Source organism: Streptococcus sp. SO4, from assembly GCF_030440055.1.
In the GTDB taxonomy this organism is placed as follows: Bacteria; Bacillota; Bacilli; order Lactobacillales; family Streptococcaceae; genus Streptococcus; species Streptococcus nidrosiense.
Window position 1 is genome coordinate 115,082 of the sequence record NZ_JAQFJI010000003.1, and the last position, 56,874, is coordinate 171,955.

The window sequence follows — 56,874 nt, forward strand, 5'->3', positions numbered from 1 at the left end:
CTTGATGATGTGACCGATACCATTGAAGGTCAAAGTTGCTTTTTCAAGGATAACCCCATGTTGAAGAATATTACCAATAGAGTTGCAACCATAGTTAGTCACTCGTGTATCAATCCCTTGTACCTGACGACCACTTGATAGGGCAACGACCTTAAGATCTGCATGGCTACCATTACCAATCAAGTCACTATCAAAGTCTGCAACGACGTTTCCTTCATTCATGACACCGATAGCCCAGTCAATACTTGCATCGTTGCCCAATTTACCACGGCGGCTAATATAGGCAGTGACGTTCTCACCTAGACGGTCAATGGCTGCAAACTTCACTTGCGCGCCAGAACGAACAATCACTTCTACTGTGATATTAGCAGTTGCTTTGGCACTACCTCCACCACGAGACTCTAATCGTTCGAGGTAGCTAATTTTACTATTCTTACCAGCGATAATGAGGATATGTTTGTTAAATGGCACATCGCTATCGCTATCTTGATAGAAAATTCCTTCGATTGGTTCAGCAATCTCAACATTATCAGGAATGTAGAGAACCGCACCACTGTTAAAGTAGGCTGTATGGTAGGCTGCCAACTTATCATCATCGTATTTCACTGATGACATGAAAAATTCTTCTACGAGTTCTGGAATTTCTTCTAAAGCTGAGTGAAAGTCTGTGAAGACAACACCTTGTTCAGCCAACTCAACTGGAGTTTGTTCAAAAACAGTTTGCGTTCCTACTTGCACCAACTTCAAGTGATTATCTAAAGCTGTGAAATCTGGAACATTTGCTGATGGCTCACTTTCTGTAATCGTTCCATCACCTAGATTCCAACGGTGAAATTTCACACGCTCAATGACTGGCAATTCCAAACTCTCAATCTTATCAAAAGCTTTTTGACGGAGGTCTGACAACCAGCTTGGTTCAGCGTGCATTTCTGAAAAAAGTTTAATAGTTTCTTTAGTCATTTACTTCTCCTAAAAGATACGAGGGAATTACAATTCTTCCTTGTAGTCATAGCCAAGTTCTTCAGCTAATTTTGCGTATCCTTCTCGTTCCAAACGTGCCGCCAATTCTGGACCACCAGAAAGTACAACACGACCTTCCATCATAACGTGTACTACATCTGGCGTGATATAGTTCAAGAGACGTTGGTAGTGAGTAATGATCATAGCACCAAAACCTTGACCACGCATAGCATTAACACCTTTAGAGACAACTTTAAGAGCATCGATATCAAGACCTGAGTCAATCTCATCCAAGAGGGCAAAAGTTGGTTCCAACATCAAGAGTTGAAGAATTTCATTACGTTTTTTCTCACCACCTGAGAAACCTTCGTTGAGGTAACGTTCTGCCATTTCTTCTTTCATGTTGAGCAATTCCATTTTTTCGTCTAGCTTAGTGATAAATTCACGAACTGAAATCTTCTCATCATCTTCTTTACCAGCATTCATAGCTGCACGAAGAAACTCAGCATTGGTAATTCCAGGAATTTCTGATGGATATTGCATTGCAAGGAAAAGTCCCATACGCGCACGCTCGTCCACTTCCAACTCAAGGATGTTTACGCCATCAAACAAAACTTCACCTTTGGTTACTTCATAGTTTGGATTTCCCATGATAGCGGCTGAAAGAGTTGATTTACCAGTACCATTTGGTCCCATGATAGCGGCAATTTCTCCTGTTTTAAGGGTCAGGTTAACCCCTTTTAAAATTTCTTTTCCTTCGATTTCAACGTGAAGATCTTTGATCTCTAATACTGACATGATAATTCCTTTCTTTTCAATCCGTTTTACCATTTTCACTATAAAATTGTTCTTAGTTTTCTAGTAAAAAACGATAAAATATCAATAAATATACTTTAATAGTATAACAAAAAAAAGCCTAAAAGGCTTTAATTTTGTCTAGAAGCTGAGGGTTACTTCTTTCCACGAAAATGATCATCTATAGCGTTGACAATTTTACCCATAATATAGCTGACTCTAAAATTTCTTAGGATTAAAATAGCCCAAAGCAAGGCCACAATATACCGTTGCTCCATGATGGATTCATTAAAGAAATAAGTCTCAGCAGCAGTAAATAAGGCCATAATTATAAATTGTTGTCTGTTCATCGTATTATGTCACAAAATCCTTTTAATCTTCTGCAATGGTTACTTTATCCGCTAAAAACTCAAATCCTTTAGGGAGGACAGATTCCTCAACTTCTTCCTTAACGGGTTGACCTTGAGACGATTTAGCTTTAGCTGAGAAGTCTGCTCTGACTTCTTTCCACTCGTCCATAGATATAGCAAGAATCTCTGGTGAAAATCCCGCTGCTTGACTAAGTATATTGCCAAACATGGTATTGAGATTATCACGTTTCATGGTCTGACCAGCATTGAAGTTAGACTCAAATGCAAGAATGGCATGATGTTCATTAGCCGCAACAGGTTGAGAACCAACTAAAAGTGCCTTATCAGGACCTGACAAGCTTTCAATAACTTCTCCCCAAGCATTTTGAAGACGTATTAGATTTTGACGGGCTAAATCAGGATTTTCAACCGCTTCTTGAAGAATAGACTGAACCTTATTGCGATCTACGCGATAAACTGACTTGCTGTTAACTGGACGACTCGGTGTTGGTGTAGTCTGCTTAGGACTCATGTTAACATTTGCCAGAGCCTGTTTCAATCGCGCAACTTCTTCTCTAAGTGAGGCTAATTCTCCACTTGTATCATCTGATAATGTTGGTTTTGAATCTATCTCTGCCAAACGAATGGTCATCATTTCAGCATAAATCTTAGGCTGTAAGCTAGCCTTGATATCAGCTAAACTACTTGTCGAAACTCCAATCATTTCAAACAAAACAGCCTGTGAAAGACCTAGGTTATCCTTAAAGAGATCACTATGGTGAGTATTCTCCCCACCAGTTTGGACAATCAAAATATCCCTTAGATACTGCAACAAATCCGTTACAAATCGTGTCATGCTTTTTCCGTTATCAAAAATCAAATTAAGATTTTCCAAAGCACGAGTCACATCTTTTTGTGCCAAGGCAGCCACATAATTATCCAAAGCACTTAGACTAATAGTCCCAGTAATTTCCTCAGAAACAGCTGTTGTTAATCTAGCATCTTGAGTCAAGCTCAATGCTTGGTCTAAAATGGACAAAGCATCCCGCATACCACCTTCTGCTCTACGAGCGATAATCTCAACAGCTTCAGTTTCATAAGTAATCCCTTCCTTTTCTAAAATATGGAAGATATGATCTCGAATATCCTGAGTTCTAATAGATTTGAACTCGAAGCGTTGAACACGAGACAAAATGGTTGCAGGAATCTTATGAAGCTCTGTCGTTGCTAGGATAAAAACAACATTAGGAGTGGGTTCTTCGAGAGTTTTCAAAAGGGCGTTGAAGGCTCCAGTTGAAAGCATATGAACCTCATCAATGATATAGACCTTATACTGAGCTACACTTGGAGCATAAGTTGATTTATCACGGATATCACGAATTTCATCCACCCCATTGTTAGAGGCCGCGTCCATTTCGATAACGTCTTCCAAGCTACCGTCTGTCACCGCCTGACAGATATAACAGTTATTGCAAGGTTCTCCTCCCTCTTGATTAGGGCAGTTCATAGCCTTGGCAAAAATTTTGGCTACACTGGTTTTTCCAGTTCCACGAGGCCCTGAAAATAGATAGGCATGGCTGATTTTTTCCTGCTCTACAGCTTGTTTAAGAGTTTTGGCAACAATTTCTTGACCTACTAACTGTGAAAATGTTTGACTTCTATATTTTCGATAAAGGGCCTGATACATTAAGCTTTCTCCTCAAACATTGAAAAATTCCATTCGGTTTTCTCTAACAAAATAGCAACAAACTCTTCTAGATATTTCTGATCCAACTCATCATAATCATCAACAAGAGATGAATCTAAATCTAAAACGCCAAAAAAACGTCCCTCTTTAACCATTGGCACAACAATTTCACTACGAGCACTACTATCGCAAGAAATATAGTTTGGATAGGTTTTTACATCACCAACAATCACTGTTTGACGACTAGCTGCTGATTCGCCACAAACACCTTTTCCAAGAGCGATTCGTACACATGAAACTCCACCTTGAAAGGGTCCCAAGATCAGTTCATTCCCATCAAATAGATAGAAACCTGCAAAAACAGTATTGGGAAAGCTTGTTTTTAGCAGAGCACTGGCATTTGATAGATTAGCCAACACATTGGGCTCTCCTTCTAAAAGATAAGAGAGCTGTTCATTTATTGTTTGATAAAGTAATTCTTTTTCTGAATATAACATAAAACCATTATATCAAAAAATGCTAGTAGAAAAAAGAAAAATCCCTTGTTTTAAAAACAAAGGATTTTATTCAAATTCGAATGGATTAAAGTTCGATGTCTCCGAACAAGTCAGCCATTGAGAATCCTGTTTGAGTTTCAGGAAGTTCAAAATCACGTTTTTCTTGACGTTTTGGACGACGTGGACGTGGAGCGCGTTTTTCTTCTTTTTGTCCTTCTTCTTGAGCTGGACGTTCTTCAAGAGCTTTGATAGAAAGTGAAACGCGTTCTGCATCAGCGTTAACTTCAAGAACTTTAACAGTAACTTCTTGACCAACTTTAAGAGCTTCTTTTGGATTTTCAATACGTTTGTGTGAAATTTGTGATACGTGAACAAGTCCATCGATACCTGGCAATACTTCAACAAATGCACCGAAGTCAGTCAAACGTTTAACTGTACCTTCTACAACATCACCTTTAGCCAATTTTTGCTCAACGCCATCCCATGGTCCAGGTGTTGTAGCTTTAAGTGAAAGTGATACACGTCCTTCTTCTTCGTTAAGATCAAGGATTTTCACTTCAACTTCTTCACCAACAGTTACAACTGATTTTGGTGAAACGTTACGTTCGTGTGACAATTCAGTCAAGTGAACCAATCCGTCAACACCACCAAGGTCGATGAAAGCACCGAAGCTTGTGATACGTGCAACTTTACCAGTTACAACATCACCAACAGCCAATTTACCAAATACTTCAGCACGAGCTGCTGCAGTTGCTGCTTCTACAACTTCACGACGTGAAAGGATGAAGCGGTTTTCTTTAGGATCAACTTCTTTGATTTTAGCATCAAACTCTTGACCTACAAAACGCTCAGTGTTACGTACAAAACGAGTATCCAACATTGAAGCTGGGATAAATCCACGTACACCTTCAAATTCTACTGAAAGTCCACCCTTAACAGCGCGAGTTCCTTTAACTGTAACAACTTCTTCTTCGCGTCCTACAAGTTTGTCCCATGCTTTGCGAGCTTCAAGGCGTTTTTTAGATACAAGGTATGTTACTGTATCAGTATCTTTACCAACTACTTGACGAAGTACAAGAACATCCAATACTTCACCTACTTTTACAAAGTCATTGATATCTGCATCGCGATCGTTTGTCAATTCGCGAAGAGTCAAGACACCTTCAACACCAGTTCCAGAGATTGCAACGTTAGCTTGAGTAGCATCAACTGTCAATACTTCAGCACTAACAACATCACCTGGCTCAACTTGGCTAACGCTATTTAGCAAATCTTCAAATTCGTTCATCTAAAAAATCCTCCAACAATCAAGTTTTTCTTAAACTTGACATACTTATAATTTTTTCCTAAGCACCCGCAAAGACATGTTATATCGTTCACGTCCTTCAATTATAAAAATAAAATACCCTAAGATATTTTTCTTTTTATCCTTGAATTTATTACCTAAGAACTGGGGTAGCTGGATTCGAACCAACGCATGAGGGAGTCAAAGTCCCTTGCCTTACCGCTTGGCTATACCCCAAAAGTGAAATGGAGAGAGAGGGATTCGAACCCCCGAACCCGAAGGAGCGGATTTACAGTCCGCCGCGTTTAGCCTCTTCGCTATCTCTCCAATGTTCAACAAAAACTATTATATCATGAAAAATTACAAAAAACAAGCTTTATTTTGCTAAATTATAGTTTTCAATCAAAATTTCCACAGCTTTTTCAAGTTTTTTATAAAAACTATCGACATTTCCATTCTTTATGATCGCAAATTGATTATCTAGTTCAGCAATTTCACCAATAACCTTTTTACCAATCGTTAAAGTATACCCTTCATACTTTTCTTTACCAACTAAAACAGTTGCGTCTGCTAATTGAATTTCAATTTTTTTATCTTTTTTACTCATACGATACCTCTTTTCACTCTTCCTATTGTACAAGAAATTTAAAAAACTGGCAAGAAAAAACTCTTTATCAACACAACCTTGATAAAGAGTTTTTGTGACAAAATCTAATTTTTTAATCTAGGGAAGACTCATTGTTAATGAGTTGTCCCACCCACTAATTTTATGTCCTTATCTTTATAATCTACGATAGCACCAATCGCAGCTTCGATACCTCTGATGATATCAGTTAAATTCATAGATGCTGTATTAGGTTTATTGATCACCTGTTCCGTCATATAGGGAATATGCATAAAGCCTGCTCTCATATGTGGAAACTTTTTATCCGCTAAATAGAGAGCCTGGTACATCAAATGATTACAAACAAAGGTTCCTGCTGTATTGGACACTGTAGCTGGCAACTCTTCCTCTTTAATCGCTTGAACCATTGCCTTAATAGGTAGTGTGCTAAAATAGGCAGCTTGACCGTCCAGGCGTATAGGTGTGTCTATCGGCTGATTTCCTTGGTTATCTGGAATTCTAGCATCATCTTGGTTGATGGCGACTCTCTCAGGAGTTAGACTAGCTCTTCCTCCTGCTTGTCCAATGCAAAGCACCGCATCTGGCTGATATCGTTCAATTTCTGCTTCTAAAACCTCTGCTGATCGATAAAATACCGTTGGGATTTCTACCCAATGAATTTCAGCTCCATGAATTTCTTTCGGTAATAATTTAACAGCTTCCAAGGCTGGATTGACCTTTTCACCACCGAAAGGCTCAAAACCTGTTACTAATATTTTCATTTTATTTCCTTTGCTAAAATGCCAAAAAGTACATCAAAAATATATGTAGGATGATCATGATAACAGCTACTCCTACTTGCGCTTTGATAACCCCATTTGGATCTTTCATATCCAGGAGAGCTGCCGGTAAAGCATTAAAGTTAGCCGCCATTGGAGTCAATAAGGTTCCACAGCAACCTGCCGTCATTGCTAGAGCTGCAGCCACGATTGGATCAGCTCCCAAGGCAAATACAAAGGGAACTCCAATTCCAGCAGTAATAACAGTAAAGGCAGCAAAGGCGTTACCCATTATCATGGAGAATAAAACCATCCCAAGGACATAAGCTACCACACCCATAAAACGACTACCCGAAGGAATTAGACCACTTATCAAATGAGAAATCAGGTCTCCAACTCCTGCTACGGTAAATATTGCCCCTAAAGCACCTAAAAGTTGAGGCACAATCCCACTGGTTGAAACTTGTTGAACCATACGATTGTTTTCTGCTAACAAACTTCTAGGAGAACTCTTAGTAATCAATAAAAGAGAGATGGTTGCAAAAAATGCTGCAAGACTGATAGCAATCTTACTAAACTCAGGGATCATTTTTGCTAATACCAAAGCAATCAAAGCCATTAACATGACTGGAATAAAAATTTTATTCTTTAGTCGTTTAGCTTCAATGTTTGCCTTGACTTCATCCAGAGACGGTAAGGTTCCGATACGAACCTGTTTAAAGAGAGTTAGCAGGGCTAATAGCACTACGATAACTCCAATACAGACAGAAGGTAGATAGGAACCACCGATAAAACTGATACCCAATAAAGCCCAAAACCCAGCCGTTCCAAAGCGAACTGGGTTTGTTTTATCTTTATAGCTACAATAAGCTGTATGAAGGAATTGACAACCAATCACAATATAGGTCAACTCTAATAACTGTCTTGCTAGATTGGTCATTCTTCTTTCCCTTTACTAACCTTATTTGCTAGCAGTTTTCTATCAAACAGGTAATTGTAAATCCCAACTATAAATAGGGCAATTCCTGCAACTATAAGCGAAGCTGAAGCAATTCCTGCATAATTACTTTCGTAACCTAATTGGTCCAGTGTGCCCCCTATCAAGAGGACACCACCTGCACCAACGAAAGTGTTTTGAGCAAAGAAATTTGCGAAATTATCATTTGCTGCTGCACGCGCTTTTAGCGCTTCGCTTTCCTGCTCCGTTAATTTTCTACCTAATTGAGACTCTGCTGCTGCTTGTCCCATGGGTTGAACCAAAGGCCTTACAAACTGCGGATGTCCTCCAAGACGAATGGCAAAGAAACCATCGAGTTCCCGAAAAAAGAAATACACTGTATAAAAACTTCCAACTGTTAGTCCCTTTATCTTTTGAATCAAGTCAATCGAACGTTGCTTGAGGCCAAAAGTTTCAGATAAACCTACTAGTGGCAAGGTTACCATAAAAATCGTCAGAACTCGTTGATTACTAAATTCTTTTCCCAAAATTTCCAAGAACTCAACAAGAGAAACTCCAGAAACTAGAGCTGTAACTAAACTAGCTAAGACTACCGTTGCTATGGTATCTAATTTATAGATAAAACCAATCACAACGATAACTATCCCTATTAGTTTAATCCATTCCATATAGGCCCCTTTATTCCAAAAGTACTAGTCTGTTTTATTTGACATGACTTTCTAATTCTTTTTGGTATTTATTGTTTGATTCCAATTTTTCTTTTTGCCATTTTTCAAGAGCTGCTTGGTATTCTTTAGCTGATACAATCTCTTTTTGCAATTTCATTCCCTTGAAGATGTATGGATCACCCTTAATACCAACTTGTGAGTATGGTTTAGAGAAAGGAACAATGTTGCTGACAACTGGTGAACCACCTGATGAAGCTGTTGGCATCAAGAGAGAACTATCAGTAAGCCACGCTTGAGCTTTAGCATATTTTTCATATCTCTTGTCCAAGTCGCTTGTCTCAGAAACTGCATCATCCAAGAGTTTCTTATATTCGTCCAAACCTAGTTGAGCTACTACTTCCTTGTCTTTTCCTTTAGTGATACCAAGGTGTTTCATAGCAGAACCGGTCTTAGGATCCATGATATTGAGATAACTTGCTGGATCTTGGTAGCTTGGAGCCCATCCAGTACTGTTCAAGTCATAGTCTTTTTGAGCAGGAACACGTGCTTGAGATGTAATGCTTTCCTTCTCGTTATCAGTCATTTGAAGAACATCGATCACGACATTTTCAGAACCAAGTGTTGACTCGATTGATTGTTTAAAGGAATTACTTTGTTGAACAGCAATTGTATCTGTTTGCTCAACTGGAACATCCAAGTGAATTGGGAAGGTTACACCTTTTGCTTCCAATTCTTTCTTAGCTTTTTCAAATGAAGCTTTGGCTTTGTCAAGATTGTAGATGGTATCTTTTCCGTCAACGAGCTCAACACCTTTCCATTGGTCTCCATAGTTGACCAATTCTTTTTGAGCGATATCACCAAAGTTTTTACCACCAGATTGAACGAAATTGTCTGGTACTAAGCTATTACGAATAATCTTATCCGCACCATCTTCACCATTGAGCTGGGCAGCATAAGAATGACGGTTGAAGGCAAAGTTGATTGCTTGACGGAAGTCCTTGTTCAACATTGCTTCTTTTGTAGAAGTTTTCTGTTCTTCACTTGTTTTCGCAGTCTTATTGAAAGATTGTCGGTTTACGTTAAAGGTAAAGTAGTAACTAGTTGAATCCTGTGGGCTGTAAGTAATTTTATCTCCGTATTGTTCCAAAGTTGAGGCAAAGTTTGAGCTACTTGGGAAGAGACGGGCTGTTGTGTAAACACCTGAAGAGAAGCTACGAATCAAGGATTCTTGGTCTGAACCATCATAGTAAGTTAATTTAACTTTCTCGATTTTAACCTTATCTTTATCCCAATAATTTGGATTCTTTTCATATTCGATTAAAGATTTTGAAGTCAATGTCTTCAAGATATATGGACCGTTATAAAGAATACCAGCTGGGCTGACCGTTCCGTAATTCTTACCTGATGCTTTGAGGAATTCTTCATTTACTGGCAACATAGTTGCTGAAGTTACTTTTGAATTCCAGAAAGTTTCAGGTGCGTTTAGAGTGTACTGGACAGTGTAATCATCTACCGCCTTAACCCCAACTGTTGAGAAGTCGTTAGTCTCACCAGTCATATATTCATTCAAGCCCTTGATTGAGTTTTGAATAAGAGTGACACCGTCTGATTTGCCATCTGCTACGTGTTTCAACCCAGTAACAAAGTCATGTGCTGTTACCTCAGCGTATTCTTCACCTTCTGATGTGTACCATTTAACTCCTTTACGAAGTTTATAAGTATAAGTCAAACCGTCTTGTGAGACACTCCAATCCTCAGCAAGGGAAGGAATCAAATTCCCATATTCATCGTTTTCCAACAAACCATCAACGACGTTACCGATGATATCAGTTGTTGAAGTACGAGTTGCGATACTGTAGTCCAAAGATGATGGGTCTACTCCATAGACATAAGAGAAAGTTGTAGGCGCATCTGCTTCCTTGTCAGCTTTCCCACAAGCTACAAGAAGAACTGCTGTACTCAGGACCACTCCTGCTGTTAACATCCACTTTTTCGTTTTCATAAAGATCTCCTTTAATAATTTTTAATCTACTTTTACAATCCAACCTTCTGGTGCTTCAATGTCACCAAATTGGATACCTGTCAATTCATCGTATAGTTTACGAGTTACTGGACCAACCTCTGTCTCACTGTAGAAAACGTGGAAGTCATCACCGTGTTGGATTCCCCCAATAGGTGAGATAACTGCCGCAGTACCGCAGGCACCGGCTTCTACAAATCGATCCAGGTTATCAATTGGTACATCCCCCTCAACAGGTTTCAAGCCCAAACGATGCTCTGCCAAGTAAAGCAATGAGTACTTGGTAATGGATGGCAAGATTGATGGGCTCAATGGCGTTACAAACTCATTATCAGCTGTAATCCCAAAGAAGTTTGCTGAACCAACTTCTTCAATCTTGGTGTGAGTTGATGGGTCAAGATAAATAACATCTGAGAAATGACGAGATTTAGCCATTTTTCCTGGCAAAAGACTAGCTGCATAGTTCCCACCGACCTTGGCAGCCCCTGTTCCATTTGGTGCAGCACGGTCATACTCATCTTGAATCAAGAAGTTTGTTGGAACCAATCCACCCTTAAAGTAATTTCCAACTGGCATAGCAAAGATAGTAAAAATATACTCCTCAGCTGGTTTTACCCCAATGATATCTCCAACACCAATCAAGAGTGGACGGAGGTAGAGGGTTCCACCAGTTCCATAAGGTGGTACGTATTCCTCATTAGCACGAACAACGGCTTTACAAGCCTCTACAAACATTTCTGTTGGAACTTGTGGCATCAAGAGACGATCACAGGTACGTTGTAGACGTTTAGCATTTTCATCTGGACGGAAGAGTTGTACGCTACCATCCTTTGTACGATAGGCTTTCAATCCTTCAAATGCTTGCTGTCCATAGTGAAGACTTGGAGATGATTCTGAAATATGCAAGGTCGCATCTTCTGTTAATTCTCCTTGAGTCCATTGTCCATCTTTAAAATAAGCGATATAACGATAAGGTAGTTTCATATAGGAAAAACCGAGATTTTCCCAATCGATCGTAACTGTCATGACAATCTCCTTTATTCTAATCAAGCTTTGTGTTCTATTCTACACTATTCTCCTAAAAATTCAAGTATTATTTGTAATTTTCTGAAAATTTTACTTATTAAAAATCAGTCACTAGGACCGATTTTTAATTTTCTTTGTCTTCTTTAAAGATTTCTTTGAGATAAGCATCAAAAACTTCTTCATCAGAAATGCTATCTGAGATAAAGCTTCCATTGCTTGTACGTTCTGATAGATTCAAATCTTGTAGGATTGATTCGTAAATCGTTCCATTATTTGATTGAATCACAAGTGTTTGTTCTCCATCTTCTACTTCTGTACTAAAGAGATCTCCAACAAATCCTTGTTCTGAGACCGCTCCAGCCAAGAATACGCGATGGGGTTTACTCTTTAATTCTCTCAAGACTTGAAGGCCACGATTGGCACGACTGGTTGCTGGAATTTCCTCTGTTGAAACACGTTTCAAGCTTCCACGTTGCGTTAAAAGGTAGAAAGAAGATGTATTGCAGATAAAGGCTGCTTGTATCACATCATCTGCTTTGAGATTCATGGCTTTGACCCCTGCAGCTTTGGCACCGATAACTGGCACTTCTTCGATGTTAAAGCGGAGGGCATAACCGTTTCGACTGATCAACAGAACATCATCCAATTTAATCGGAGCTACTGCTACAATCTGGTCAGTATCGTCTTTCAACTTAGCGTACTTGACAGATTTAGAACGGTAGGTTCTCCATGGAGAGAATTCTTTGCGTTCTACGCGTTTGATTTGTCCAAGTCGTGTTGCTGCAAAATAAGTTGTCGCATCATCAAATTGATCAACAACTTCTACATAGAGCACTTCTTCATTGGTTTCAAAGTTTGTAATAGACTGGCTCAAATGCTCTCCGATATCCTTCCAACGAATATCTGCCAACTCATGGACTGGTCGATAAATGACGTTCCCAAGCGTTGTAAAGATTAAAAGATGCTGGGTAGTTTTCACATTTTGAACGAATAGCAATCGATCATCATCCCGTTTACCAATTTCTTCTAAGGTTGAAGCTGCAAAGGAACGAGGGCTAGTCCGTTTGATATAACCTGCCTTAGTCACGCTAACGTAAGTATCTTCTTCAGCGATAAGGCTAGCTGTATCAATCTCAATGACTTTTGCTGTATCTTCTAAAGTACTCAATCGAGGTGTCGCAAATTTCTTCTTGACCTCACGAAGCTCTTTTTTCATGAGATTGTACATAGTTCGTTCATCACCGATGATAGCTGCAAGCATAGCAATCTTTTCACGAAGTTCTGCTTCTTCTTCTTGCAAGACAACCACGTCTGTATTGGTCAAACGATACAATTGCAAGGTAACAATGGCCTCAGCCTGTTCTTCTGTAAAATCATAGCTGACCTTGAGGTTTTCCTTGGCATCAGCCTTATTCTCAGAAGCACGGATAAGGGCAATGACTTCATCCAAAATTGAGATAACGCGAATCAAACCTTCCACGATATGGAGACGTTTTTCAGCCTTTTCCTTGTCAAAGCGAGAACGCGCCAAGATCACTTCACGACGGTGGGCAATATAGCTAGACAAGATTGGTACAATCCCAACCTGACGAGGTGTGAAATTGTCAATCGCCACCATGTTGAAGTTGTAATTGATTTGCAAGTCAGTATACTTGAAAAGGTAGTTGAGAACGAGCTCCGTGTTCGCATCTTTCTTGAGTTCAATTGCGATACGAAGACCATCACGGTCAGACTCATCCCGAACCTCAGCGATACCTGCCACCTTGTTATTGACACGAACTTCATCAATTTTCTTGACTAAGTTAGCCTTATTAATCTCATAGGGAATCTCAGTGATAACGATTTGTTCCTTACCACCTTTTAGCTTCTCAATTTCAGTCTTGGAACGAACAACCACGCGTCCTTTCCCAGTTTCATAGGCTTTTTTAATCTCATCACGACCTTGGATGATAGCTCCCGTAGGGAAGTCTGGTCCAGGCAAGAATTCCATCAACTTATCAACCTTGGCAGTCGGATGGTCAATCATATAAACCGTAGCATCAATAACTTCGGCCAAATTATGCGGTGGAATATCTGTGGCATAACCAGCTGAAATCCCAGTTGAACCATTGACTAAGAGATTTGGAAAGGCTGCTGGTAAGACAGTTGGTTCTTTCTCGGTATCGTCAAAGTTCCAAGCAAAAGGAACTGTCTTTTTCTCGATATCCTGAAGGAGATAGCCTGCAATCTCAGACAAACGGGCCTCTGTATAACGCATAGCCGCAGGTGGATCTCCGTCCATGGAACCGTTGTTCCCGTGCATTTCAACTAGAATCTCACGGTTTTTCCAGTCCTGAGACATACGAACCATAGCATCATAGATAGAAGAATCTCCATGTGGGTGGAAATTACCCATGATGTTCCCGACAGACTTGGCTGATTTACGGTAGCTCTTGTCAAAAGTATTACCATCCTTATTCATCGAATAAAGAATACGACGTTGAACCGGCTTCAATCCATCACGAATGTCTGGCAAAGCCCGGTCTTGAATAATGTACTTGGAGTAGCGACCAAAGCGCTCTCCCATGATGTCCTCCAAGGACATGTTTTGAATGTTACTCATATAGGATACAAAGCCCGTAAAATGCAAAGTGAAAATAGGAAATTCTTAAAGCGAGCGACGCTCTCAAGAGAATTTATCTTTTTCACACAGCATTTAGGGCGTGTTCAACTCCTTTCAAAGAATGTAGAGTAGGTTTTTATAGACAAAGGTGTTCAGTTACTTTATATAACTAAACTATCCTTTCTGTAGTTTAAAGTTATGAATTATGTTCTTTATTTAATTAGTGTTTTGAAGTTTCTCCTCAGCATACTCAATCATCTTCTCAGCTACTTCCCTATCGTAGTCTAAGCCCATCTTTTGGGCAAGCCTTTGAGCTTCTTGGTGAAAAAGTTGCATCGTAGCCAATAAAGACTGAGTGATTTTGTCTAAACTTGAGAAATCAAGTAGATTTGAGAATTCCTTCTCCTTCTCAGCAGTCAAGTAGTTAAAGAGATACTTGTAGTTTTTACCGATGCCGACTGCTTCTCTATCACTTGCCACCTGCCAAGCTAAGATTTTCAAGAGTTCTTGCTGGCAAATACCGTAGAGATGATCCGTCGCATAGATGACTTGCTTTCGACAAATTCCTTTGACCACGTAGGCTGACACCCACCAAAATTCATTACAAGATTTTTCAAAATCCGTCTCACTAGCTGGATGTATCCAGAAACGCTCTGGACTTGGAGAATAGGTCTCAAACAAGCCCTTAGTGTCCTCTAGCACCGTAAAATCCGCTTCGCTTTCTACCCACTCTTGAATGTGGTCTTTGGGGCAGAGGGTTAAATCAATCCGATTGCCATCTTCAAATAGCATGATATAGAGACGACGGTTGCCTAGGATATTATGTTGCTCAATGATACGTGTGCCAAACTGGTCTAACCAAGAAAGGTCACTCGTCAGATTATCTAAGTCGTCCACGACATAGACCACATCGTAATCCTGAAACTCATCTTTTGGTGCTTTTGGATTTGTCCGCGAGCCGGACATGGCGACTGCATCGACTTGTAGCACTTTTGCGGTTTGCAAAATCACATCAAACATCTCGGTTTCAGTTCTCATTGGAATACCTGCCTTTTTAGTGGAAACTCTTGATTCTGTATAGGACATGTCTATAAAGCAGACTGTCTGCTGGAACTTTTTAATTATCAAATTCTTTGACAAATTCCATGCTCAGTTTTTGCATAACTTTTTGCGAAAGTTGATTGAGTAAGGATGTAAAAGAGTAAACTTCTGACAAGCCAGCCTGCTGAAAAGCAAAGTCTAGACAGGTTTGGGCAGCCTCCGTCGCATAACCATCTTGGCTAGTTCAAGCGAATCTGTCAGACCCAGTTTGTTGTCAAGCGTCATTGGCTGTCTCCTTTCATTCAGATTTTCTAAATCCTGTACCAACAGGCTTAAAACTTATTGACCGATAAAATCCATCTGCTTCAGATATTAATTCAATCCGTGTCAAAGGATATTTTTTGTGGATCTCCTCAATCAGCTGCTGTCCCAGTCCTTTTCTGCGGCGGGATTTATCAATAATTATTTCAGCTAAAAAGGTCGTCATCACTTCATCCGTCAGATAACGGGCAAAGCCAAGGATTTTCTGGTCCTCTTCAAGCACCAAGTAATGAGACAGATTTGTTGAAAATAGAGATGTCACTTTTTCCTCTGTAAAAGAAAGCCATTTTTCACTTTGATAAAGGCTATAAATAGCTTGACAATCTTTTCTGCTTGCAGGTCTGATAATCATCTTCTATTCCTCCAAATCTGTCAGACTTAATTAACACTCACCACTGCTTCCGTTACCTTCATAGCAGGTTTGCGTTTTTTGTAGCGGCTGCGGATGGTTTTGAGATGATCCGTCGCATAGATGACTTGCTTACGACAAATTCCTTTAACCACATAAGCTGACACCCACCAAAATTCATTGCAGGCTTTTTTAAAATCCGTCTCACTAGCTGGATGTATCCAGAAACGCTCTGGACTGGAAGAATAAGACTCAAACAAGCCCTTATCATCTACTAAAACTGTGAAGCAAGCCTCGCTATCCACCCACTCGTTGATATCTTCTTTAGGACAGAGGGTTAAATCAATGCGATTCCCATCTTCAAAAAGCATGAGAAATAAACGGCGATGTCCAAGAGTCACTTCTTGCTCTACGATACGTTTGCCGAACTGGTCCAGCCAAGATAGATTGCTTGTCAAATTATCCAAATCATCCACAATATAGACCACATCATAGTCTTGAAATTCATCTGTTTGAATCTTTTGGTTTGTACGCGAACCAGATAGGGCCACAGCATCAACCTGTAACTTTTTAGCTATTTGTAAAATCAGGTCAAGCATTTCCTGGTCAGTCCTCATGCGGTTCATCCTCAGTGGTCTCTAAGTTCTGAATAACAGGATCTTCATTTCTTTGCTTAAGAAGCTTCTGAACTCTTTTTCTTTCAAGTATCCAAAGTAGGAATTGAATTCCTGAAAAAAGGCCTTGCAAGAAAATAAGTATATAAATTTCTTTCGTTTCTCTAAACAATACAAAAACATTTACAATTGAGAGGAGAAATATAATCGTAACGTTGCATATTAATATCCGATCAAACTTACTAGGAAAATACTTGATGTGTTTGATACTTTTATAAAGAGTAGTAATCGCATAAGTTAAACTTAAAGGTATATGGGTTAGTAAATAAAATATCCTTAAAAATACTTCTAAGTAGGGGTCGTCTATAGACGGATTAAATAATACGAACACACCAATATTACACGCCATAAATACTAAGGAACTTAATGAGTTTGAATATTCTATTTCCTCTCTATTGGAGATTGCATCAAGAATTATACCAGCGATAACAATGATTTCGAAAAAGAAAAATATCATTATTAAAGAACTGTTCACTATTCGACCTCCTTTACCTTCTGAACTCTTTTTCTTTCAAGCTCTCCGACTATAAATTGAATGATAGAACTAAATCCAAAAAAAGGTAGCAGCAACATAATTCCCATTTCTTCCGTCAGCATTAAAAATAGGAAATTAATAACTGAAAATATTTCTAAAAACCAGGCATTTAGCCTAAGAAGTTTTGAGTAACTACTAGGATAATGTTTGAGATGTTTATTGCTCTTATAAATAGCTGTGAATCCAAAAGCTAAGCTAGCTGGTGTGAAAATAAAAATGTCAAAAGTATAGAATAGCAAACCTGCATAAGGATTGGATCTAAAAGGATTATCAAATAAAAAGACACAGGCGGTTACTATAGCTAATAGTAAGAATTCAAGAAAGCGAATTTTCTCAGGTTTTCCTTGTTTAGCTGTTATAAACATAACTGCAACCATAGCCAAAACTATCGCAAGAAAAGGAGTATGATACAATAAACTTATCATGATGTATACCTCTTTTAGAGAGCTAAAATTAAGAACTATAGACGATTTTTCAGATCAATCCTTGAGACTGACGCCATTTATCATAGGTTTCAATGTCTATTTTGACCATATTCATACAAAGTCCTACAACAGCCATATCATCCAAGTAGCCTGCTAACGGAATAAAATCTGGAATAATGTCAATTGGGGAAAGGAAATAAATAAGTGCGCTTAAAACAGCTAAAATAGTCCCATAAGGAACCGTGGTATATTTTCCTTGAACATAATTTTTCACTAAAGAAATCATGACTGGGATCATTGTAAATTTCTTACCAACCAATGGCATCTCTTTTATTTTTTGCTCCAAACGGTACAAAAAATCATCTAATTCATCTTTATCGTTTAATAAGGCCTCAGATTGCGCATAGCCACTTTCAAGAGCTTCTTTAACTTGCTCTTCACTTAGATTTTCAGACATATCTTGTCCTCCATTTGTATTTATATCCTAATTTTAAAACACAGTCGCTTCTTCCAGTGTAAACTTGACATTGTCTTCGATCCACTTACGGCGTGGTTCAACCTTGTCACCCATGAGGACATTGACGCGACGTTCTGCGCGGGCTAGGTCTTCAATCGTAACACGGATAAGGGTACGAGTTTCTGGGTTCATGGTTGTTTCCCATAGTTGGTCCGCATTCATCTCACCAAGTCCCTTGTAGCGTTGGAGGGTAGCACCTTTACCAAACTGCTTACGTAGTTCTTCTAGCTCACCATCTGTCCAAGCGTAGGCCACTTCTTCTTTCTTACCTTTCCCTTTTGACATCTTGTAAAGAGGTGGAAGGGCGATATAAACATGACCTGCCTCAACTAGCGGACGCATATAGCGGTAAAAGAAGGTTAAGAGAAGTGTTTGAATGTGGGCACCGTCGGTATCGGCATCGGTCATGATAATGATTTTGTCATAGTTGGCATCTTCAAGCGAGAAGTCTGCCCCAACACCAGCACCGATGGTATAAATCATGGTGTTGATTTCTTCATTTTTGAGGATATCTGCCATCTTGGCTTTTGCTGTATTGATCACCTTACCACGAAGAGGCAAGATAGCCTGGAACTTGCGGTCACGACCTTGTTTGGCAGAACCACCGGCAGAGTCCCCCTCGACCAGATAGAGTTCGTTCTTAGCTGGATTTTTTGACTGGGCTGGGGTCAATTTCCCAGACAGCAAGCCCTTATCTTTCTTATTTTTCTTGCCATTACGACTCTCATCACGCGCCTTACGAGCCGCTTCACGGGCATCACGAGCCTTGATGGCTTTGCGAATCAGATTAGAAGCCAACTCCCCATTTTCCATGAGGAAGAAGGTCAACTTATCAGCTACAATCCCATCTACAACGGGACGAGCAAGTGGACTTCCTAGTTTGTCCTTAGTCTGTCCTTCAAATTGTAAATGTTCTTCAGGAACTAGGATAGAAAGAACAGCTGATAAACCTTCACGGTAATCGGATCCTTCAAGATTTTTATCTTTTTCTTTGAGAAGGCCAGTTTTTCGCGCATAGTCGTTCATGACTTTGGTAATGGCAGACTTAAGCCCTGTCTCATGCGTTCCACCGTCTTTGGTACGGACATTATTAACAAAGGACAAGATGTTATCTGAAAATCCATCATTATACTGGAGGGCTACTTCCACTTGGAAACCATTGTCTTCCCCTTCAAAGTAGAGAACTGGTGTCAAGGTTTCCTTGTCCTCGTTGAGGTAGGAAACAAAGTCCTGAACTCCATTCTCATAATGGAACTCGATTGACTCGTCTGTTCGCTTGTCCGTTAATGACAAGGTTACATTTTTCAAGAGAAAGGCTGACTCATTGAGACGCTCTGAAATGGTATTGTACTTGAAGTCTGTCGTAGAAAAGATACTAGCATCCGGCATAAAGGTCACTTTGGTACCCGTTTTAGACTTAGGTGCCGTTCCAACCTTTTCAAGAGTGGTTACTGGCTTCCCACCATTTTCAAAGCGTTGTTTGTAAACAGCCCCATCACGTGTAATTTCTACTTCGAGCCAACTAGAGAGAGCATTTACGACTGAAGATCCAACCCCGTGGAGACCACCAGAGGTCTTGTAACCACCTTGACCGAATTTTCCTCCAGCGTGGAGAATGGTAAAGATGACCTCAACCGTTGGAATCCCCATAGCATGCATCCCAGTCGGCATCCCACGTCCGTGGTCTTGAACCGTTAAACTTCCATCTTTATTAATCGTTACATCAATACGATCACCAAATCCAGATAAGGCTTCATCGACTGCATTATCGACAATTTCCCATACTAGGTGATGGAGACCAGCACCGTCAGTCGATCCGATATACATCCCTGGACGTTTACGGACCGCATCCAACCCTTCTAGCACCTGAATGGCGTCATCATTATAATTGTTAATATTGATTTCCTTTTTTGACACAAGGAACCTCCTATTTGTTCATCTTTTCTATTTTACAGGTTTTCTAAGGATTTTGCAAAATTTTCAAGTTAAAAGCCTATTCACAAGTCCTATTTAGTAAAAAAATCACTCATTCCCGCCCTAAAAAAAGAAACCAAGACGAGAGTCTCAGTTTTCTTTTCCTTTAACTTGACTTGTTGCAATATCTTCACCAAACCATTTTTGGCTGATTTCTTGGAATTTCCCTTCTTGATAGAGCTCCACAAAAGCTTTATTTAAATTTTCTAGCAAAGTCTTATCAGCCGGTCTTACTCCGACTGCAAAAGACTCACTCTCAAAACCTGCTGGAAAAATCTCATATTGGTCTAAAAGACCTTCTGTTTTAAGATAATAGTTGGCATAGACACGGTCAATTAAAAGAGCATCAATCCGATCATTTTGCAAGTCAATCAAGGCTTCATTAAAACTCTGATACTGGTTTGCTTTTTGATCTTTTACGATATTTTTCAACAGGTCAGGTTGAGCTTCAAAATCTAGATAACCAGAAGAACCTGCTTGGGCCCCCAAAATCTTATCTTTCATATCCGAAACTGACTGGATATTTTGCGATTTTTTTGACACGAGAACCTGCTGATTCTCCATATACGGTATTGTAAAGGCTACTTTCTCACGGCGTTCATCAGTCGCCGAATATCCATTCCAGATTGCATCAATAGTCCCATTTTGAAGTTCTGTTTCCTTCATATCCCAATCAATGGGTTGAAACTGTACCTTGAACCCCAGTTTCTCAGAAACAGCTTGGGCTAAGTCAATATCAAATCCAACATATTGCCCATTCTTTTCTTCAAATCCCATAGGAACAAAGGTATTGTCAAATCCAATAGTAATGCTTCCTTGTTGTTGGTATTTTTCCCAATTATCTACTTTAGGATTGCTAGCTTTTTGCGTGCATCCTACCAGGAAAAAAGCCAGAAAGAATACCAAAACAAGGCTGATTTTCTTTCGATTCATAGACACCTCCTACTTAGGCTCTACTTTGAGAATCTGGTCAGCAATATTCTCTGCAAACTGGAGGTCGTGGGTCACGACAATCTGCGTCATGCCTAAGTCTCGATTTTGTAAAATCAGTTTTTCAACTTCGAGACGCAACTCTGGATCAAGGGCAGAAGTTGGTTCATCATACCCAATCACTTCTGGATCTATCATCATCGCACGTGCTAAGGCAACCCGTTGCTTTTGACCACCAGATAAAGAATATGGATAGGCATCCGCATGAGCTTCAAGACCTAGACGAGCGAGTAAGTCGATTGCCTTCTTCTTAGCATCTGCTTCAGACATCCCCATAGTCTTGATAGGTGACAAGATCAAGTTTTCCATAACGGATAAGTGAGGAAAAAGCTGAAAATCTTGAAAGACAAAACCTAACAAGTGACGCTTTTCAAGTTCATCCAAAGGTAGGGATTCTCCATTATAAAAAATCTCTCCTGAATCAATGGTTTCTAGTCCAGCTAACATTCTAAGCAAGGTAGTCTTCCCACCACCAGAAGGACCAACGATAGCCAAAATCTGTTTTTCAGGAATTGTTAAACTGAAATTGGATAAAATTTCTTTTTTTCCAAATTTTTTGCTGATATTTCTTAACTCTAACATGGAAAACCTCCTATCTATAGTAGCTGAACTTTTTCTCAAGTTTCTTAGCTAGGATTGTAACGATACCAATCATAAGAAGATAGATAGCTCCTGCTAGAAACATTGGAATCAAGCTAGCATCACGATTGGCTGCAGTACGACTGGCTAGGATTAAATCTGAAATACCGAGTGCATATACCAAAGAAGTATCTTTAACCAAACTCATAACCTCGTTAAATACACTTGGTAGGACAATCTTGGTCACCTGTGGCAAGATGATGTAGCGAACGGTATCGATAGGATTGAATTTTAAAACTTTCGCTGCCTCATATTGCCCCTGAGGAATGGTTGCAATCCCACCCCGGAAAATTTCAGCAAAATAGGCTGCATAATTAAGCGTGAAGGCAATAATGGCTGCTGGTACTCGGTCGAGTCGAATTCCGATACTTGGCAGGACATAATAAATAAAAATTAGTTGCAAGAGCAAGGGTGTCCCGCGCATCACCCAGATATAGATATCAATCATGTAATGGAGGGGTTTCCAATGGACCTGTAAGCAAAAGGCAACCAAAATGCCTAAAGGGATTGAAAAGAGTAAGACCAGTGCAAAAACTTGTAAAGTCATTGTAGCACCGCTCAATAAACTTGGTAATATCTCGAATAAGTAAGACATATTCCACCTCCTAAAAATAATTGTTCCTATTATAGCATAAATAAACACAAAATCAAGGATTTTCAGAAATTTCCATGAATTTTTAAAACTTTAGCCTTAATTTCCGAACAATAGTATTCATAATATAAATTTTCTACTTACATAAAGTATCAGATGTCACAAATTGAGAAAAGATTCCTTTCCGTTTCTCTCCTATTTCATGGTATAATAGAAGCATGATGACAATAGTATTATTAATTTTAGCTTATTTATTGGGTTCTATCCCTTCAGGACTGTGGATCGGGCAAATCTTCTTTAAGATTAATCTAAGAGAACATGGTTCTGGTAATACTGGAACGACCAATACCTTTCGAATCCTAGGTAAGAAAGCGGGTATGGCAACCTTCGTGATTGACTTTTTCAAAGGAACCATCGCAACCTTACTCCCACTTATCTTTCATGTTCAAGGTGTTTCACCTCTAGTCTTTGGCCTTTTGGCTGTGATTGGGCATACCTTCCCAGTATTTGCAGGCTTTAAAGGAGGAAAAGCTGTCGCAACTAGTGCTGGAGTCATTTTCGGATTTGCTCCTCTATTTTGCCTCTATCTAGCAGTTGTTTTCTTCGGCACTCTTTATCTAGGCAGTATGATTTCTCTCTCTAGTGTTACTGCTGCCCTTGCTGCTGTACTTGGGGTGATTCTCTTTCCGCTTATCGGTTTCCTACTGCCAAGTTACGATATATTATTTGTAGTGATTATCCTAGCCCTCGCAAGCTTAATTATCATTCGCCATAAGGATAACATCAATCGTATTCAAAACAAAACTGAGAACCTAGTTCCCTGGGGACTAAATCTTACCCATCAAAAACCTAAACAATAAAGCGTCAGTTTCAAACCGACGCTTTTTTGTTTATTTAGATTTGATATAGTTGATACCATCTGCCTTCGGTGCAACTGCTTTACCAAAGAAGGCTGCTAGAACGACGATGGTCAAGAGATATGGTGCAATTTGCAAGTAAACGGCTGGAACTCCTTGCAAGAAAGGAAGTTGAGAACCGATAACCGCCAAACTTTGTGATAGTCCGAAGAAGAGACTTGAAAGCATAGCTCCAACAGGATTCCACTTACCGAAAATCATTGCAGCAAGTGCGATAAATCCAGGTCCAACGATGGTCGTAACTGAGAAGTTAACGGAAATTGACTGAGCGTAGATAGCTCCACCGATTCCTCCAAGGAAACCTGAAATCACAACTCCAAGATATCTCATCTTGTAGACATTAATCCCCAAAGTATCTGCTGCTTGTGGGTGTTCACCAACTGAACGGAGGCGAAGTCCAAAGCGAGTTTTAAAGAGGACAAACCATGCTAAGAATGAAAAGGCAATTGCTAGGTAACCAAGTAAACTTGTTGACTTGAAGAAGATATCTCCGATAACTGGGATATTAGCCAAAAGAGGGAAATCAAAACGTCCAAAAGTTTGCGTTAAGTTATCCGTTTGTCCCTTGTTATAAAGCACTTTGACTAAGAAAACAGCCAAGGCTGGCGCCATCAAGTTAAGTACGGTACCACTGACAACATGGTCAGCACGGAAATGAACTGTAGCTACTGCATGAATCAGTGAAAAGATAGCTCCAACTAATCCACCAACTAGCAAAGCCAACCAAGGAGTTAATGCTCCCAAATCTTGTGCAAATTCAAGATTAAACACAACTCCAGAAAAGGCACCCATAACCATGATTCCTTCAAGTCCAACGTTAACAACTCCCCCACGTTCAGAGAAAACGCCTCCGATACTTGTGAAAATAAGTGGTGCTGAATAAATCAACATTGAAGAAACCATAAGGGTTAACATTGTTGTAATCGACATCCTTATTTACCTCCTTTAAGTTGTTTTCTTGGTTTGACAAAGCGTTCGATGATGTAGTGAACGCTGACAAAGAAGATAATTGAGGCTGTAACGATACTTACAAGCTCTGATGGTACTTGTGCTGCATTCATACCAGGGGCTCCAACTTGAAGCACTCCGAACAAGAAGGCTGCAAAGAGAATTCCAATCGGTGAGTTTGCAGCAAGTAGACTTACCGCCATACCATTAAATCCGATTGCCAATGATGAACCTTGAACATAGACGTTTTGGAAGGTACCAAGTCCTTCTACAGCTCCACCTAGACCTGCAAGAGCGCCTGAGATAATCATTGATAGAATAATGGTGCGTTTAGCTGAAATCCCTGCGTATTCAGAAGCATTTGGATTGAGACCAACTGCACGGATTTCAAAACCGAGAGTTGTCTTCTTAAGCAAGAACCAAATAACTGCAACTGCAATGATGGCAAAGAAAATCCCAATATTCATACGAGAGTTTCCTGTTAATTCAGCAAGCCAAGGTGTTTGATAAGTTGCGTTTGCACTTACTCGAATTGATGAGTCAGTACTTTGCATGATATCTTTCGGGAAAGAGTGGATAAAGGCATTACTTGTATAGAGAACAATGTAGTTCATCATGATGGTTACGATGACTTCAGATGTTCCAAGATAGGCTCTTAAAATACCAGGAATGGCACCAACGACTCCTCCAGCCACCAACGCAATGACAACTGTCGCAAGAATCAACAATGGACGTGGCAAATCTGGATTCGAAAGAGCGAACCAGCCACTCATAACCCAACCAGCGAGTGCTTGTCCTGGAAGACCAACGTTAAAGAAGCCAGCACGACTCGCAACTGCAAATCCAAGAGCAATCAAGACTAATGGCCCCATGGCACGGAAAATTTCACCGATTCCACGAACACTACCGAAGGCTGTGTAGAACAACTCTTCATAACCCCAAATAGCATCGTAGCCAAAAATCCACATAACGATGGCTCCAAGCAAGATTCCAAGGATAACAGAAATCAAGGGAACCGAAATTTGTTGTAATTTTTTAGACATCACTCTTCTCCTTTTTCCAATTCACCACCAGCCATCAAGACACCAAGTTCTTGCTTGTTGGTTGTTTCTGGTGTTACAATCCCTTGAATCTTACCATCATGAATAACAGCGATTCTATCTGAGACATTTAGAATCTCGTCTAGTTCAAAGCTGACTACAAGGACAGCTTTTCCATTATCACGTTCTTGAATCAAGCGTTTGTGAATGTACTCAATGGCACCGACGTCCAAACCACGAGTTGGTTGGCTGACGATGAGGAGATCAGGATTTCGATCAATCTCCCGAGCGATGATTGCTTTTTGTTGATTTCCTCCAGAAAGGGCTGAAGCTGGAACAATCTCGTTAGCAGCGCGAACATCAAACTCTTGCATCAATTTTTTTGCATAGTCAATGATATTCGTATAATTTAAAATTCCCTTTTTGCTAAGAGGTTCCTTATAGTAGGTTTGAAGAGCGATATTTTCAGAAATCATCATTTCCAAAACCAGACCATCACGGTGACGGTCTTCAGGAACGTGACCTACGCTTAGCTCAGTGATTTGGCGAGGATGCAAACCTACGATAGATTGGCCTTTCAATTCTACGCTACCAGATTCAATCTTACGAAGTCCTGTAATAGCTTGAATCAATTCAGACTGACCATTTCCATCAATCCCGGCAATCCCAACAATCTCACCAGCTCGAACATCGAGAGAAAGATTTTTAACTGCTGGAACCCCACGGTTTTCATTAACAACCAAGTCTTTGATGGAAAGAACGACTTCTTTAGGCTGGGGTGCTTGCTTCTCAGTTTTGAAGGAAACAGAACGTCCAACCATCATTTCTGCCAAGTCAGCGTTAGTCGCACCAGCAATCTCCACTGTTTCGATAGATTTCCCACGACGGATAACTGTAACACGATCAGATACTGCGCGAATCTCATCCAACTTATGGGTAATCAAGATAATGGATTTGCCTTCTTTGACCAGGTTCTTCATGATAGCCATCAACTCATCGATTTCTGACGGCGTCAAAACGGCAGTTGGTTCGTCAAAGATAAGAATATCGGCACCACGATAAAGTGTCTTCAATATTTCAACACGTTGTTGAGCACCAACAGAGATATCTGCTACTTTGGCTGAAGGATCCACAGCAAGACCATAACGCTCCGATAGTTCGTTAATTTCTCGAGTTGCTCGAGCAATATCTAGGACACCATTTTTGGTCAATTCACTTCCCAAAATGATATTTTCAGCAACTGTGAAAGCTTCAACCAACATAAAGTGCTGGTGAACCATCCCAATTCCTAAGCTAGCTGCTTTTGATGGCGAGTCTAATTTTACAACTTGACCGTTGACCACAATTTCACCACTAGTTGGTTCTAGAAGCCCTGCTAGCATGTTCATAAGAGTGGACTTCCCAGCTCCATTTTCTCCTAAAAGTGCATGAATTTCACCTTTACGAAGTTCAAGGTTAATCTTGTCGTTAGCGACAAATTCACCGAAAACTTTGGTAATTTCACGCATCTCAATGACATTTTCGTGTGCCATGTGCTCTTCCTTTCAGAGTTTTATTTTATTTCAATAAAACCTGCTAAAGAATTTTAGCAAGCTCTATTGAGACAAAACAATTTGTCTCAATTCTTAAAGAAGCGGCCACAGGCCGCTCCCCTAAGAAATGACTTTTATCTATTATTTTTCAGGAACTTTGATGCTACCATCTAGGATTTTAGCTTTTGCATCTTCAACAGCTTTTTTACCTTCTTCAGAAAGGTTAGTTGTTACTAGATCAACCCCTTTATCCTTCAATGAGTAAACGATCACTTGACCGCCAGGGAATTCACCTTTTTCAGCTTTGTTTGCGATATCTTGAACTGTTGTTCCGACTTGTTTCAAAGTAGAAGCAAGTACGAAGTTTGATTCTTTACCGTCTTTAGAAGTATATTTACCTTCGTCAACTTGGTCACGGTCTACACCGATAACCCAAACTTTTTCGCCTTCGTTTTTGCTTTCATTCAAAGATTTAGCTTCTGAGAAGACACCTGCACCAGTACCACCAGCTGCTTGGTAGATTACGTCTGCACCTGCAGCGTATTGAGCTGCAGCGATTGTTTTACCTTTAGCGGCATCACCAAATGAACCAGCATAGTCTACTTGTACTTTGATAGATGGGTCAACTGACTCAACACCAGCTTTGAAACCAGCTGCGAAACGAGAAATAACTTCAGATTCCATACCACCTACAAAACCAACTTGTTTTGTTTTAGTAGTTTTAGCTGCTGCTACACCTGCAAGGTAAGCTGCTTCGTTATCAGCAAATGTTACGCTTGCTACGTTCTTTTGATCTTTAATCACATCGTCGATCAAAACATAGTTCAAATCTGTATGTTCTTTCGCTGCTTCTTCAACTGCATTGTGAAGGGCAAAACCAACACCGAAGATCAAGTTGTAGCTTCCTGCTGCTTGGTTCAAGTTGTTAGCGTAGTCAGCTTCACTTGTTGATTGGAAGTATGTATATCCTTTATCTTTTGCAAGATTGTGCTCTTTACCCCAAGCTTGAAGACCTTCCCAAGCTGATTGGTTGAATGATTTGTCGTCAACACCACCAGTATCTGTAACGATAGCTGCTTTAGTCTTCAAATCAGAAGATGAAGAAGCTGCGTTACGAGAAGAGCGATTACCACATGCAGCAAGTCCAAATGCTGCTACTGCAACTAGACCAAGGCCTAGCCATTGTTTCTTGTTCATTACTGAACCTCCTAAATAAGATGCGCAACGAAGTTGCAAGTATGGATTGATTGGCCACAAGGACCATTGTCACTCAAAGAGTGACGCAGACTAATGCAAGTCTGTAAATGAGTATGGAAGTAATTCCCCGACCGTCATCTCGACCGTCGATTTATCTTTGGCAACTAGAGTCACCTTTAGATCTTGTTCAAAAAATTCGACCATAACTTGGCGACAAGCTCCACAAGGAGAAATAGGTTTCTCAGTTTGACCGTAAACAATCAATTCTGAAAACTCACGTTGTCCTTCAGAGACAGCTTTAAAAATGGCTGTTCTCTCACCGCAGTTGGTCAAGGGGTAGCTAGCATTTTCAATGTTAACCCCTGTATAGATACTTCCGTCCTTGGCTACCAAAACAGCGCCAATCGGAAAATGTGAGTAGGGAACGTAAGCTTTTTTACTAGTTTCAATCGCTAAATCAATCAACTCAGTAGTCGCCATCTGCTAACTCTCCTTTTAAGATTGCTACACCAGAAGATGTTCCGATACGAGTAGCTCCAGCTTCAACAAAGGCAACAGCATCTGCATAAGAACGAGCACCACCAGCAGCCTTAACCCCCATATCAGGTCCAACTGTCTGGCGCATTAATTTAACATCCGGTAGGGTTGCACCACCTGTTGAGAAGCCTGTTGACGTCTTGACAAAGTCTACTCCTGCTTTCTGAGCTAGCTGACAAGCTAGAACTTTTTCTTCATCAATCAACAAACAAGCCTCGATAATAACCTTAACCAGTTTGTCTCCGCTTGCTTCAACAACAGCTCGAATATCTGACTCAACTAAATCAGCATTCCCAGACTTGAGTGCTCCAACATTGATAACCATATCAATCTCATCAGCACCATTTTGGATAGCTTCTTTGGTTTCGAAAGCTTTAACAGCAGATGTTGTAGCTCCAAGTGGGAAGCCTACAACCGTACAAACCTTGACATCAGTATTTTCTAGACCAGATTTGGCATGAGCAACCCAGCAAGGATTGACACAAACACTGGCAAAATCATAATCTTTGGCTTCAGATAACAAACGATCAATTTGTTCCACTGTTGCATCTTGCTTCAAAAGCGTATGATCAATGTATTTATTTAATTTCATTTCGGTTTTTCCTTAAATCAGGAGATGATTTCAATGATTTCACGCGTTTTTATAGCTTCATCACTTATCTTAATTTTAACATAATTTTGGAAATCTGTAACTAGTTCCGGAGAAATTTTGCCATTTGCATATACTTTTGCAACAATTTCACCCTTTTTGACTGATTCTCCAACTTTCTTCTCAAAAACAATCCCTGTCTCATAGTCAAGAACATCTGTTTTAACGGCACGACCAGCACCCAATCTCATAGCAAAAAGACCAAACTCCATGGCTGGAAGTTCTGCGATAAGTCCGTCTTCTTGAGCAGGAATATCAACTACATGGTCAACCTTTACTGGACGATAGAGGTCTTCTAGGTCTCCACCCTGAGCTAGAACCATCTCTTCAAATTTCTTGAGAGCCTTACCATTTTCAAGATGTTGCCTTACTTCCTCAATAGTTTTTTCAACATTTGCTAATGATAACATAATCTGGGCCAACTCACAGATAAAGTGGCTAATATCTTGACGTCCTTTACCTTGAAGAATTTCCAGAGCTTCTAGGATTTCTAAACGATTACCAATGGCACATCCCAAAGGTTGACTCATATCAGTAATAACTGCTACTGTCTTACGACCTACAGTCTTACCAAGGTTTACCATGGTTTGAGCCAGTTGGCGTGCCTCATCAACTGTCTTCATAAAGGCACCTTCACCCACTGTTACATCAAGTAAGATAGCATCTGCTCCAGCAGCAATTTTTTTACTCATGACCGAACTAGCAATCAAGGGAATGGTATCCACTGTTGCCGTCACATCACGAAGGGCATAGAGAAGTTTGTCAGCCTTAACCAGTTGATCGGATTGCCCAATAACTGAAACACCAATACCTTGAACTTGTTTGATAAATTCATCCTGACTTCGTTCAATCTGAAAACCTTTGATGGATTCTAATTTATCGATAGTACCACCAGTGTGGCCTAAGCCCCTACCGCTCATCTTAGCCACTGGGACATCAAAACTGGCTACCAAGGGTGCTAGGATTAAAGTTACCTTGTCACCGACACCACCCGTAGAGTGTTTATCAACCTTGACACCATCTATAGCAGACAAATCAAACTCCTGACCTGTCTTAACCATATTCATGGTTAAATCAGAAATTTCTCTCGTGGTCATTCCTTGGAAGTAAACTGCCATGGCAAATGCTGACATCTGGTAGTCAGGAACAGTTCCTGCCACATAGCCTTCGATCAACCATTGGATTTCGTTCGAACTGAGTTCTTGCCCGTCTCTTTTTTTCTGGATTAGATCTACTGCTCTCATTCTTTCACACTTCTAAGGATATAATATCCCTTATCTTTCTTTACAACCTCGCAATTGCCAAAGACTTCTTCCATCTTACTTTTGGCACTAGGAGCTCCTTGTTTTTTCTGGATGACGATCGTCAAATCTCCACCATCTACTAAAAAGTCTATACTTTTCTCAATGATTTCGTGGACTACTTGCTTGCCAGCGCGTATAGGAGGATTCGAAATGACATGGTCAAATTGTCCTTCTACCTGCTCATAAATATTAGACTGGAAGATAGTCGCTTGAACCTTGTTTTTTACTGCATTTTGCTGGGCTAAATCCAGGGCACGTTTATTGATATCCACCATAGTTGCCTGGGTATCATAAGCCTTAACCAAAGACAAGCCTATTGGACCGTAGCCACAACCAACATCAAGTATTTTTTCACCTTTTTCAACATCAAGGCTTCTCAACAACAACTGACTTCCAAAGTCAATCATTTTTTTACTAAAGACACCAGCATCTGTCAAAAAGGTCATCTTTTGCCCAAGTAGCTCAACTCTAAGCTCATGAACATCATGGGCTGCATCTGGATTTTCTGCATAATACATTTTACTCATGATACTATTTTACCATAAAAATAAGTTATTTGTAAATCGTTTACAAAGGTATCAAGCCCTCAAATCATATTGTATTTACTCAAAAATAATATAAGTTCTGATTAGGATTAGGGACCTAGTAAAAAGTTCCCTACTGCCATGGTAATCGGAAAAGCAAAGATACAAGCTAAACCAAAAAAGAAGAGCCACCACTTTCTTTCAAAGAAAGCTAACACAAGATAGCCAAGTCCTATGAGTGGCAATAAGATAAAAAGGACAAAAATAGTCCAGTTATAGAAGTAAGGTCCTATTGAAAAGGAAAAATTCACCCAGTTTGGTGATAACCATAAAACAACTACAAATAGGCTGATAAAAACCAGCGTTTTTTCTCTTAATCTAGCTTTCATCTTAGTCCTCCTTTATAGGTTTTCCATCTTAGATTTTAACAAAGAAAGCGCTATTCTTCAATCTCAATCAATTATTGGAAACGAATGACAAGTCATTGGGAGCTACAAGGTATCACAGTTAGGATAAAACAACAAATTTATTGTCTATAATCAGACGCATTTTGATTACTATTGCTTTACCTTCAAATACTTAATTATCAACAGTATTCCCAATAAGATGTTTAGATAAAGGCCCAACTGATAAGTTTGTGTTAGGATTTCCAAACTTGTCCACAGTCGTATCAAATCTTCTATTGACATGCGGAATAAATAACCCTCTGTAGCAATCCACAAAATCAAAAATAGATAACTACTAGCAGCAAGCCATTTCGTCCACCGTTTTTTTAGTAAGAAAGCAATTAAGAGCGAACAGATAAAGACAGCTGTTACAATAGTATGTTCCATCAAAAAAGTAAAACCGTAATAGGTTTCCACAAAGCGTCTACCATTATCTGCATTGGCTCCTTTTATAAAAGGTAAAGCAAAACTTAAAATAAAACAGAGTTCCAATATGTAACTTTTTAAGATTTTCATAGTACACCTCCTATGAGTTGTGAACTAAAAAGCCCCCTTTATTAGCTGATAAAATCAGGAGAAACCAGCTCCTACTTCATCAATAATTTGTTCATCCTCTATCTACTTATAGTATATACTACTGACTTACCACATTCAAGAAACCGCTTCATTTTTTTAGCTTTTTATGGTATGATAGACAAAATATCTAGGGGAAAACAAATGACCAACGAATTTTTACATTTTGAAAAGATAAACCGCGAAACTTGGCAATCCTTGCATCGCAAAACAACTCCTCCCTTGACCGAGGAAGAATTAGATTCAATCAAGAGTTTCAATGACCAGATTAGCCTACAAGATGTTACTGATATCTATCTGCCACTGGCACATCTGATTCAGATTTACAAACGTTCCAAAGAAGACCTTGCCTTTTCAAAAGGCATTTTCCTTCAAAGAGAGAGCAAAAAACAGCCCTTTATTATCGGAGTTTCAGGAAGTGTCGCTGTCGGTAAATCAACCACTAGTCGTCTCTTGCAAATTTTGCTTTCTCGTATAGTCCCTGGAGCAAGTGTTGAACTGGTTACTACGGATGGTTTTTTATACCCAAACAGTGTCTTAATTGAGCAAGACATTCTCAACCGCAAGGGTTTTCCTGAGAGTTACGACATGGAAGCTTTGCTCAATTTCCTAGACCAACTTAAAAATGGGCAGGATGTTGATATCCCTGTTTATTCCCATGAAATCTATGATATTGTCCCTGGTCAAAAACAACGAGTAGAAGCCGCTGATTTTGTCATTGTTGAGGGAATCAATGTGTTCCAAAATCCCCATAATGACCGTCTCTATATTACTGATTTCTTTGACTTTTCAATCTATGTCGATGCCGCAGTCGAGGATATTGAAAGTTGGTATTTGGATCGTTTCTTAAAACTTTTGAGCTTTGCTCAAGATGATCCAGGCAACTATTACTACCGTTTCACTCAACTTCCTCTTAGTGAAGTCAAGGATTTTGCCCACCAAGTTTGGACCAGTATCAACCTAACCAATCTCCAGAATTACATTGAACCGACACGAAATCGTGCAGAGGTCATTCTCCATAAATCTAAAAATCACGAAATTGATGAAATTTACTTAAAAAAATAATTTTCCCTTGTCAAAACGTAAGTTTTCAGATATAATGGTATAGTTAGTAAAAATGGAGGTAAGAACATTGGCAAACATTAAATCAGCTATCAAACGCGCTGAATTGAACGTTAAACAAAACGAAAAGAACTCAGCTCAAAAATCAGCTATGCGTACTGCTATCAAAGCTTTTGAAGCAAACCCATCTGAAGAACTTTACCGTGCTGCCAGCTCAGCTATCGATAAAGCAGAAACTAAAGGTTTGATCCACAAAAACAAAGCTAGCCGTGATAAAGCACGTCTTGCAGCTAAACTTGGTTAATCTTTAACTGCATACAAAATGAGCTCTTCGGAGCTTTTTTTGTGCACATTTTCTGGAGGTTATTATGAAAATAGCTATCATTGGATATTCTGGATCAGGCAAATCTACTCTTGCTGAAAAACTATCTAAGCACTACTCCATCCCCAAACTTCATATGGACACACTTCAATTTCAGCCAGGCTGGGTAGACAGTGACCGTGACTGGATGCTTAAGCAAATGGAGACTTTCCTTACCAAACACAAAGATTGGATCATTGATGGCAACTACTCTTGGTGTTGCTATGAGGAAAGAATGGAGCAAGCTGACCAGATTATCTTTTTAAACTTTTCAGCGTGGACTTGTTTGCTAAGAGCCTTTAAGCGTTATTTAAAATATAGAGGAAAAGTCAGAGAAAGTATGGCTGCGGGATGTCCCGAGCAATTCAACTGGGAATTTATCCGTTGGATTCTTTGGGATGGACGAACGTCTTCTCACAAAAAACAGTACAACCAGCTTTGTCGTGACTATGCTGATAAAGTCACAATCATCAGCAATCAAAAAGAACTCAATCAATTTATAAATCAAATATAAGATTCCCTAGAAATGAAGAGAATCGTGTTCATAGTTTCTGAGTTCGTGATACAAAAAACTGAAGGAAGTATAGTCCTACTTCTTTCAGTTTTTTATTGTCTCAATTTAGAAAACACTTCTCCAATCTTACCTTCGATAACTAAATCAGCTTGGCTGTCTTGAGGAGTGCTGGACTTGTTGATAACGACAAGATTTGACCCTGAAAAATAATTGATGAGGCTAGCTGCAGGATAAACGACTAAGGAAGTTCCACCAATGATCAACAAATCTGCTTGCTGAATGACTCGGGCTGCTCGACTAAATACGTCCATATCTAGCGATTCCTCATAAAGAGTTACGTCAGGTTTAACCACATTGCCACAATCTAAGCAGTGAGGAACTGGACCTTCAAGTGCCAAAAATGCATTCAAATCATAAAATCGATGACAGCCCAAACAGTAATTACGATCTGCACTACCGTGCAGTTTCAAAACTTTCTGAGACCCCGCCATTTCATGCAAGCTATCAATATTTTGCGTCACAATCGCCTTTAATTTACCTGTTTTTTCTAACGACGCTAGATAATCATGTGCTAAATTTGGCTTGGCATCTGGATAGACGAGATACTTTTTGTAGAAATCAAAAAAATCCTCTGGATAGCGTTCAAACATGGTGCGTGAAACCAATTGCTCGGCAGTAAAATGGCGCCCCAACTTAAGACTATAAACACCATCAGAACTTCGAAAATCAGGAATATTAGACTCTGTAGAAACCCCTGCACCACCGAAAAAGACAATTCTCTGACTTTGGTCTATCAGTTCCTGTAATTGTTCAATCTTATCCATTTTACCCCTCCTTTAGTTTTTGTTCTAAAAAAGTTGAAAACCTTTAGCTTCTGTCAACCAGGCTTTCAACTTTATTTGATTATGATTTAGATATTAAACTGACTAGTCTCGGTTCTTTGACACAATTTGACGTTCTTCAAAGTCCTTATTCTCATCTATTTATAGGATTGAAGCAATGAACATGCTTATCATTTTGAGAACAAGAGTAATCTCATAAATGGAATCTGACTTTAGTCTGCAATCAAGGTCTCTAGACCAACCTTCATCATATCTGTGAAAGTATTTTGACGTTCTTCAGCTGTAGTGTCTTCTTCTGGGTTAACCAAACTATCTGAAATAGTCATGATAGCAAGGGCATCAACATGGTGTTGGGCAGCAAGATAGTAAAGGGCTGCTGCTTCCATCTCCACCGCTTTTACTCCCCACTTACCAAGCTCAATGTTCTTTTCAAAGTAGTTTGAGTAAAAGACATCTGATGACAAAACATTTCCTACGTGAGTAGTCATGCCGAGGTCTTTGGCAATATGGTAGGCTTTATCTAGCAAATCAAAGCTAGCAATTTGAGGAAAATCGTATTGAGGCCAGTCGTTACGGATGATGTTTGAGTTGGTAGCAGCTGCTTGCGCCAAGACCAATTCACGGACGTGAACATCCTCATTCAAAGATCCAGCCGTTCCTACACGGATCAATTTCTTCACACCGTAGTCAACAATCAACTCACGGGCATAGATAGAGATTGATGGCATTCCCATCCCTGTTCCCATAACAGAAACACGGTGCCCTTTGTAGGTACCTGTGTAACCAAACATGTTACGGACTTCGTTAAAGCAAACAGCATCTTCAAGGAAATTCTCAGCGATAAATTTCGCACGAAGAGGATCCCCAGGAAGAAGAATTTTATCAGCAATTTCACCCTGCTTAGCAGCAATATGGATAGACATAGTTTATGATACAAAGAGCGACCAGAAAGCGACTGAAAATTAGGAATCTGACGAGAAATCCTGATTTCTCAGTCAGATTATCTATTTTCCGAGCTTTCCGCTCGTGTTCAAATTTGAACACACGCTCTACCTTTCTTTTTGATATACAAGACAGGCGACAGAGAACAAAGCAAAAATAGGAAACTGGCGACGCATTATAAATGCTAGACAGTTTATCTTTTTTACACAGTTCTCCGCCCGTATTCAGTTCAGCTAATACGGTTAACCCATCCTTTCTTTTTTAATTGAGTAATTAGAAAAGCTTTCCGCTCGTGTTCAAATTTGAACACACGCTCTACCTTTCTATTATTTTTAATTTGTTAATGAATCCAAAAATGCATAGAGTTTTGCATTCATTTCTCGATAAGCATAGTTACGAATAGCTTCAGGCTTTTGAACATAAGTCATTTTTTTGCTTTGTTCTTCCAAAACTTCTTCACCATCCGCAGCTATTAAGAGCTCTACTGCTTCTGGATCAAATTCCAAATGAGCTTGGAAGGCATAGTGTTTAGGACTAAAGCGAATAATCTGACGTGGACAGCCTTGACTGGTCGCAAGGACGATAGCATCCTCTGTTAATCCCGGCATATCTCCATGCCAGTGACCAGTATTTAAAGTTTGTCCAAAAACTTTGACATGATTGTCTTTTAATCCAGCTTCAGTTAGCGTTATTGGAAAAACACCAATCTCACGCTCTGGACTATGTTCATACTCTGCGCCATAAGCAACAGACAAGAGTTGAGCACCAAGACAGACCCCAACAATATAACGATCTGCCTTCATAGCCTTTTGAATCAGCTCAATCTCTGCCTGAGGATCGTAGTATGGAAAAGTTTCCCGATCTTCATCTGGCGATTGAGGTCCCCCCATCACAATCAGAAAATCAATACCATCAATAGTTTCCGGAAGAAGTTCTTTTTCATAAACTTTAGTTGTAGTCACTTGATGGCCACGCTCCTGCGCCCATTTTAGATAAGCGCCCGGCACTTCAAAGGTTTCATGCAGTACAAAATGTACCTTCATCGTTTCTTCTCCCATCTCTTTCGAATCACGTAAGACAGACCAGCCGCAAGTACAAGCGGAATTGTCAAACTCCAAGTTTGGCCTGTAAATCCAAGGCTCAGGGCAATGGCTGTCAGAGGAGCTTTTAAGGTCGTCCCTAAAAAGACGGTCGCTCCTAGTAACATCCCTAGAGCAGGATCCAGATGAATCCCAAGGACTGTCAAAAGCAAGGTCACTAGATAGCCAGATCCAATCCCTAAGGCAAATGATGGTGTTAAAGTTCCCCCATAAGCACCATTGCGCAAGAGGAGATAAACCAGAAGCCCCTTCACTGCAAGAGCCAGTGGAAGATAAGGAATCGACTGGCTAGACAAGAGGGCTTGCGCTAGTACCTGGCCATTTCCCATAAAGATAGGGAAAAAGGCTACTAGGCTCCCCAGCACTAGAAAGGCTAGAGGAAGAGCCCAAAGAATCGTCCCATCCTTCCGCCGTTTGTGACTAGCCCGCTTGGCGAGGAAAGTAAAGACCAGAGCCAAGGGAGTAACCAAGAAAGCAATCACAATAGCCTGAAAGAAACTGCTAGCCGACCATGAGACTGTGGACAGGTGATAAATAGCCTCTTGACCAATGATGGACTGAGCGACCCAGGTGGCCAGATAAGTGCTGATCAAAACCAGTAGAAGGTTCTGCCAACTGTAGGCGAGTCCTAAGGTCTCAAAGACAAACAAGCTACTGGCAAAGGGAACTTGATAGACCGAAGCTAAACCAGCTCCAGCACCACAGGCAATCAAGACTTTTCGCTCTTTGAGGGCTAGAGAAAAACCTTTCGCCAAGCGACCAGCTAGAAGAGCCCCGACCTCACGTGGTGCTCCTTCTTTTCCGACCGATGCACCTGCTCCGACAATCGCAACCTGCATACCTGCATGAAGGAGCTGGGCTAAGGGCGCTGGTTCTCTGTCTCCAGCTAAGTCAATTTGCTGGCGAATAGACAGAATCTTATAACGCTTTTGCAGGACATACCAGAAGCCAGCTGACAAGCACCCAGTCACACATAAGACCAAAAATCTACGGAGACCTCCAGCTTCTTGAAATTGCTGGAGTAAATCCGACTCATCTTGGCCAAAAGCCAACCCTTGCACCCCTTCTAGTAGATAATGACAGGCAATTCCGACCAGACCCGTCCCTATTCCTAATGATAAAGTGGCTAGGAGCACTCTCAGTCCATAGGGCATACTTTGGAGTCGTACTCTCATAGTCTTACAATTCTGCAAGAATCGCTTTAAGCAAGCCTTTAAAGTCTCCTTTGACACGTTCGGTAACTTCTACTACTTCTTCGTGGTTAAGTTCCTCTTGGAAACCAGCCGCAAAGTTGGTAATACATGAAATACCAAGAACTTTCAAGCCAGAGTGAGCTGCCACGATAACTTCAGGAACAGTGGACATACCAACCGCATCTGCACCAAGTGTCTTATATGCACGGATTTCAGCTGGAGTTTCATACGTTGGACCAGTTACACCGATATAAACACCATCATCAAGTTTAACACCAAGTTTTTCAGCAACTGCATGAGCTGTAGCACGATATTCTGGAGTGTAGGCTTTTGACATGTCTGGGAATCGTGGACCGAAGTCATCCAAGTTTTCACCGATTAGAGGGTTTTGGCCTGTCATATTGATGTGGTCAGTGATAGCCATCAAAGTACCAGGACCAAAGCCGATACCACCAGCAGCGTTGGTAACAATCACACCTTCACAGCCCAAAACTTTCATGACACGAACTGGGAAAGTTACGACTTCAAGCGGATTGCCTTCATAGAAATGGAAGCGTCCTTGAAGGGCTAAAACCTTACGTCCTGCAAGCTCACCGTACACCAATTTTCCAGCGTGTCCAACAACAGTAGAACGTCCCCAGTTTGGAATCTCAGCATAGTCTACCACAACTGGATTTTCAATTTCTTCAGCAAGTTCGCCAAGTCCTGATCCAAGAATCAAGCCGAACTCTGGTGCTTCTACTCCCTTTTCTTTTAAGAAAGTAGCTGTTTCATTGATTTTTGCTAATAATGTCATTGTCTGTCTCCTTCATAATGTTTTAAAAATTGACCGATTTTGTCAAAGGTTTTTGCATTTCGAATCGTAATATTACGATAAAAAGGCATCTTTAACAGGTACTTGTGATAGGCTGTTTTGCTATAGGTTTCTTCTGAGAATTTGCCCCAGAAGATTCCCAGTTTCCCGAAATGAAGCACTTCATCTACCAGTTCCATACTTTCGACTTTCTCGATGACGTGCTTGGTATCCAGTCCCTCAGTATAAAAGAGAACATCCTTTCGAGCCACTTCTTGGAACCACCATTCCGGAAGAGTTCTAAGCTCCTCTTCGTAATCTTCTTGACTTAACAAGGAAAAATGTTGGATAAATGGATAATGCTTGTCAAAGAAATCCTGTAGCCTCTCAACCAACTGAGTTCTAGGTATACTAGTATCAAAGAAAATATTGCCACTATTGATGTAGGTTTCAACATTTTCCAATCCCAACTCTGTCAATTCTTGACGAAGCTGGTCCATGACCACCTTATGTTTTCCACCGACATTGATCCCTCTAACCAGTAATGCCAAGCGAGTCATCTTAAACCAATTTATCTAAGAAACTTTCACCAATCATAGCTTTATCAACGCCAAAGTTATCAGCGATTGTCGCAGAAATATCAGCAAAATGACCGATTGGTAAGTGTCCATTTCCTTTTAGTGATGGGCTATAGACCAAAAGTGGAATATATTCACGAGTATGGTCTGTACCTGCATAAGTAGGATCATTACCATGGTCAGCAGTAATCATGAGTAGATCATCTTCTCTCATAGCAGCGATAAGCTCTGGCAAACGTTCATCAAACTCATGCAAGCAATCACGGTAACCATGCGGATCACGGCGGTGACCGTAAAGTGCATCAAAGTCGACCAAGTTAGTGAATGAAAATCCTTTTTCAAACTCAGTAAGGCCCATTGTTGTCAAAAGTGTGTCAATTCCATGGCTATTAGACTTATTGTGCCCCATATCATGGTTCACCCCAGCACCATTAAAGATATCGCTAATCTTACCTACTGAGTAAGTATCAATGCCTGCTTCGTTGAGTTTGTCCAAAACTGTTGGAGCAAATGGTGATACAGCCAAATCACGACGATTTGCAGTACGTGTGAAGTTTCCAGGCTCACCAACATAAGGACGTGCAATGATACGACCTAGAAGAGCTGGACGTTCCAATGTAATCGAACGAGCGTATTCACAGATACGGTACAATTCATCCAAAGGAATGATGTCTTCGTGGGCTGCGATTTGAAGAACTGGGTCAGCTGACGTATAGATAATCAACTCGCCTGTTTCCATTTGGCGTGGTCCAAAATCATCGATAACAGCAGTTCCTGAGTATGGTTTATTTGCTTCACGGATTACTTTACGACCTGAAAATTCTTCAATCTTTGTAAGGATTTCTTCTGGGAATCCATTCCAGAAAGTATCAAACGGTTCTGTGATATTAAGCCCCATGATTTCCCAGTGACCTGTCATGGTGTCTTTACCTAGTGAAACTTCCTCAAGTTTAGTGTAGTAACCACTAGGATTCTCCTCTGCGGGAACAGTTTTTAGTGCTGTCTCACGCTCGATGTTCCCAAGACCAATCTTAGCCATGTTAGGAACATGCAAACCAACTGATTTTGAAATATGGCCTAGTGTATCAGAAGCTCCATCTGGAACCCCTGCATTGACAAAGTTATTAGCATCTGGTGCTGCACCGATTCCTACAGAATCGAGTACTACCAAGTGAATACGTTTAAATTTTGACATCGTTTGCCTCCTTTATTTCCCTTTTGTTGAAGTTAAAACCTGAACGCCAGCTTGCCCTGCAACAATCACTTTATCAACCATTTGGTTAAATAAACCGTGCTCAACAATACCGACCTGAAGATCCAGTTGATGACCAAAAGCAATCGGATCTTCAATAACACCTAAATCAAGATCAATGATAAAATTTTTCATATCCGTCACAAAGCGTTGGCCATCTTTTTCACGAAAACTTGGCTTGTAACCAGCTTTTTCAAAACGACGGAAAACCTGTTCTGCTCCGTATTGGACAACTTCTACAGGTAGTTTGAAAGCGCCCAGTTTCTCAACCATTTTGCTCTCATCTACCACCCAGATATACTGTTTGGTTGGGGTCGCAACTACTTTTTCCATTAGAAGCGCACCACCGCCTCCTTTGATACCATTAAACTGCCGATCTACCTCATCAGCTCCATCAACAGTCACATCAACCTCATCCACCTCGTCAATCGACTTAAGTGGGATATTCAATCCTTGTGCCTGTTTTGTCGTTACACTCGAGGTCGTTACGGCTGTAATTTGAAGTCCTTCTTCTTTAATTCTACGTCCGATCTCCTCTACGAAATAATAGGCAGTCGAGCCTGTTCCAAGTCCTACAACCATTCCGTTGTTTACGAACTCAGCAGCCTTGATGCCTGCTATTTTTTTCAGATTTTCCACTTAGACACCTCCAAACAAAAAGCTACTTTTATTATAACATGAATACGCTTTAAATTCATCCTTGCACTAGAAAAACCCGAACATTTTATTTCGGGTTTCTGATTCTTATTTAACCATGTCAGGATCGTAGTCATAAAATCCTGTGTCAAGGAAACGATTTTTTGGATGGAGTTTACGGACTTGCTCATCCAACAAGAAGGCTTGGTCATGCGTAAAGTTTCCCTCTTGAATCAAGCTACGGGCTTGGATGAAGAGTTTTGCAATCTCAACAAAATCTTGCCCTGGAGTATAAAGTCCCTCTAGTTTCCAATGAGTGAAACCATGCTCTACCAACTCTGGCAATTTGGTCATCAAATCGAGGTCGTTATTGGCAAAAATGTGAGTTCCATGATTGTCTTCAAAAATAGAGTAATGGCTTTCTGGATCACTAGGCTCTGCTAAGAAGAGATCGCGTTGACGTGTTTTTTCATCATCAATCTGAGTAAAATTATAGTAATTCTGCAAGAGTGGACGCTTAGAGTGGTGGATAACGCTTGCTCCATAAACCAAAATTTCAGCAGGAATTTCCAAAATTTCAGGCATTTTAAAGAGTTCAGCTGATGGAATTTCACGAGCTAAAACTGCCTCAGAAGCGCCAGCCTTTTGTCCCCAGAAATTGATCTGACGGCTGCTAGTTACCATCGTTGAGGCATCATAGATAGTTTTAAAGCTATAGCCATCACGATTGACAACATAAAAGACACCCGCATCCCCAACAGTAATGTAGTCTGTTTTAATTTCTTCCAAGAAATCAAGAAAGGGCTTGATACGATCCATCATATCTTGGTGCATGAGGGCATTAGCCGCTACAATCAGTTCCTTACCTGCATCATGAACCAGACCAGCGATGGTTCTCAGTTCATCATAAGAAAAAGTCTTTGGTAGGCGAAGCCCAAAATCTTTCTCACCAACATAGATGCGGTCAACTCCCGCCTCTAGTAATTCTTTTACTTGTTCAATGCTTTCAGCAGTTGCTGTAATAATAATCTTTTCCATAAGAAAAATTATACCACATTTCTGAAAAATCAGCTATTCCCTAAAATGATAAATTTACTTATTCTTTTTGTAACCTTACTGTAATAATTTTTTTCTTGAAAAATGGTAAAATGAAAGAGTACTGTTAAGGAGAGAATCATGCCCGTAAGAAAATATCAATCGTATGAGTTTGAAGAAGAGGAAACTCAAACAACGCTATACCAAGACTATGTTCCAGAAACCACTTCCGTTGCTAGTTTGAAGGAAGTTCTTTTCTTTGTAAACATTGCTTGTTTTTGCGTCTTTTTAGCCTTGTTTAGCTTTATCTTTTTAGCCCTCAAGTTTAATACAGTTCTGGCTTTTAGCCTAGCAATTGCCTTGAGTTTAGTGGCATCAAACTTTCAACGTTCAATGATTAAGAAGAAATTATATTAGATTCAAAAGGTCGGGATTTTTATCCCGACCTATTTTTTCTACGATAGCTAAAGAGCTGCGACTAGAAAAGCGATACTTGGTCTACCGCTTTCTAAGTCACAGCCTTTTTTTATTTATTTTTACGCTTGGATGGTGTTTGGATAGCGATTTTTACTTCAAAAATCGTACCATGTGGTTTGTTATCCTTAACACTGATTGTTCCTTTTAAGGCATCGACAATCTGTTTAGCTAAGGACAAACCTAACCCAAAGCCACCTTTTTGGCGAGTACGAGCTTTGTCAACTCGATAAAAGCGATCAAAAATTTTCTTTTTATCTGCTGCAGAAATACCAATTCCATCATCAGCTACTGACAAATAGAGATTACGCTCCGTCGTAGCAATGACAAAATGAATATCTCCTTCTTCTTCTGTGTACTTGACAGCATTGTCAAACAAGATAGTCATCAGCTGCTTAAGAAGCAGCTTATCTGTTATGATGGTCCGATGGATGCGATTTTCAAAATGAAAAGCACGGTTATTTTCAGACGCAATCATTTCGTAGTTGGTAAAGGTTGTGTTAAAGAAGTCTGGCTCTACCTCTCCTAACTCCGGTTTAATACCGTCATCACGACGAGCTAAATTGAGGAGATTCGTCGTTAAAAAGCGCATATTACGAACTTCTTCTAGACTGGAGGCAATACTCTCACTTGACTCCATAATGGTTGCCTCAGGTTTTCTGAAAAGAGTTTCTAGACGATTTTGAAGAACAGCCAGTGGAGTTCGTAACTCATGACTGGCATTTTCCACAAAGCTCTGTTGCTTTTGCATGCTCTCAAGTAAAGGTTTAACACTGACACGCGCAAGATAAAGGCTGGCAAGTATGGATAAAATCCAGAAGCTGGCCATGACTACCACGATTAATTGCTCATGGTTTTGACTGATTTGCTCTATCTGACTGGTATTTATCAAAACTGCTGCATACTTAATATTGGTCGAGACAGAATCGATATTTATTTCAGATAGAATCACTCGGTAAATCTCATCCTGACCGTAACTATTCTGAACATGAAGTTGTCGAATATGATTCAAATCCTTTTTATTAAAAGTAATCTTGTCAAGACCTAAAAAGCGGTTGCCAGTCACTAATTGATTCAAATTTGAATCCAACAAAATCACTTCTGTATTGGAACTGACCGTTGGTTTTTTATCCGTTGATGGAGGAACGGATTGACTATTGAAATCTTTGACTTCATCTGTTGCTCGATTAACAGCCAACTGGATGACATCTTGAGGATTGCCACTGAGAGACAGAAGCTTCTCATCAACCGATGTGTAGAGACTGGAGTGCATAACCTGCAAGATAATCAAGGTCATAGCAGAGAAAATCAGAGTAAATACTCCAAAGTTACGGATAAAGTAGCTAAAATCTTCTGCATACCAATTCTTTTTTAATTTATTAAACATGTTTTAAAATATACCCAACACTACGCAAGGTTTGGAGGTTTTCAGCAAAGACTGATCCCTTTAATTTCTTACGAACTTTTGATACGTAAACCTCTACGACAGAGATAGTTGTATCACTATCGAATCCCCATAAACGGTCAAAAATCTGGGTTTTGGGTAAGATAACATTTTGATTTTGGAGGAAATAAACCAAGAGATCAAATTCTTTACCCAATAATTCAACAGCAGTCTCATTGACTTTAACCTCATTAGTAGAGAGATTGACAGTCAAATCACCATAGGAAAGGGTATTTTCATTGAACTTACCAGAACGTTTAAGCAAGGCCTGGATACGCATCTTGAGTTCTTCTAGATAGAATGGTTTTGTCAGATAATCATCCGCCCCAAGTTCAAATCCATGTCCTTTGTCATCGAGACTTTCCTTGGCTGTCATGATCAGAACAGGAGTCGAAATACCTTTTTCACGCAATTCTTTCAAGACTTGGAATCCATTTTTTTCAGGCAACATCAAGTCCAATAGAATCAAATCATATACGCCACTTTCAGCCTCATAAAGACCTTCTTCTCCATCAAAAACTTGCATGACATCAGCAAAATCATCCAAGAAATCAAAGACTGAATTTGACAGGCCTAGGTCATCTTCCACTAATAGAATTTTGATCATCAAAAATTCCTCCTTATTATACCTATTATAGCAAAAATATCTTAAAAAAAACTCAACTTCCCTTGTTTTTCCAAGAGAAAGTTGAGTTTTTGTCATCTATTTAGACTAGAATCTTTTAAACTTTGCTATATTGAGCTACAACTGCTTCAACTGCTGCTTTTTCACGCTTAATCAATTCAACGCGAGCTGCGATATCCTTAATCCCCATGCGGATATTACGGCTAAGGGCAAGGTCAGAAAGTTGTGGTTCATAGAAGGCCTTGTATTCTGCCAAGCGTTGCTCTGTTTTAAAGATGTGCGATGGGAAGATGACAAAACTGTCAAAACTCATATCTCCACCAAGAGCTGCCTTAATCCAATCCCAGTTTTCACGTGCCCACACCCATACAGTTTCTTGAGTTGCTTGGTGTCCTAAGAATTGGAGATACCATGCTGAAAGATCCTGTGGTTTCACGACAAATTTGTCCTTCCAAGTTGCAAGCAGTGTTTGGATGTTCTCTGCATCTGTCGCATAAGCAAGGGCTGCTGCCAATTGGCGTTTAAAGGCGGCATCTGTCGCATGAGTATAAAGATCGAGATAAGTTGCGACCAATTCCTTAGTCTCATGGTGTTTCATTTCATTGATGAGAACTTGTGAACGAATAGCTGCTGGAAGTCCTGAAAGATTATCCTTGTGGGCTGCAAAAATTTGGCTAGCAACTTGACTGGCTCCCTCGTCATTTGAACGAATCATCATAGAAATTGTCAATTGACGAACCAATTCATCCTCATCAGATTCACCCTCTTTAGCTTCAAAACCAAGACGATCATAGTTGTAACGAGCCAGTTTAGCAATAAGGGCTTTAAAGGCTTTTTCTGCCTCTGTTCCTTCATCAATGAAACGTTCAAGGGCTGTAATAACTTGAGAAACTGCAGCAACAACTAGGTAAGATTCTTCTTGTGCCAATTGATCCACTACTGGAAGCAAGTCTGCGTATGAAATGTGACCAGCTTCAGCTAGCAAACGACGTTCTTGAACGATTTGAAGTTTACTTGTGTTATCAAGTTCTACTAATTCTGAAAGAACAGCATCCAATAAGTCGCCTTGATAGTCTGTAATGTAATGTGCTGTATTTTCAGTGTTAAGACGAAGGGCTTCTTTGTTTTCAGCAAGAAGTGCTGCATAGCCAGGAATTTCGATGCTTTCAGTTTCGAGAGTATCTGGTAGTCCTTTCCAGTTGCTGTTAAGTGGCACTACCCAAAGACGATTCTTGTCTTCGTGTTCACCGATAAAGAATTGTTTTTGTGAAATCTTCAACACATCATTTTCAACTGTGGCAGTAAGGACTGGATAACCAGGTTGCTCCAACCAAGAATCCATAAAGGCTGCTACGTCACGACCTGATGCTTGACCAAGAGCATTCCATAGATCACGACCAATGGTATTTCCGTATTGGTGTTTTTCAAAGTAAGCATGCAAACCTTTAGCAAAATCAGCATCTCCTAACCAACGGCGAAGCATGTGCATGAGACGGCTTCCTTTGGCATAAACAATAGCACCATCGAAGAGCGTATTGATTTCATCGGGGTGGCTAACTTCAACGTGGACAGATTGAACGCCATCTGTCGCATCACGTTTAAGAGCAGCTGGCACTCCACTTGTTTGGAAATCTTCAAAGATATTCCAACTTGGCTCGATGGCATCCACACAGACGTATTCCATCATATTCGCGAAACTTTCATTGAGCCAGAGGTCATCCCACCACTTCATAGTCACAAGGTTACCAAACCATTGGTGAGCAAGCTCATGGGCAATAACTAGAGCAACTTGTTGACGGCTGGCAAAGGTAGAGTTTTCATCCACAACCAAGTAAACTTCACGGTAAGTTACCAGACCCCAGTTTTCCATAGCACCTGCTGAGAAGTCAGGAAGGGCGATGTGGAGAGATTGAGGAATTGGGTACTTGACTCCGTAGTAATCTTCGTAAAACTCGATTGAACGAACAGCGATATCCAGTGAGAAATCAAGGTTTGAAAGTGGATGCGCCTTAGTTGAGTATACACCTACCAAAGTACCATTTTTTGTCTTAGCAGTTACCCCTTGCAAATCACCAGCAACGAAAGCTAGCAAGTAAGAAGACATACGTGGAGTTGTCTCAAATTTCCAGATACCAGTTTCCTTGCGGTTTTCAACATCAATCTCTGGCATGTTAGACAAGGCCAATTCACCTTCTGCTTGGTCAAAGCGAAGAGCTAGGTCAAAGGTTGCTTTGGCTTCTGGCTCATCCACACATGGGAAGGCTTCACGAGCAAAGTGACTTTCAAACTGAGTTGACAAAACTTCTTTCTTAACACCATCAACTGTATAGTATGATGGATAGATTCCTGTCATGTTGTCTGTGATTTTACCTGAAAATGCTAGAACCAATTCAACTGAACCAGCTTCTGCAAGTTCGATATGAAGAGCTTCGTTTTCATTATCAACTGTAAATGGACGAGCTTGGCCTGCTACTTCAACAGAAGCAATCTCCAAGTCTTTTTGGTGAAGGGAAATACGGTCACTTTTAGCTTGACCAGTAATAGTTACATTTCCTGAAAAAGTCTTGGTCTCACGACTCAAGTCTAAAAACAAATCATAATGTTCAGGAACAAATTTTTCAATATAATGTTCTACTGCTTGCATCATTTTCTCCTATTCTAAATTTCTGAGCAAATGCTCTAGTTCAAACATACCTATTTTATCATATTTTAAGTCAGAAAAAAGCTTTGGACGGTGATTTCCAAAACTTTCTTCCTTCTAGTAGTCTACAGAGGGTAGACCTTGCGAAATTCTTCTAAAACAACCTTGCTGTCAGGTGTAAAAGTCAAACCTGCTTCTCCTAACCAGTCTTTGAAAAAGTCTTCATGAACCTGACGCCAGTAGGCTAAAGATTTGTCTCCCTCACCTTCCTTGTAGGCATGGTCGGCTGAAACCTGATGGAAAGGCTGAACGGAAACCTTTGTAATTTCGACGATGCAAACAGCTTGATCCTTACTGTCTAAAATAACATCAAAAGTTCCTTCTTGTGGAAGAGGTTCGTCCTCTACTGCGTAAAGATCGTAAGCTGAGGCAGTTGCTGTTTTTTCGCCTGTAAACACCAGATCCGCTAAAAGGTCTGGATCCACTCCAAAGGCCCAGGCGTCTATCTCATCTCCGATAGAGGGGTTGATTTGCTTGTAGGCATTCCACATTTCTTGAGGTGTCATAGGTTGCTCCTTTTTATTTTTTTACTTTCTTCTTTTACACGTTTGAGATGATATGGATGGTCAATCTCTAAATTAAAAATCTCTGGAATAGAACTGTAGTGGATCATGCATTTGATATCCATCTGATTCATTCTTTGCATGAAAGAAGCATTCAGATATCCTGCCACGGCGAAATCTATCTTTTTCATCCTTGCTTTATCCTGCATCTGTCTCAGTATTTCTAACATAATGGGACTTTCCATATCATGCCATTGACTGTTCCTCACAGTCGCAAAAACAAAAGAAGTCAAATCATTCATTCCCACTACAATCTTTGAAATACCAGTTTCCAGTATCCTGTCCAAGTCAAAATAAGCTGATGGTAATTCAATCATTGTTCCAACTTTTCCAGTAAAACCATGTTCACGCAATACTCTAATAGCTTGTTTTAACTGTTCAGCATCATTGACAAAAGGAAAAATAACAGACAGATTGAGATTGGTTTGATAAACTTCTGTAACAACATGTGCTTCAGCATGAAATTCATCCAAACACGCCAGTAAACGCCTAATTCCTCTATATCCAAATAAGGGGTGGCGTTCATCAAAATACTCTTTAGTCCCGTCTAGACTATTTGCTTCTGCATTTGTTAACTCTGAAAAGCGATACCAGACTTCTTCATCTGAGTATAAATGGCAAATAGTGTCTAGATAATCTTTTACAAATTGCTGACAACTTTTTAGCAGTATATTTTGACTGATCTCCCTCACCAAATATTCCCCACGAATCATGCCGACGTGGTGCAATAGTTGTGGGTAAACTTTTTCAACAATTCTTTCGCCACTAAGAGCCAGTTGATTTTGCATGTTTTACCTTCCAATTCTTATAGCTTGTCATGTCCAATTCTGGAAATCCTCGTAACTCTGCCTTCACCTTCAATACTAAGGGGGAGGCATTTTCTTCGGTAATCTGCTCAAGAGGAAGCCAAATTGCCTTTGCTGAATCATTGTTTCCGTCAAGAACTTCATGAGGAAGGGATTTTTGAGAGCGTTCTAAATCAAGTACTATATCATAAAAGGCCATGATATGATGTACTGCAAAGTCTTGCCCCTCTTCTTGAACCATTACATCATAAATCCTAGGATTTGAATAACTGCTAAGAGTATAGCCTGTCTCTTCCAAAACTTCTCTCTTGAGGGTTTCTGTCAACCCTTCACCTGCTTCCTGACTACCACCAGGTAAATCAAAACGATGCTGATAAGGCCCTCTCGTTTTCTCAATGCAGAGTAATTTTCCTTTCTCATAGCAAATGCCATAGACACCAAAGTGATTTTTGATTTCCATATTCCACTCTTTCTAAAAGTCAAAGATTTCTAGCTCACCTTATCCCTTAAAAGGAAAGAGGCTATAGATTTCATGTTCCTTGATATACTTCTTCAGTATCTCCATATTCTCTTCTATTTTTGCCTGGATATCTGTCTCTTCACACGTTGACTCAGCAATAAAGAGGTGAATCTTCAATAAATCTGTCAAGTATAGCAGACGACGTTCCATTTCTGATTCAGGACTTGAAGCTTGCTTAATTTTTGCAAGCTTTTGCTCCAAGCTATCACCATTCAAAAATCTCTGATGAACTCTCCTTCTTATTTTTTGAGTGGATTCCTCCCCTTGTTCTAATGGAGATAAAAGGAGTTTTTTATAGACGAATACCCGATTTTCTACCTCTCTTTCCAGATAAGCCAATAAAACCAGAGAGCTATCAACAAAGGTCCAGGTGTTATAATTTCCTTCAAATGGGACTTGTATGACACTCTCCAATAATTTCTTAGCAATTTCTTCTTGACCATCTAGATAAAGTAGATAGGCCAGATGATTCAGCGATTCGAGATAGCTAGCTTGGGTTTTCTTATTCTTTTTTAAAATTTTATCTAAATAGAGATGTAGGTCTGGATGTTTTTCCAGTTGTTCAACTACTTCTGGTAGCTTCATTTGAAATCCTTTCTATTCTTTTTTAAAATAATTTAAAGAGATTTTAGTCAACTAATCCAACTCTGCTCTACTGAACAAGTCTTTCATAGATTCGATATCATCACAAAATTCTTTAAATCCTAAAGCGAATTTAGCCAAGGCGTCCACCTTGGAAGAATAGGCACAAAACATACTTCCTTCAGGATCAAAGTCGATAGCATTGCTTAATTCAGGCATTTTTTCCTCCAAAAATACCAAAGCCAAGGATGCCCAATCGTAGCCATTTCCTTCAAATCCCTCCTCTTCTCGAGTATCAAACACTTCCTGTCTGTATTCTCCATCAGGGTAATAAATGAGCGAGCCTCGAACATTTTTAGGATCCTCATCATATACAAGCAGGCTAAAAGGGGCAATTTTTTCATTTATGTTTTCGTAATCTATCATTTCTTAACTCCTTATTGTATTTGTTAATTATCAATGAACTTCATAAATCTAGTATGCTTACTAGATTTCAAAGGGCATAAAACTATCATGCTGATGGTAATATTTCAAAGCCTCGACCAAGTCTTGGGGACTTGCATCTGGCTCTTCCTCAAGTGCGACTGCAAGAACATCAATCAACTGCTCTCCATAGTAGACTAGCTGGAGATCTTGCTCCGATGCATCAGCTGGGTAGACATCAGAGTCGTCCACTACATCCGGATAATCTGATACCCAATAAAGGCAATCCAGTTTCAGTTCTCCATCCTCCTTGCCATAGAGGCAAAAATCATCTGATACTAATTGATCTACGCGCACCTGCTCGATGATCTGCTCTAGTGAAAGTTCTTGGTGTTTTCGCATCCCGTCTCCTTTTTAAACTCACTCTTCAACAAAAGAGTTCAAAAATTCCTCAAAAGAAGCCCATTGACCATAGATCTCAGCTTTCTCTTCTAAAACATAGAAGTAAACCATACCATAATCTTCTTCCCTTAAGGAAAGAGCATAATTACCAGATCCAGGATCATAGGCAAAATGGAGAAGATCTGTTGCCTTAAATCCCGCAGGCACAGCCTCATCGTCATACCATGTAAGAGACTTCCTCATTTCCTCAAGTGAATTAAAGGAATTGAAAGGAAAGAGGTGATGTTCATCGTGGACACCACTTACTTGGGGCTGACCACCGTTGTACTTGAGATAAAAATCCATCATAGATTTTGGCAATTTCTTTCCAAGAATCTCCTCAAATTGCAAAAGGTCTTCTTTTGAAATCGGTGAATCTGCATCTAGCACTCTAAACATGATTTCTCCCTCCCAGTTTTACAACTCTTCCTCTAAACTCTTATCAATAAAGTCATAGACGTTTGCAGCAATTTTTTGCATTTCTAAGGAGCCTAAAGCACCCAAGTCATTTTCATAAATACAATCATCAGAATTTTTCTTGATAAAGTAGGCCAAATCTCCTTCCTGTCCAATCATAAAGTAATCTGGCTCTACTTCCTTAATCTGATAAGTCTCATTACGCTCCTCTAGATCCTCCTTGGCATACAAACAGATACCTGTATCTCAAATTTCATAGGGGTCAATCTCTTTCCAGTCCGTTAAAAACTGATAGTAGAGATTGGGCAAGACAAATCCAAACTCATCTCTCTTCATAGCTCACCTCCACATATTTATAGAATAGCAACTCTGCTACTTCAAGCTCCATCCACCATCAATCGTCAGGATTTGCCCCTGCATGGCGCTTGCTTTTCCACCTGCTAAAAAGAGGCTGACTTCTGCCACTTCTTCTGGCTCAATCCAGCGTTTGATAGGTGTTTCACTAGCAACCCAGTCCGCCAAACCACCTGGTTCAAAGTCAGCTGCGGTCATACCAGTCTTAACTGCACCAGGAGCAATCCCAAAGATCTGGATCCCAGCTTCTGCATAGTCTAGAGCCAACTGCTTGGTAAATCCAGCCAAGGCGTGTTTAGACGAGGTATAGGCGTGGCCTCCTCCACCAGCTAAACTTGAAGCAATGGAACACATATTAATGATGATTCCCTTCTTATTCTCCAGCATTTGTGTCAAATAATGTCGAGTCAGCTCAACTGGAGTCACATAGTTGATTTCAAAAATATCTTGGATTTCTTGGGCTGTTTGTTCTAGTAAGGGTTTGTAGTCATCTAATACCCCTGCTGTGTTACAAAGAATATCGACTTGAGGGCACCAATCAAAAATTGGTTTCAAATCAAGCGTTAAATCACGTTGTAAAAAGTGAAAGTCGCCTTGTAAGGCAGGCTTTTCACCCTGATCCACTCCGAAAACTTGATAACCATTCTCTAAAAAGAGTCGAGCTTGAGCCAGACCAATCCCTGAACTTACTCCCGTAACTAAGACACGTTTAGTCATGGACTTCCACCCAGTCTGCCGCTAGGACATCACAAGGAGTTGGGCTCCACATAGAAAAACCTTCCCCTTCTCCAGATACGTTGATGAGGAAATAGGGTGTCACTTCAAGCGCAACTCCATTTTGCTCAATGGTATCAAAAAGCTGGACATAGTTCTCAGCTCCACCCCAACCAGTACGTACATATTTTTTCTTAGCCTTTAGTCCAGGTAAAATTTCTTCAAACGTCATGTTTTTCTCCTTTGTTATCTATGAATCTTAATTTAATTATAACAAAAAACCGTTTTCCAACGGCTTTTTGACTGTGATTATTCTGATTTATATAAACTTGAGAAAACTATCACCATTGCAATCCAGCTTCTCTAATTTCCTTTTTAGAGGCAAACTTTCCATTTGGTCGATGCCATCTTCCATTTCTATCTCTAAAGTAGCCACCTGTATTACTACTTTGTGATTCTTCTTCTGCTGGTGCTGGTGCTGGTGCTTCAGTTTCCTGCTGTTTCTGTTCTTCTTTAGCCTTCTCTTCTGCTTCTTTTTTAGCTTTTTCTTGTGCTTCTTTTTCTTCAGCTTCTTTCTTGGCTTTTTCCTCGGCTGCCTTAAGCTCTGCAGCGCGTTCTTCAGCTGACTTGACCGTATTCTTTGCAGTACCATCTGCATAATTTATTTCAGCATTGGCTGAAACGTTATCCAAGGCGACATGGGTTACGGAATACTTATCAATTTTTTCCTTGCTACTACCTAATTTAATTTCAAGCAAATTTCCATCCTGATCAATTCCTACGTACTGTAAGATAATCTGTCTTGGAATCAATTCATTATCCTTATAGACAGCTGTCACCTTATAGTCAAGATAATAGTTTGGATGATTTGCAAGCCACGAATCTAGTCCATTTTCATAATAGAGCATGCTACTTTGATTTTTGTCATCCGTTCCAGTAAAGGCACCTGTATTTAACCAGGCTGTCATAGGAACTAGATTGCGGCCTTCATCGTTAAGTCCACTAAATTGATATCCAACTAAATGACCGCGATTCATCAGCCAAGCCTCTTTAGAACCATCTCCGTAGTAAAATTTATAGTTATGCCATCCAACTGGATCAAAGGTTAATTTAGCTTCTCTCTTTTCTTTAGGCTCATCACTATCTTTTAGCTGAATGTGAGCATAAGTTGCACGGGATTTTGAATCAAGTTCCCCGAGTTCTAGCTGCTTTTCATTTTTAAAAGTAAGTAAGCCAGCTTCCTTGTATAACTTTGTATTATCCTGCGTAGTCTGTTCAGTCGTTACAGGTTCAGCTACTTTCGCCTCTTCTTTATGTTTCGAGCAGCCAACTGATGTCAGCAACGAGAGTAAAACAACAGAAGTCAGTACTATTTTTTTCATTTTTAATGCTCCTATTTTATTAAAATATTTATTATATTGTTATTTTATACGATTTTACCATATATAGTTTGTATTTTCAAACAATTATATAAATTTTTAAACAAAGATAAAAAGAGCGAGGTCATACCTCGCTCTTGATAGGATAGCGTTTTAGTCTCTAAGGCAAATCATTCCCAGCTGCTAGGTAAATCTCATACCATTCTTTTCGAGTTAGAGTCAAGTTACTTGCTTGGCTTGCTTCTATCAAATGTTTAGGGTTAGTTGTTCCCACTACTGCCTGCATCTTGGCTGGGTATCGCAACACCCAAGCGATAGCAATAGCTGATGGGCTTACTCCATATTTTTGCGCAAGGCGGTTTAAAACTTGATTCAAAGCTTGAAACTGTTCATTGCCAACAAAATTCCCTTTGAAGAAACCAAACTGTAAAACTGACCAAGCTTGAATGACCATGTCGTTTAATTTGCAGTATTCAAAGACGCTTCCATCACGCACAGCTGCCTTATTACCTTCCATATTGACATGGAAACCTGATTCAAATCCTGGCGTGAAAGCTGCGCTTAGTTGTAATTGATTGATAGATAAAGGTTGTTTGACCTCTTTCTTCAGTAATTCCATCATCATAGGATTTTGGTTGGATACACCAAAATCTCGAACCTTACCTGATTTGTGAAGGATATCAAAGGCCTCTGCTACTTGATCAGCTTCCATTAAGGCATCTGGGCGATGGAGAAGCAAGCTATCTAGATAATCAACCTGCAATCGTTGTAGAATCCCATCAACTGACTCTAAAATATAATCTTTTGAAAAATCAAAATAGGTAAATTCTTCTATGCGAATGCCACACTTGGACTGAATCCACATCTTCTCACGCAAGTCAGGGCGATGTTTTAAGACTTGACCCAGTAATTCTTCGCAACGTCCACGACCATAGATATCTGCCAAGTCAAAAGCATTGATTCCGACAGATAAGGCTGTTTCTACCAGCTCCTCCACTTCTTTGACCGACTTGTCACTGATTCGCATCATGCCTAGGACGATTTCGGACAATTCTCTTTTCTCATGACCAAATGGAATGTATTTCATGGCAATTTCCTCCGTTTTTCTTCATTATAAAGCAGAATGACACTTTTATCAACTGATACCTTACATAAGAAAAGAACCAGCTAAAACTGGTTCTTTTTTAATTTTACCCAATCACACTTCCATTTGGTACAGCTGGATCAACTGTAAGAAGGGTTAATTTGCCATCATGTTCAGCTGAGAGGATCATACCTTGGCTGACATATTTTTTCATCATTTTACGTGGTTTAAGGTTGGCAACGATTTGGACTTTCTTGCCGACCAATTCTTGTTCGTTTGGATAGTACTTAGCAATTCCTGAGAGGATTTGACGATCTTCACCATCTCCAGCATCCAAGCGGAATTGAAGCAACTTATCAGAACCTTCTACTTTAGAAACTTCTTTGACTTCAGCAACACGAATTTCAACCTTGTCAAAGTCTTCAAACTTGATTTCTTCCTTGTTAAGTTTGAGTTCAACTTCGTCTGGGTTCCACTCTTTTTCGACGGCTGGCTTATTGCCTTCCATTTGTTCCTTGATATAGGCGATTTCTTCTTCCATATCGAGACGTGGGAAGATTGGTGTTCCTTTAGCAACTACTGTTACACCTGCAGGGAAATCAGCTAGGCTCAAGTTTTCAAGGCTAGAAACTTCTGCTAGACCAAGTTGTGTCAAGACTGCACGACTGGTTTCCATCATAAATGGCTCAATCAAGTGAGCTACGACACGAAGGCTAGCTGCCAAGTGGCTCATCACACTTGCCAATTGCTCACGGTGAGCTTCGTCCTTAGCCAGTACCCATGGAGCTGTCTCGTCTATGTATTTGTTAGTACGTGAGATAAGAGACCAGACGGCTTCAAGCGCACGTGGGTAGTCAACTGCTTCCATATGTGTATGGTAGTCAGCGATTGATTGTTCTGCAACGTCAGCAAGAGCAGTGTCAAATTCTGTCACACCTTCTACATAGACAGGGATTTGTCCATCAAAGTACTTGTTGATCATAGAAACCGTACGGTTGAGGAGGTTTCCAAGGTCATTTGCTAATTCATAGTTGATACGACCTACATAGTCTTCTGGAGTGAAGGTCCCGTCTGAACCGACTGGAAGGCTACGCATGAGGTAGTAACGAAGTGGATCAAGTCCATAACGTTCTACTAACATTTCAGGATAAACGACATTCCCTTTAGACTTAGACATCTTACCGTCTTTCATGACAAACCAACCATGGGCAATCAAGCGGTCAGGTAATTTAACATCCAACATCATAAGAAGGATTGGCCAGTAGATGGAGTGGAAACGAAGAATGTCTTTTCCTACCATGTGGAAGACGGTTCCATTCCAGAACTTATCAAAGTTACCATGCTCATCTTGACCATAACCAAGAGCTGTCGCATAGTTAAGAAGGGCATCGATCCAAACGTAGACTACGTGTTTAGGATTTGATGGGACTGGTACACCCCAGGTAAAGGTTGTACGAGAAACCGCCAAGTCTTCCAAACCTGGCTCGATAAAGTTTTTCAACATTTCATTGAGACGACCATCTGGAGTGATGAAGTCAGGATGTGATTTGAAAAAATCGACCAAACGATCTTGGTATTTGCTGAGGCGAAGGAAGTAAGACTCTTCTGAAACCCATTCCACTTCGTGGCCTGATGGAGCGATACCACCAGTTACATTTCCAGATTCGTCACGGAAAACTTCCGCAAGTTGACTTTCTGTAAAGAATTCCTCATCTGAAACTGAATACCAACCAGAGTATTCACCCAAGTAAATATCATCTTGAGCAAGCAAGCGTTCAAAAACTTGAGCCACTACTTTTTCATGGTAGTCATCTGTGGTACGGATGAATTTATCATATGAGATATCGAGTAATTGCCAGAGTTCTTTAACACCAACTGCCATTCCGTCAACATAGGCTTGAGGCGTGATGCCAGCTTCTTCTGCTTTTTGTTGAATCTTTTGGCCATGCTCATCAAGACCAGTCAGATAAAAGACATCGTAGCCCATCAGGCGTTTGTAGCGAGCTAGGACATCACAGGCGATAGTTGTGTAGGCAGAACCGATATGAAGTTTACCAGATGGATAGTAGATCGGTGTTGTAATA

At 40.1% G+C, this 56,874-nt stretch carries 60 protein-coding genes, 2 tRNA genes and 4 pseudogenes (2 of these 66 only partly in view); 5 read left to right on the forward strand and 61 right to left on the reverse strand.

From position 1 onward, the window contains the following. The 26 genes and pseudogenes from sufD to PCY08_RS02810 all read right to left on the reverse strand — a co-directional run. Window positions 1–960, reverse strand: the 5' portion of a protein-coding gene (sufD, locus tag PCY08_RS02685; protein ID WP_301559334.1) for a Fe-S cluster assembly protein SufD. The gene continues 303 nt to the left of window position 1, outside the view; only the first 960 of its 1,263 coding nucleotides appear in the window; its start codon is at window positions 958–960; its stop codon lies beyond the left edge, outside the window. Between the two features lie 27 nt (window positions 961–987). Then, window positions 988–1,758, reverse strand: coding sequence for a Fe-S cluster assembly ATPase SufC (sufC, locus tag PCY08_RS02690; RefSeq protein ID WP_301559335.1), 771 nt, complete (start codon window positions 1,756–1,758; stop codon window positions 988–990). A gap of 152 nt (window positions 1,759–1,910) precedes the next feature. Beyond that, window positions 1,911–2,105 (reverse strand): DUF3272 family protein, encoded by a 195-nt coding sequence (locus tag PCY08_RS02695; protein ID WP_001081607.1) that lies wholly within the window; start codon window positions 2,103–2,105, stop codon window positions 1,911–1,913. 22 nt (window positions 2,106–2,127) lie between these two features. Further along, window positions 2,128–3,792, reverse strand: a complete 1,665-nt coding sequence (dnaX, locus tag PCY08_RS02700; protein WP_301559336.1) for a DNA polymerase III subunit gamma/tau — start codon at window positions 3,790–3,792, stop codon at window positions 2,128–2,130. After that, complete coding sequence (locus PCY08_RS02705) at window positions 3,792–4,289, reverse strand: GAF domain-containing protein (protein ID WP_301559337.1); 498 nt, start codon at window positions 4,287–4,289, stop codon at window positions 3,792–3,794. The genes dnaX and PCY08_RS02705 overlap by 1 nt, the downstream gene beginning before the upstream one ends. Before the next feature lie 85 nt (window positions 4,290–4,374). Next, a complete protein-coding gene (gene rpsA, locus PCY08_RS02710) occupies window positions 4,375–5,577 on the reverse strand; it encodes a 30S ribosomal protein S1 (RefSeq protein WP_001001618.1) in 1,203 nt (400 codons plus the stop codon). Between the two features lie 162 nt (window positions 5,578–5,739). Continuing rightward, window positions 5,740–5,811 (reverse strand) — tRNA-Gln (locus tag PCY08_RS02715). Between the two features lie 9 nt (window positions 5,812–5,820). Continuing rightward, a tRNA-Tyr gene (locus tag PCY08_RS02720) sits at window positions 5,821–5,901 on the reverse strand. Between the two features lie 49 nt (window positions 5,902–5,950). Then, window positions 5,951–6,181 carry a DUF2969 domain-containing protein gene (locus PCY08_RS02725; RefSeq protein ID WP_301559338.1) on the reverse strand — a complete coding sequence of 77 codons (231 nt, stop codon included), beginning with the start codon at window positions 6,179–6,181 and terminating at the stop codon, window positions 5,951–5,953. Window positions 6,182–6,315: 134 nt separating this feature from the next. Next, window positions 6,316–6,960, reverse strand: a complete 645-nt coding sequence (gene pcp / locus PCY08_RS02730) for a pyroglutamyl-peptidase I (protein ID WP_301559339.1) — start codon at window positions 6,958–6,960, stop codon at window positions 6,316–6,318. A gap of 13 nt (window positions 6,961–6,973) precedes the next feature. Continuing rightward, window positions 6,974–7,897 carry an SP_0859 family membrane protein gene (locus PCY08_RS02735; protein WP_301559340.1) on the reverse strand — a complete coding sequence of 308 codons (924 nt, stop codon included), beginning with the start codon at window positions 7,895–7,897 and terminating at the stop codon, window positions 6,974–6,976. Then, window positions 7,894–8,583, reverse strand: coding sequence for an SP_0858 family membrane protein (locus PCY08_RS02740; RefSeq protein WP_301559341.1), 690 nt, complete (start codon window positions 8,581–8,583; stop codon window positions 7,894–7,896). Before PCY08_RS02740 ends, PCY08_RS02735 begins: the two co-directional genes overlap by 4 nt. Before the next feature lie 34 nt (window positions 8,584–8,617). Further along, on the reverse strand, window positions 8,618–10,585 hold the full coding sequence (locus PCY08_RS02745) for a peptide ABC transporter substrate-binding protein (protein ID WP_301559342.1): 1,968 nt from the start codon (window positions 10,583–10,585) through the stop codon (window positions 8,618–8,620). 21 nt (window positions 10,586–10,606) lie between these two features. Next, on the reverse strand, window positions 10,607–11,629 hold the full coding sequence (locus tag PCY08_RS02750; RefSeq protein ID WP_301559343.1) for a branched-chain amino acid aminotransferase: 1,023 nt from the start codon (window positions 11,627–11,629) through the stop codon (window positions 10,607–10,609). Window positions 11,630–11,753: 124 nt separating this feature from the next. Further along, window positions 11,754–14,231, reverse strand: coding sequence for a DNA topoisomerase IV subunit A (gene parC / locus PCY08_RS02755; RefSeq protein WP_301559344.1), 2,478 nt, complete (start codon window positions 14,229–14,231; stop codon window positions 11,754–11,756). A 216-nt stretch (window positions 14,232–14,447) separates the two neighbouring features. Continuing rightward, window positions 14,448–15,269, reverse strand: a complete 822-nt coding sequence (locus tag PCY08_RS02760) for an aminoglycoside 6-adenylyltransferase (protein ID WP_301559345.1) — start codon at window positions 15,267–15,269, stop codon at window positions 14,448–14,450. A gap of 16 nt (window positions 15,270–15,285) precedes the next feature. Continuing rightward, window positions 15,286–15,504, reverse strand: a pseudogene (locus PCY08_RS02765) (GNAT family N-acetyltransferase); the annotation flags it as partial. 66 nt (window positions 15,505–15,570) lie between these two features. After that, window positions 15,571–15,945, reverse strand: coding sequence for a GNAT family N-acetyltransferase (locus PCY08_RS02770; RefSeq protein ID WP_301559346.1), 375 nt, complete (start codon window positions 15,943–15,945; stop codon window positions 15,571–15,573). 101 nt (window positions 15,946–16,046) lie between these two features. Continuing rightward, a pseudogene (locus PCY08_RS02775) lies at window positions 16,047–16,559 on the reverse strand (aminoglycoside 6-adenylyltransferase); the annotation flags it as partial. Continuing rightward, complete coding sequence (locus PCY08_RS02780; RefSeq protein WP_301559347.1) at window positions 16,549–17,091, reverse strand: hypothetical protein; 543 nt, start codon at window positions 17,089–17,091, stop codon at window positions 16,549–16,551. The gene PCY08_RS02780 and the pseudogene PCY08_RS02775, both read right to left, overlap by 11 nt. Continuing rightward, a complete protein-coding gene (locus PCY08_RS02785; RefSeq protein WP_301559348.1) occupies window positions 17,091–17,576 on the reverse strand; it encodes a hypothetical protein in 486 nt (161 codons plus the stop codon). Before PCY08_RS02785 ends, PCY08_RS02780 begins: the two co-directional genes overlap by 1 nt. A gap of 124 nt (window positions 17,577–17,700) precedes the next feature. Further along, a pseudogene (locus tag PCY08_RS02790) lies at window positions 17,701–17,802 on the reverse strand (YkvA family protein); the annotation flags it as partial. A 264-nt stretch (window positions 17,803–18,066) separates the two neighbouring features. After that, window positions 18,067–20,010, reverse strand: a complete 1,944-nt coding sequence (gene parE, locus PCY08_RS02795; protein WP_301559349.1) for a DNA topoisomerase IV subunit B — start codon at window positions 20,008–20,010, stop codon at window positions 18,067–18,069. Window positions 20,011–20,157: 147 nt separating this feature from the next. Continuing rightward, window positions 20,158–21,000, reverse strand: coding sequence for an amino acid ABC transporter substrate-binding protein (locus PCY08_RS02800; protein WP_301559350.1), 843 nt, complete (start codon window positions 20,998–21,000; stop codon window positions 20,158–20,160). Window positions 21,001–21,009: 9 nt separating this feature from the next. Beyond that, entirely contained in the window at window positions 21,010–21,639 is a 630-nt protein-coding gene (locus tag PCY08_RS02805; protein WP_301559351.1) for an amino acid ABC transporter ATP-binding protein, read from the reverse strand. 10 nt (window positions 21,640–21,649) lie between these two features. Next, window positions 21,650–22,291 (reverse strand): amino acid ABC transporter permease, encoded by a 642-nt coding sequence (locus PCY08_RS02810; protein ID WP_006153198.1) that lies wholly within the window; start codon window positions 22,289–22,291, stop codon window positions 21,650–21,652. Between the two features lie 215 nt (window positions 22,292–22,506). Between PCY08_RS02810 and plsY the strand changes: the two genes are divergently transcribed. Next, window positions 22,507–23,148, forward strand: a complete 642-nt coding sequence (plsY, locus tag PCY08_RS02815; RefSeq protein WP_301559352.1) for a glycerol-3-phosphate 1-O-acyltransferase PlsY — start codon at window positions 22,507–22,509, stop codon at window positions 23,146–23,148. A 30-nt stretch (window positions 23,149–23,178) separates the two neighbouring features. On the opposite strand, the gene PCY08_RS02820 is transcribed toward plsY, so the two are convergent. The 10 genes from PCY08_RS02820 to PCY08_RS02865 form a co-directional block, all read right to left on the reverse strand. Next, the gene (locus PCY08_RS02820) at window positions 23,179–24,135 is read right to left on the reverse strand and encodes an ABC transporter permease (RefSeq protein ID WP_049509105.1); all 957 of its coding nucleotides are present in this window, start codon (window positions 24,133–24,135) and stop codon (window positions 23,179–23,181) included. Window positions 24,136–24,137: 2 nt separating this feature from the next. After that, on the reverse strand, window positions 24,138–25,196 hold the full coding sequence (locus tag PCY08_RS02825; protein ID WP_301559353.1) for an ABC transporter permease: 1,059 nt from the start codon (window positions 25,194–25,196) through the stop codon (window positions 24,138–24,140). Beyond that, window positions 25,196–26,725 (reverse strand): ABC transporter ATP-binding protein, encoded by a 1,530-nt coding sequence (locus tag PCY08_RS02830; RefSeq protein WP_301559354.1) that lies wholly within the window; start codon window positions 26,723–26,725, stop codon window positions 25,196–25,198. Before PCY08_RS02830 ends, PCY08_RS02825 begins: the two co-directional genes overlap by 1 nt. Window positions 26,726–26,866: 141 nt before the next feature. Beyond that, complete coding sequence (locus PCY08_RS02835) at window positions 26,867–27,922, reverse strand: BMP family protein (RefSeq protein ID WP_301559355.1); 1,056 nt, start codon at window positions 27,920–27,922, stop codon at window positions 26,867–26,869. A gap of 90 nt (window positions 27,923–28,012) precedes the next feature. Beyond that, the gene (locus tag PCY08_RS02840) at window positions 28,013–28,402 is read right to left on the reverse strand and encodes a cytidine deaminase (RefSeq protein ID WP_301559356.1); all 390 of its coding nucleotides are present in this window, start codon (window positions 28,400–28,402) and stop codon (window positions 28,013–28,015) included. Beyond that, complete coding sequence (gene deoC, locus PCY08_RS02845; protein WP_301559357.1) at window positions 28,389–29,051, reverse strand: deoxyribose-phosphate aldolase; 663 nt, start codon at window positions 29,049–29,051, stop codon at window positions 28,389–28,391. The genes PCY08_RS02840 and deoC overlap by 14 nt, the downstream gene beginning before the upstream one ends. Window positions 29,052–29,068: 17 nt before the next feature. Continuing rightward, complete coding sequence (locus PCY08_RS02850; protein ID WP_301559358.1) at window positions 29,069–30,352, reverse strand: pyrimidine-nucleoside phosphorylase; 1,284 nt, start codon at window positions 30,350–30,352, stop codon at window positions 29,069–29,071. Further along, window positions 30,349–30,939 (reverse strand): class I SAM-dependent methyltransferase, encoded by a 591-nt coding sequence (locus tag PCY08_RS02855; protein WP_301559359.1) that lies wholly within the window; start codon window positions 30,937–30,939, stop codon window positions 30,349–30,351. The genes PCY08_RS02850 and PCY08_RS02855 overlap by 4 nt, the downstream gene beginning before the upstream one ends. Window positions 30,940–31,046: 107 nt before the next feature. Continuing rightward, window positions 31,047–31,325, reverse strand: a complete 279-nt coding sequence (locus tag PCY08_RS02860) for a 1,4-dihydroxy-2-naphthoate prenyltransferase (RefSeq protein WP_301559360.1) — start codon at window positions 31,323–31,325, stop codon at window positions 31,047–31,049. Window positions 31,326–31,493: 168 nt separating this feature from the next. After that, on the reverse strand, window positions 31,494–31,898 hold the full coding sequence (locus tag PCY08_RS02865) for a hypothetical protein (RefSeq protein ID WP_301559361.1): 405 nt from the start codon (window positions 31,896–31,898) through the stop codon (window positions 31,494–31,496). 201 nt (window positions 31,899–32,099) lie between these two features. Here PCY08_RS02865 and coaA point away from each other — a divergent pair, with 201 nt between their 5' ends. The 3 genes from coaA (at window position 32,100) to PCY08_RS02880 (ending at window position 33,892) form a co-directional block, all read left to right on the forward strand. Then, window positions 32,100–33,020 (forward strand): type I pantothenate kinase, encoded by a 921-nt coding sequence (coaA, locus tag PCY08_RS02870; RefSeq protein ID WP_301559362.1) that lies wholly within the window; start codon window positions 32,100–32,102, stop codon window positions 33,018–33,020. 52 nt (window positions 33,021–33,072) lie between these two features. Beyond that, window positions 33,073–33,321, forward strand: coding sequence for a 30S ribosomal protein S20 (gene rpsT, locus PCY08_RS02875; RefSeq protein ID WP_029689628.1), 249 nt, complete (start codon window positions 33,073–33,075; stop codon window positions 33,319–33,321). 64 nt (window positions 33,322–33,385) lie between these two features. Continuing rightward, window positions 33,386–33,892, forward strand: coding sequence for a DNA topology modulation protein (locus PCY08_RS02880; RefSeq protein WP_301559363.1), 507 nt, complete (start codon window positions 33,386–33,388; stop codon window positions 33,890–33,892). Between the two features lie 92 nt (window positions 33,893–33,984). Here PCY08_RS02880 and PCY08_RS02885 read toward each other — a convergent pair whose 3' ends face one another. From PCY08_RS02885 to PCY08_RS02925, 9 genes are all read right to left on the reverse strand, one after another. Further along, entirely contained in the window at window positions 33,985–34,716 is a 732-nt protein-coding gene (locus PCY08_RS02885; protein ID WP_301559364.1) for an NAD-dependent protein deacylase, read from the reverse strand. Between the two features lie 230 nt (window positions 34,717–34,946). Beyond that, complete coding sequence (gene deoD, locus PCY08_RS02890; RefSeq protein WP_004253139.1) at window positions 34,947–35,657, reverse strand: purine-nucleoside phosphorylase; 711 nt, start codon at window positions 35,655–35,657, stop codon at window positions 34,947–34,949. Window positions 35,658–36,008: 351 nt separating this feature from the next. Further along, window positions 36,009–36,719 (reverse strand): type 1 glutamine amidotransferase, encoded by a 711-nt coding sequence (locus PCY08_RS02895; protein ID WP_301559365.1) that lies wholly within the window; start codon window positions 36,717–36,719, stop codon window positions 36,009–36,011. Next, entirely contained in the window at window positions 36,716–37,951 is a 1,236-nt protein-coding gene (locus PCY08_RS02900; protein WP_301559366.1) for a chloride channel protein, read from the reverse strand. The genes PCY08_RS02895 and PCY08_RS02900 overlap by 4 nt, the downstream gene beginning before the upstream one ends. Window positions 37,952–37,955: 4 nt before the next feature. After that, window positions 37,956–38,765: a purine-nucleoside phosphorylase gene (locus PCY08_RS02905; protein ID WP_301559367.1), complete on the reverse strand. Its 810-nt coding sequence runs from the start codon at window positions 38,763–38,765 to the stop codon at window positions 37,956–37,958. After that, entirely contained in the window at window positions 38,762–39,322 is a 561-nt protein-coding gene (locus PCY08_RS02910) for a DUF1697 domain-containing protein (RefSeq protein ID WP_301559368.1), read from the reverse strand. Before PCY08_RS02910 ends, PCY08_RS02905 begins: the two co-directional genes overlap by 4 nt. A 1-nt stretch (window position 39,323) precedes the next feature. Beyond that, window positions 39,324–40,535, reverse strand: a complete 1,212-nt coding sequence (locus PCY08_RS02915) for a phosphopentomutase (RefSeq protein WP_301559369.1) — start codon at window positions 40,533–40,535, stop codon at window positions 39,324–39,326. A gap of 12 nt (window positions 40,536–40,547) precedes the next feature. Further along, a complete protein-coding gene (gene rpiA, locus PCY08_RS02920) occupies window positions 40,548–41,231 on the reverse strand; it encodes a ribose-5-phosphate isomerase RpiA (protein WP_301559370.1) in 684 nt (227 codons plus the stop codon). Window positions 41,232–41,336: 105 nt separating this feature from the next. Then, window positions 41,337–42,266 (reverse strand): peptidase U32 family protein, encoded by a 930-nt coding sequence (locus tag PCY08_RS02925; RefSeq protein WP_301559371.1) that lies wholly within the window; start codon window positions 42,264–42,266, stop codon window positions 41,337–41,339. Between the two features lie 138 nt (window positions 42,267–42,404). Here PCY08_RS02925 and PCY08_RS02930 point away from each other — a divergent pair, with 138 nt between their 5' ends. After that, on the forward strand, window positions 42,405–42,680 hold the full coding sequence (locus PCY08_RS02930) for a DUF3270 family protein (RefSeq protein ID WP_301559372.1): 276 nt from the start codon (window positions 42,405–42,407) through the stop codon (window positions 42,678–42,680). Window positions 42,681–42,789: 109 nt separating this feature from the next. On the opposite strand, the gene PCY08_RS02935 is transcribed toward PCY08_RS02930, so the two are convergent. The 16 genes and pseudogenes from PCY08_RS02935 to metG all read right to left on the reverse strand — a co-directional run. After that, window positions 42,790–44,124: a cell wall metabolism sensor histidine kinase WalK gene (locus tag PCY08_RS02935; RefSeq protein ID WP_045763761.1), complete on the reverse strand. Its 1,335-nt coding sequence runs from the start codon at window positions 44,122–44,124 to the stop codon at window positions 42,790–42,792. Further along, the gene (locus PCY08_RS02940; protein ID WP_000590623.1) at window positions 44,117–44,788 is read right to left on the reverse strand and encodes a response regulator transcription factor; all 672 of its coding nucleotides are present in this window, start codon (window positions 44,786–44,788) and stop codon (window positions 44,117–44,119) included. The genes PCY08_RS02935 and PCY08_RS02940 overlap by 8 nt, the downstream gene beginning before the upstream one ends. Window positions 44,789–44,903: 115 nt before the next feature. Next, window positions 44,904–47,450, reverse strand: a complete 2,547-nt coding sequence (locus PCY08_RS02945) for a M1 family metallopeptidase (protein WP_301559373.1) — start codon at window positions 47,448–47,450, stop codon at window positions 44,904–44,906. Window positions 47,451–47,572: 122 nt separating this feature from the next. Beyond that, complete coding sequence (locus PCY08_RS02950; protein WP_045763763.1) at window positions 47,573–48,013, reverse strand: ASCH domain-containing protein; 441 nt, start codon at window positions 48,011–48,013, stop codon at window positions 47,573–47,575. Next, window positions 48,010–48,858 (reverse strand): putative PEP-binding protein, encoded by an 849-nt coding sequence (locus tag PCY08_RS02955; protein WP_301559374.1) that lies wholly within the window; start codon window positions 48,856–48,858, stop codon window positions 48,010–48,012. Before PCY08_RS02955 ends, PCY08_RS02950 begins: the two co-directional genes overlap by 4 nt. Then, window positions 48,836–49,336 (reverse strand): NUDIX hydrolase, encoded by a 501-nt coding sequence (locus PCY08_RS02960; RefSeq protein WP_045763764.1) that lies wholly within the window; start codon window positions 49,334–49,336, stop codon window positions 48,836–48,838. The genes PCY08_RS02955 and PCY08_RS02960 overlap by 23 nt, the downstream gene beginning before the upstream one ends. Before the next feature lie 39 nt (window positions 49,337–49,375). Then, a complete protein-coding gene (locus PCY08_RS02965; RefSeq protein ID WP_301559375.1) occupies window positions 49,376–49,981 on the reverse strand; it encodes a DUF6707 family protein in 606 nt (201 codons plus the stop codon). A gap of 51 nt (window positions 49,982–50,032) precedes the next feature. Further along, complete coding sequence (locus PCY08_RS02970; protein WP_301559376.1) at window positions 50,033–50,404, reverse strand: Imm51 family immunity protein; 372 nt, start codon at window positions 50,402–50,404, stop codon at window positions 50,033–50,035. 60 nt (window positions 50,405–50,464) lie between these two features. Then, window positions 50,465–50,803 carry a hypothetical protein gene (locus PCY08_RS02975; protein WP_301559377.1) on the reverse strand — a complete coding sequence of 113 codons (339 nt, stop codon included), beginning with the start codon at window positions 50,801–50,803 and terminating at the stop codon, window positions 50,465–50,467. 18 nt (window positions 50,804–50,821) lie between these two features. Beyond that, window positions 50,822–51,241: an SMI1/KNR4 family protein gene (locus PCY08_RS02980; protein ID WP_301559378.1), complete on the reverse strand. Its 420-nt coding sequence runs from the start codon at window positions 51,239–51,241 to the stop codon at window positions 50,822–50,824. Between the two features lie 18 nt (window positions 51,242–51,259). Continuing rightward, window positions 51,260–51,595 (reverse strand): annotated as a pseudogene (locus PCY08_RS02985) (hypothetical protein). 36 nt (window positions 51,596–51,631) lie between these two features. Next, window positions 51,632–52,330 (reverse strand): 3-oxoacyl-ACP reductase, encoded by a 699-nt coding sequence (locus PCY08_RS02990; RefSeq protein WP_301559379.1) that lies wholly within the window; start codon window positions 52,328–52,330, stop codon window positions 51,632–51,634. Next, window positions 52,323–52,559, reverse strand: a complete 237-nt coding sequence (locus PCY08_RS02995; protein ID WP_301559380.1) for a DUF2829 domain-containing protein — start codon at window positions 52,557–52,559, stop codon at window positions 52,323–52,325. The genes PCY08_RS02990 and PCY08_RS02995 overlap by 8 nt, the downstream gene beginning before the upstream one ends. A gap of 109 nt (window positions 52,560–52,668) precedes the next feature. After that, on the reverse strand, window positions 52,669–53,709 hold the full coding sequence (locus tag PCY08_RS03000; protein ID WP_301559381.1) for a DNA/RNA non-specific endonuclease: 1,041 nt from the start codon (window positions 53,707–53,709) through the stop codon (window positions 52,669–52,671). A gap of 157 nt (window positions 53,710–53,866) precedes the next feature. Next, entirely contained in the window at window positions 53,867–54,793 is a 927-nt protein-coding gene (locus PCY08_RS03005) for an aldo/keto reductase family oxidoreductase (RefSeq protein ID WP_301559382.1), read from the reverse strand. Window positions 54,794–54,896: 103 nt separating this feature from the next. Further along, on the reverse strand, window positions 54,897–56,874 hold the 3' portion of the coding sequence (metG, locus tag PCY08_RS03010; RefSeq protein WP_301559383.1) for a methionine--tRNA ligase. Its footprint extends 20 nt past the window's final position; 1,978 of the gene's 1,998 nt are visible here — the last part of the coding sequence; its start codon lies off the right edge, out of view; its stop codon occupies window positions 54,897–54,899.

Coding starts and splice junctions, on each gene's coding strand:
- sufC (WP_301559335.1), bottom strand. CDS start 1,758: ATGTCAGTATTAGAGATCAAAGATCTTCACGTTGAAATCGAAGGAAAA.
- PCY08_RS02695 (WP_001081607.1), bottom strand. CDS start 2,105: ATGAACAGACAACAATTTATAATTATGGCCTTATTTACTGCTGCTGAG.
- dnaX (WP_301559336.1), bottom strand. CDS start 3,792: ATGTATCAGGCCCTTTATCGAAAATATAGAAGTCAAACATTTTCACAG.
- PCY08_RS02705 (WP_301559337.1), bottom strand. CDS start 4,289: ATGTTATATTCAGAAAAAGAATTACTTTATCAAACAATAAATGAACAG.
- rpsA (WP_001001618.1), bottom strand. CDS start 5,577: ATGAACGAATTTGAAGATTTGCTAAATAGCGTTAGCCAAGTTGAGCCA.
- PCY08_RS02725 (WP_301559338.1), bottom strand. CDS start 6,181: ATGAGTAAAAAAGATAAAAAAATTGAAATTCAATTAGCAGACGCAACT.
- pcp (WP_301559339.1), bottom strand. CDS start 6,960: ATGAAAATATTAGTAACAGGTTTTGAGCCTTTCGGTGGTGAAAAGGTC.
- PCY08_RS02735 (WP_301559340.1), bottom strand. CDS start 7,897: ATGACCAATCTAGCAAGACAGTTATTAGAGTTGACCTATATTGTGATT.
- PCY08_RS02740 (WP_301559341.1), bottom strand. CDS start 8,583: ATGGAATGGATTAAACTAATAGGGATAGTTATCGTTGTGATTGGTTTT.
- PCY08_RS02745 (WP_301559342.1), bottom strand. CDS start 10,585: ATGAAAACGAAAAAGTGGATGTTAACAGCAGGAGTGGTCCTGAGTACA.
- PCY08_RS02750 (WP_301559343.1), bottom strand. CDS start 11,629: ATGACAGTTACGATCGATTGGGAAAATCTCGGTTTTTCCTATATGAAA.
- parC (WP_301559344.1), bottom strand. CDS start 14,231: ATGAGTAACATTCAAAACATGTCCTTGGAGGACATCATGGGAGAGCGC.
- PCY08_RS02760 (WP_301559345.1), bottom strand. CDS start 15,269: ATGAGAACTGAAACCGAGATGTTTGATGTGATTTTGCAAACCGCAAAA.
- PCY08_RS02770 (WP_301559346.1), bottom strand. CDS start 15,945: ATGATTATCAGACCTGCAAGCAGAAAAGATTGTCAAGCTATTTATAGC.
- PCY08_RS02785 (WP_301559348.1), bottom strand. CDS start 17,576: ATGATAAGTTTATTGTATCATACTCCTTTTCTTGCGATAGTTTTGGCT.
- PCY08_RS02800 (WP_301559350.1), bottom strand. CDS start 21,000: ATGAATCGAAAGAAAATCAGCCTTGTTTTGGTATTCTTTCTGGCTTTT.
- PCY08_RS02805 (WP_301559351.1), bottom strand. CDS start 21,639: ATGTTAGAGTTAAGAAATATCAGCAAAAAATTTGGAAAAAAAGAAATT.
- PCY08_RS02810 (WP_006153198.1), bottom strand. CDS start 22,291: ATGTCTTACTTATTCGAGATATTACCAAGTTTATTGAGCGGTGCTACA.
- plsY (WP_301559352.1), top strand. CDS start 22,507: ATGATGACAATAGTATTATTAATTTTAGCTTATTTATTGGGTTCTATC.
- PCY08_RS02820 (WP_049509105.1), bottom strand. CDS start 24,135: ATGTCGATTACAACAATGTTAACCCTTATGGTTTCTTCAATGTTGATT.
- PCY08_RS02825 (WP_301559353.1), bottom strand. CDS start 25,196: ATGTCTAAAAAATTACAACAAATTTCGGTTCCCTTGATTTCTGTTATC.
- PCY08_RS02830 (WP_301559354.1), bottom strand. CDS start 26,725: ATGGCACACGAAAATGTCATTGAGATGCGTGAAATTACCAAAGTTTTC.
- PCY08_RS02835 (WP_301559355.1), bottom strand. CDS start 27,922: ATGAACAAGAAACAATGGCTAGGCCTTGGTCTAGTTGCAGTAGCAGCA.
- PCY08_RS02840 (WP_301559356.1), bottom strand. CDS start 28,402: ATGGCGACTACTGAGTTGATTGATTTAGCGATTGAAACTAGTAAAAAA.
- deoC (WP_301559357.1), bottom strand. CDS start 29,051: ATGAAATTAAATAAATACATTGATCATACGCTTTTGAAGCAAGATGCA.
- PCY08_RS02850 (WP_301559358.1), bottom strand. CDS start 30,352: ATGAGAGCAGTAGATCTAATCCAGAAAAAAAGAGACGGGCAAGAACTC.
- PCY08_RS02855 (WP_301559359.1), bottom strand. CDS start 30,939: ATGAGTAAAATGTATTATGCAGAAAATCCAGATGCAGCCCATGATGTT.
- PCY08_RS02860 (WP_301559360.1), bottom strand. CDS start 31,325: ATGAAAGCTAGATTAAGAGAAAAAACGCTGGTTTTTATCAGCCTATTT.
- PCY08_RS02865 (WP_301559361.1), bottom strand. CDS start 31,898: ATGAAAATCTTAAAAAGTTACATATTGGAACTCTGTTTTATTTTAAGT.
- coaA (WP_301559362.1), top strand. CDS start 32,100: ATGACCAACGAATTTTTACATTTTGAAAAGATAAACCGCGAAACTTGG.
- rpsT (WP_029689628.1), top strand. CDS start 33,073: ATGGAGGTAAGAACATTGGCAAACATTAAATCAGCTATCAAACGCGCT.
- PCY08_RS02880 (WP_301559363.1), top strand. CDS start 33,386: ATGAAAATAGCTATCATTGGATATTCTGGATCAGGCAAATCTACTCTT.
- PCY08_RS02885 (WP_301559364.1), bottom strand. CDS start 34,716: ATGGATAAGATTGAACAATTACAGGAACTGATAGACCAAAGTCAGAGA.
- deoD (WP_004253139.1), bottom strand. CDS start 35,657: ATGTCTATCCATATTGCTGCTAAGCAGGGTGAAATTGCTGATAAAATT.
- PCY08_RS02895 (WP_301559365.1), bottom strand. CDS start 36,719: ATGAAGGTACATTTTGTACTGCATGAAACCTTTGAAGTGCCGGGCGCT.
- PCY08_RS02900 (WP_301559366.1), bottom strand. CDS start 37,951: ATGAGAGTACGACTCCAAAGTATGCCCTATGGACTGAGAGTGCTCCTA.
- PCY08_RS02905 (WP_301559367.1), bottom strand. CDS start 38,765: ATGACATTATTAGCAAAAATCAATGAAACAGCTACTTTCTTAAAAGAA.
- PCY08_RS02910 (WP_301559368.1), bottom strand. CDS start 39,322: ATGACTCGCTTGGCATTACTGGTTAGAGGGATCAATGTCGGTGGAAAA.
- PCY08_RS02915 (WP_301559369.1), bottom strand. CDS start 40,535: ATGTCAAAATTTAAACGTATTCACTTGGTAGTACTCGATTCTGTAGGA.
- PCY08_RS02925 (WP_301559371.1), bottom strand. CDS start 42,266: ATGGAAAAGATTATTATTACAGCAACTGCTGAAAGCATTGAACAAGTA.
- PCY08_RS02930 (WP_301559372.1), top strand. CDS start 42,405: ATGCCCGTAAGAAAATATCAATCGTATGAGTTTGAAGAAGAGGAAACT.
- PCY08_RS02935 (WP_045763761.1), bottom strand. CDS start 44,124: ATGTTTAATAAATTAAAAAAGAATTGGTATGCAGAAGATTTTAGCTAC.
- PCY08_RS02940 (WP_000590623.1), bottom strand. CDS start 44,788: ATGATCAAAATTCTATTAGTGGAAGATGACCTAGGCCTGTCAAATTCA.
- PCY08_RS02945 (WP_301559373.1), bottom strand. CDS start 47,450: ATGCAAGCAGTAGAACATTATATTGAAAAATTTGTTCCTGAACATTAT.
- PCY08_RS02950 (WP_045763763.1), bottom strand. CDS start 48,013: ATGACACCTCAAGAAATGTGGAATGCCTACAAGCAAATCAACCCCTCT.
- PCY08_RS02955 (WP_301559374.1), bottom strand. CDS start 48,858: ATGCAAAATCAACTGGCTCTTAGTGGCGAAAGAATTGTTGAAAAAGTT.
- PCY08_RS02960 (WP_045763764.1), bottom strand. CDS start 49,336: ATGGAAATCAAAAATCACTTTGGTGTCTATGGCATTTGCTATGAGAAA.
- PCY08_RS02965 (WP_301559375.1), bottom strand. CDS start 49,981: ATGAAGCTACCAGAAGTAGTTGAACAACTGGAAAAACATCCAGACCTA.
- PCY08_RS02970 (WP_301559376.1), bottom strand. CDS start 50,404: ATGATAGATTACGAAAACATAAATGAAAAAATTGCCCCTTTTAGCCTG.
- PCY08_RS02975 (WP_301559377.1), bottom strand. CDS start 50,803: ATGCGAAAACACCAAGAACTTTCACTAGAGCAGATCATCGAGCAGGTG.
- PCY08_RS02980 (WP_301559378.1), bottom strand. CDS start 51,241: ATGTTTAGAGTGCTAGATGCAGATTCACCGATTTCAAAAGAAGACCTT.
- PCY08_RS02990 (WP_301559379.1), bottom strand. CDS start 52,330: ATGACTAAACGTGTCTTAGTTACGGGAGTAAGTTCAGGGATTGGTCTG.
- PCY08_RS02995 (WP_301559380.1), bottom strand. CDS start 52,559: ATGACGTTTGAAGAAATTTTACCTGGACTAAAGGCTAAGAAAAAATAT.
- PCY08_RS03000 (WP_301559381.1), bottom strand. CDS start 53,709: ATGAAAAAAATAGTACTGACTTCTGTTGTTTTACTCTCGTTGCTGACA.
- PCY08_RS03005 (WP_301559382.1), bottom strand. CDS start 54,793: ATGAAATACATTCCATTTGGTCATGAGAAAAGAGAATTGTCCGAAATC.